The organism is Nisaea sp. (genome assembly GCF_040217065.1).
GTDB lineage: Bacteria > Pseudomonadota > Alphaproteobacteria > Thalassobaculales > Thalassobaculaceae > Nisaea.
Genome location: NZ_JAVJNX010000005.1, coordinates 573,621 through 631,291, shown reverse-complemented (window position 1 = coordinate 631,291; position 57,671 = coordinate 573,621). Strand labels below are relative to the sequence as shown.

Below are 57,671 nucleotides of genomic sequence, written 5' to 3'. Positions count from 1 at the left end.
CGAGATTTCTCCGGAGGATGCGGGTCTACCCCTGGCGAAAGCGGAAGATCTCAAGGGCGGTGCCCCGGAAGAGAACGCGAAGGCGCTCCGGGCGCTGCTGGAAGGCCAGCCCGGCCCCTATCGCGACATCGTGCTGTTCAACACCGCCGCCGCCCTGATGGTGTCAGAGACGGTCACGAGCCTGAAGGACGGTGTCGCCCTCGCGGCGGAGACCATCGACAGCGGCAAGGCACTGGCGAAACTCGAAGCCCTCATCAAAGTCACAAATTCCCTCAACGAGGCGGTAGTCCATGACTGATATCCTCGCGAAAATCTGCGCGGACAAACGTGAATATGTCGCCACCTGCAAGGCAGGCCGGCCGGTGGGAAAGCTGAAGGCGCGTGTCGACGAGGCGTCGGCGCCCCGCGGCTTCGGCTCGGCCCTGAAGCGGGCTTCCCGGGTCGGCTACGGACTGATCGCCGAGGTCAAGAAAGCCTCTCCCAGCAAGGGCCTGATCCGGGCTGATTTCGACCCGCCGCGCTTGGCCGAAGCCTATGCGGGCGGCGGTGCCACCTGTCTCTCCGTGCTGACGGACATGCCGTATTTCCAGGGCCATGACGACTTTCTGATCGCCGCCCGGAACACGGTCACACTGCCGGTCCTGCGCAAGGATTTCATGCTCGATCCCTATCAGATCTGGGAATCCCGCGCCCTCGGCGCCGATTGTATCCTGCTGATCATGGCGGCGCTGGAAGACGCTCAGGCGGCCGACCTTGAGGCGCTGGCAATGGATCTCGGCATGGACGTGCTGGTCGAAGTGCATGACGGCGCGGAACTCGACCGGGCGCTGGCGCTGAAATCGCCGCTGATCGGCATCAACAACCGGAACCTGAAGACCATGGTGACGGACATCGCGACCACAGAGGAACTGGCCGCGCGGGTGCCGTCGGACCGGCTCCTGATCTCGGAGAGCGGCCTGAACGAGCCGGCCGATCTCGCCCGCATGGCGGCCGTCGGCGCCCGCTGCTTCCTGGTCGGCGAAAGCCTGATGCGGCAGGACGATGTGCGCCGCGCCACCGCAATCCTGCTGAACGAGCCCGTGCCGGCTGTCGCCTGACCGCCCGGCTCCGCAAAAGCACACGGAAGACACGATGAGCGAACTGACCCATTTCGACGAGCGCGGCAATGCCGCCATGGTCGATGTCGGCGACAAGGAGATCACGGAGCGGACTGCCACGGCGGCGGGCACCGTGACGATGGCCCCGGCCACCATGAAACTGATCGTCGATGGCGGCGTAAAGAAAGGCGATGTGCTCTCGGTCGCCCGCCTCGCCGGCATCATGGGCGCCAAGAAGACACCGGACCTGATCCCGCTCTGCCATCCGCTCGCCCTGACCTCGGTCAAGGTCGAGCTGAGCTGCGATACCGGCCGGAATGCGGTCGACATCACCGCGACCTGCAAGCTGAAAGGCCGTACCGGCGTCGAGATGGAAGCGCTGACCGCCGTCAGTGTTGCCGCCCTCACCGTCTATGACATGTGCAAGGCCGTGGACCGGGGCATGAAACTCGAGAATATCCGTCTGGTTCACAAGGCGGGCGGCAAATCCGGAGACTGGCATGCCGAGTGATCTGTTGCCGGTCGAGGAGGCGCTGAGCCGCATCCTCGCCGCCATGCCCGTCATGCCGGCCGAGGACGTGCCGCTGACCGAGGCGCATGGACGCACCGCGGCCGCCGATATCGCGGCGCGGCGCACCCAGCCGCCGGAAGCGGTCTCGGCAATGGACGGCTATGCCGTGCGCGGTGCGGACGTCGCCACGGCAGGCGCCACACTGAAACGGATCGGCACGGCGCCCGCCGGCCACATCTTCGAGGGCACGGTCGGCCCCGGTGAAGCGGTTCGCATCTTCACCGGCGGCGCGGTTCCGGATGGTGCCGATACCATCGTCATCCAGGAAGATGTGAAGGCCAGCGCGGAAAAAGACGGAGCCACTCTCGAGATTGCGGAAGCGACCAGAACCGGCGCCTATGTGCGTCCGGCCGGGCTGGACTTCCGAGAGGGAGACGTGCGGATCAGGACCGGCCGTGTCCTGACCGCGCGCGATATCGGCATGGCCGCCGCCATGAACGTGCCCTGGATCGAGGTGCGCCGGAAACCGCGCGTCGCCATCCTGCCGACCGGCGACGAGATCATCCGTCCGGGAGACCCGACCGGACCGAACAAGATCGTCAGCTCCAACAGCTACGCCCTGGCGGCCCTGGTTCGGGCCTGCGGCGGCGAGCCGGCCATCCTCGGCATCGCGCCGGATACCGTCGAGGGCTTGCAGGCCATGGTGCGCGGCGCCAGAGGCGCGGACATCCTGATCACGACCGGCGGCGCCTCGGTCGGCGAGCACGACCTGGTCCGCCATGCGCTCGGCAGCGACAAGTTCGGCCCGGGCGGGCTTGAGCTTGATTTCTGGAAGATCGCCATGCGGCCCGGGAAGCCGCTGATCTTCGGACATATCGGGGACACTCCGCTGCTCGGCCTGCCGGGCAATCCGGTCTCCACCATTGTCTGCGGCACGGTGTTCCTGCGCCCGGCCCTCTCCGCCATGCTTGGCCGGACCGAGCCGGACAACCCCACCCTGAAAGCCCGCCTCGCCATGTCGCTGAAGGAAAACGACCGGCGCCAGGACTATCTGCGCGCGACCTATCATCTGGACGAGAATGGCGAAGCGGTGGTCGAGATCTTCGAACGCCAGGACAGCTCCATGCTGGCCCTGCTGGCCGAAGCCAATTGCCTGCTGATCCGCCCGCCGCATGGCCCCGCGCTCCCGGCCGGAACGAAAGTCGACATCCTGCCGCTGGGCATCGGCACGATTTCCATCTGATCCTTCCGTTCCATCAAAGGCTTGACGGTCGAAAGGAACCAAAGTAGAACATTTTCAATGTTTATCTTTTGTTCCTTTGGGAACCAATGCGGGAGTGTCCGATGCTCACGAAAAAGCAGCACCAACTGTTGCTCTTCATCCAGGAACGGCTGGAACAGACCGGCGTCTCTCCCTCGTTCGATGAAATGAAGGATGCGCTCGACCTGAAGTCCAAGTCGGGCATCCACCGGCTGATCACGGCACTGGAAGAACGCGGTTTTATCCGGCGCCTGCCGCACCGGGCGCGGGCCCTGGAGATATTGCGCACGCCGGATTCGAGCGCGACGGTCGCAACGCAAGCGGCCGTGGCGCATCCGGCGGCTCTGGACCGGTCGGCAAGTCGCGGTTTCACGCCGAACGTGATCCCGGGCAATTTTGCCCGCGCTCCGCATAATGACCAGGCCTCCGCCAGCTCCCCTCCGTCTGAGGTCCTGCACTCGGACGAGGAAATGATCGATATCCCGATGATGGGGCGTATCGCCGCCGGCACGCCCATCGAGGCCCTGCGCGATGACAGCATACGGGTCGGCATTCCGGGCTCCATGATCCGGGCCGGAGAGCATTACGCTTTGGAAGTGGCTGGCGATTCCATGGTTGATGCCGGAATTCTCGACGGCGATACCGTGATCATCAAGCGCGGCGACACTGCCGAGAACGGCAGTATCGTGGTTGCTCTGGTGGATGAGCATGAAGTCACGCTGAAGCGGCTCCGCCGGCGCGGCCATGCCATTGCGCTGGAGCCGGCCAACCCGAACTACGAGACGCGGATCTTCGGTCCGGACCAGGTCCAGATCCAGGGCAGTCTCGTTGGCCTGATGAGAAAATACTGAGCCGGCGCTGTTAGCTGGCCTTGGCGCCCCAGATCAGACCGAGATCGGCGATCTTGACTTCCGGCTGCGGCTTGTTTCGTGCCCGCACGGACAGGACATGGCGGCGTTCTTCCTGTGCTTTGGTGATCGCCACACTCTTGATCTCGCGCCGGTTGGTCAGCGGGATCTGATCGAACACAGACGTGGCCCATTCCCGGCGGGCGGCATTACCTTCCTCGTCTGAGGCTTTCTTGATCGCGATATAGGCAAGATTTTTTGTGCCGACAACATCGGATACCGAGTCCGCCAGAATGTTCAGAGCGCGTTTATTTGTCGTATCTGACACTGACGCCTTACCTTTCCGCAAACCGAGCTAGCAAATAAGCTCAGGTAGTTTGCCTAAATTTATCTCTTTTTTCACATAAAAATTCAATGCTTTTCGTCCCGGCTGCCTATTGCCGCCGTGGACCAGGGTCTGTTTCCCTGCACCTGCCTTGAGTATACCACTTTCGGCACAGGTCCATCCAGCCAGATCGCAATGGAACCGCCAGGCCTGATCTGATGCGGACCGAGGATCAAGTGCGGAACCGGACAGATGTCCGGCACGCGGACCCGCGTCACCAGAATATCCGCTCGCTGGCAATCCTCTGCAAGGGACTGCGCATCCGACGACCAGGCGAGAGCCCCGATCCGCGGTGCGTTCAGCGCGCATCCCAGACTGTCGCAGTCGAAGCTGAGTGCCGGACCGCCCTTTTTCGCCGGAATTTCCAGCATTCCCGCCCGGCGACGCCAGATTTCAGCGGTAAATCCGGTATAGCGAGAGGTCGACGCCATCCCCGTCTCCGAAAACACACCGACCGCCCGTGCCCGGTCCGCGATCACGATGGTCGGCGGTGTCCAGGGGGAGACGAGAAGAACCACCACGCACACCGTCAGAAGCGGCAGGCCGGCGAACCGCACGCGGCCACGCAAAAGGCAGATCCAGAGCCCGGAACAGGTGGCAAGACCCAGACACCATCCAGGCGGGGCCGCCACCACGTGCGTGGCATGCGGCCAATCCTGCACGATGCGGGCAAGGTGAAGCACGCCTTCAAGGCCCCATCCCATCGGTACCAGAGCCAGTGCCTCGAGCCGTGCCGGCATCAGGAAAAGCGCCGCGACACCGAGCGGCATGATCCAGAGGCTGGCTGCCGGAATGGCAAGCAGATTCGAGGCCGCGCCATAGAGCGCGGCTTTCTGAAAGTGGTAGAGCGCAAATGGCAGCGTGGCGCTGGAGGCGACCACCGAACTGATCGCCAGCAGCCCGACAGGCCGGACCAGTCCGGCAAACAGCCGCCCACCTGCCGGCCTGCGGTTCCAGATACCTGATTCGTACACCGCGACAAGACAGGTCACGGCGGCGAAGGACAATTGAAAACTGGCACTCAAGACATAGTCGGGTCGCGCCAGCATGATGATGGTGGCCGCCGTCGCAATCAGGCGCATGGATATTGCCCGGCGCCCGATCATCACTCCGACAAGGACCACAAGGGTCATCACATAGGCCCGCTGTGTCGGCACCGACGCACCGGATAGGAAGAGATAGGCCGTGGCGAACAGAATCGCACCCGATGCCGCGATCATTCTTGTCGGCCAGAGCAGCGCGACAGTCGGGTGGAGGCTGAGCAAAAGACGAGCTGCGAAAAGGACAAACCCGGCCACCAACCCCATGTGAAGGCCGGAAATCGCGAGCAGATGCGCTATCCCCGCATCGCGCATGGCCATCGTGGCACCCTCGGAGATCCAGTCCCGGTCCCCGACCAGCAGTGCCGCTGCCAGCGCCCCGGCATCCCCCGGAAGCCGCTCTCGTATCCGCTCCGACAAGGCGCTGCGCAGTGCCGATAATCGCCGGGAAAGGGGAACAGGGCCGGGCGTTTCAAGAGACAGCGGCGCAAGAGCAAATCCAACGGCACCGATCCCCTCGAAATAGAGCGCCCGCTGGAAATCATAAGCGTAGGGCGCAACCGGCGGAGGGGGCGGCTTGAAACGTCCGAATACCTTGATCCTGGCCCCTGGAGGCGGCGCCCGGTCCCGTTTCAACAGGAGTATCCTGACCCGGCCCGGCCGGGCCGCTGCAGCCAGCCGGCCAAACTGCTCCACGCGGACGATCAACCGTTCTCCGCGCGCGGTGTTCCTGACGTCTTCCACCATTCCGGTGAGAGCTACCGCCATTTCCCGTTTCAGCACCGGCGCGGCGACCTGCAGGGTTCTGTACTGGGCAGCGGAGAATCCGCACGCGGCCGCCACTGCCGGTATCACGACGAAGACGGCCATGGCGGAACGGCGGACGGTCAACAGAAGCGGGACAAGGAATCCAAGCAGGCCCGGCCCGACCCACAAAGGCGGCTCCGCAGAGAGGTTGAAATAGCCGAAAATGCCGGCACCGAAAGCCACCGGCAGCCATAGCCCGGCACGTGACCGGTTCGCCGACGCCACGTTCGCCAGCCGGCCCCGCACGCGCCTTGCCGGACGATCCAGGACGGTCGCCAGCATTGTCCAATCTCGCGCTGACCCGGCCAATGTGTTAAACAGCCCGGCGCTTGCAGGCAGGGATGCCCGCTTCCGCACGATATATCCAACAAATCACGAGAAAACAGCTCCATGTCCGTTGTCACGCGCTTTGCCCCGTCTCCAACTGGATTCCTGCATATCGGTGGTGCCAGGACCGCGCTCTATAACTGGCTCTATGCGCGGCACACGGGCGGAAAATATCTCGTCCGGATCGAGGACACCGACAAGGCACGCTCCACGCCCGAAGCGGTTCAGGCCATTTTCGACGGCCTGGACTGGTTGGGCCTGCTTGGTGACGAGGAACCGGTCTATCAGTCGGCCAGACTGGAGCGGCATGCCGAGGTCGCCCTGGAGCTGGTGAAGAAGGGCCGGGCCTATTACTGCTATTGCACGCAGGAAGAGCTGCAGGCCATGCGCGACGAGGCCCGCGCCGCCAGCCAGCCCATGCGCTACAACGGCATGTGGCGGGACCGGGATCCCTCAGAAGCGCCGCAGGGGATCGATCCCGTCGTTCGCCTGAAGGCGCCGCTCGACGGCGAGACCACTCTGGTCGACCACGTTCAGGGCGAAGTCACGGTGCAAAACCAGCAGCTCGACGATTTCGTGCTGCTGCGCGGCGACGGCACGCCGACCTACATGCTGTCGGTGGTTGTCGACGATCACGATATGGGCATCACCCATGTGCTGCGCGGTGACGATCATCTGAACAACGCCTTCCGCCAGGCCGCGCTGTACCGGGCAATGGAATGGGATGTTCCGGAATTCGGCCATATCCCCCTGATCCACGGCGCCGACGGCGGCAAGTTGTCAAAGCGGCATGGCGCGCTTGGTGTCGATGCCTATCGGGAGATGGGCTTTCTGCCGGAAGCGCTGAACAACTACCTGCTCCGCCTCGGCTGGGGCCATGGTGACGACGAAATCATTTCGACCGAACAGGCCATCGATTGGTTCACACTGGATGCCGTCGGCCGGTCTCCGTCCCGTTTCGATCTTGCGAAACTGGAAAATCTGAATGGCCATTATATCCGCGAAGCCGATGACTCACGGCTGACCGACCTCGTCGTCGCCGCTCTCGGAAATGTCAGCGAAGTCGGCCGCGCTCGGATTCTCAAAGGCATGGACGGCCTCAAGCAGCGGGCCAAGACCATGGTCGAGCTGGCAGAGAATGCGGCCTTCTATACAGCTTCCGTACCCTTGAATTTCACCGAAAAGGCTCAAAGTCTTCTTACTGAAGAGGCTCTTGGCCACCTCACCGCCCTTATCGCACAGCTTGAAGCGATACCGGATTGGAACGAGGAATCCGTCGAGCAGGCCGTCCGCGCCGTCGCCGAATCCGCCGATCTGAAACTCGGGAAACTGGCCCAGCCGCTGCGTGCCGCACTCACGGGATCAACCATTTCGCCGGGTATTTTCGAGGTCGCCGCCGTTCTGGAACGCGCGGAAACCCTGGCCCGTCTCAAGGCGGTTTGCGGCACTGCACAATAAAGACTAATATCCGCCGCGATTACACGGCACGTTGCCCCCAGTTTTGCCCCAGGGGAATGCGGGGCAGCAGCCCAACAAGCACTAAGGGAAGCTCAGGATGACTAAATCAAACACCGGCAGCTTTACACTCACCGACAACCAGACCGGCAAGAGCTACGACCTTCCAGTCCTGCAGGCCTCGGTCGGCCCGAACGTCGTCGACGTTCGGAAATTCTACGCCCAGACCGATCATTTCACCTACGACCCCGGCTTTACCTCGACCGGCTCTTGTGAGTCCGGCCTGACCTATATCGACGGTGACAAGGGCATTCTGCTGCATCGCGGCTATCGGATCGAAGATCTGGCTGCCAACTGCTCCTTTCTCGAGGTTGCCCATCTGCTGCTGAACGGCGATCTGCCGAACAAGGAGCAAAAGGCCAAGTTCGATCATGACGTGACCTATCACACGATGGTGCATGAGCAGCTCAGCAACTTCTATCGCGGCTTCCGCCGGGATGCGCACCCGATGGCCATCCTTTGCGGTGTCGTCGGCGCCCTGTCCGCTTTCTATCACGATTCGACGGACATCAATGACGAGCACGCCCGTATGGTTGCGTCCTTCCGTCTGATCGCGAAGATGCCGACCCTGGCTGCCATGGCGTACAAATACTCCATCGGCCAGCCGTTCAATTATCCGAAAAACAACCTCGGCTACGCCGAAAACTTCCTGCACATGATGTTCTCGGTCCCGGCCGAGGAATACGAGATGAATCCGGTGCTGGCCAAGGCAATGGACCGCCTGTTCATTCTGCATGCCGATCACGAGCAGAACGCGTCCACATCGACCGTCCGCCTTGCCGGTTCTTCCGGCGCCAATCCGTTCGCCTGCATCGCGGCCGGTATCGCCTCGCTCTGGGGCCCGGCACATGGTGGCGCGAACGAAGCCGTGCTGACCATGCTCAATGAGATCGGCCACAAGGACAACATCAACGAGTACATCAAGAAGGCGAAGGACAAGGACGATCCGTTCCGTCTGATGGGCTTCGGTCATCGGGTCTACAAGAACTACGACCCGCGCGCGAAGGTCATGCAGGAGAGCTGCCACGAGGTGCTCGAGATCCTCGGCGTTGACGATCCGCTTCTGGAACTGGCGATGGAGCTCGAGAAGATCGCGCTTGAGGACGAGTATTTCGTCAGCCGCAAGCTGTTCCCGAATGTCGACTTCTATTCTGGCATCGTGCTGAAAGCGATGGGCTTCCCGACTTCCATGTTCACCGTGCTGTTCGCCGTTGCCCGGACCACGGGCTGGGTCGCGCAGTGGAAGGAAAGCATCGAGGATCCGCAGGCAAAGATCGGCCGTCCGCGCCAGCTCTACACCGGCCCGACCGAGCGTCCGTTCGTCGACCTGAACAAGCGTTAGAAAACCCGGTTACGGAAATTGAAACGGCGGCGCGAAAGCGCCGCCGTTTTCATGTCCGCTTCTGAAATCAGGAAACCGCGATACCTGCCGCTTCCGCAACGGCCAGGGCCGCGCGATCGGACGGTGCGATGTCTCCGGTTCCGAGAACCTCGCGCAGCGCCTGCCCCGCCGCGATGCTGCCCGAACGGGCCTTGGTATCGTCAAACAGTCGTCCGACCGCGACGGTCAGGGCTTCGGGCGTACAGTTTTCTTGCAGGAAAAGCGGCTGCACGACCTTGCCGAGGATCCAGTTCGCGAGCACGACCGCATCCTGGTTCACGAGCCTGCGGCCGATCGGGGCGGACAGCGGATTGACCTTGTAGGCGACGACAGTCGGCACGCCCGTAAGCGCCAGTTCCAGCGTCACCGTACCGGAAGCGGCAAGCGCCGCATTCATGGCTGCGAATGCATCATATTTGTCTGCCGCATTTTCAAGAATGACCGGCTGCACGGGCCAGGACTTGACCCCGTCGCGAACCATATCGGCGACGCCTGGAACAGTGGGGATCAGAACGCGCAAATTCGGATAGCGCGGCGCGAGCCGCCGCACCGTCTCGCTGAAATCGGGCAGCAATCGGCGCACTTCACCAGGGCGACTCCCAGGCAAAACACCCAGAACCGGTGCTTTCGGAGGAATTCGGCTTCGTGCGCGCAGCCGCGCACCGTCTCCCGTCGGTTGCTCCGAGGCCGGATGTCCGACGAAGGTCGTCTTCAGTCCGTGCTCCTCGAAATAGGACGGTTCGAACGGAAACAGGACGAGCAGTTCGTCGAGGAACTTGGAAATGGCTTTGGCCCGGCCCGGCCGCCAGGCCCAGACGGTCGGCGCCACCATATGAACCAAAGGAAATGGAATGTTCTGGCCGGCCGCGCGGCGCTTGAAGAGACGTTTCTGAACACGCAGGGTGAAAGCCTTGGAATCGACTGTCACCAAGGCATCCGGCTGTAACTTCAGGATATTGTCGACGGTCTGGCCGATGCGCCGCAGCAGCTTCGGGACGTGCGGGAGAACCTCGAAGATCCCCATTACCGCCATTTCCGATATCGGAAACAGGCTGGTCAGGCCTTCGGCGGCCATCCGGTCGCCGCCGACGCCGGCAAAGCGTATCTGCCCGCCTGTCATTTTTTTCAGCGACTGCATCAACCCCGCCGCCAGGATATCTCCCGATGCTTCACCGGCGATGATATAGATCAGCGGCGTCCGTGCCGCGGGCTTGGTCACGACGGCATTCCCTGGAGGCCCTCGATACCGACGAGGAAAAGCCCGGCCGCATTGGCGGCTTTGACGGCGACATCGCGATCGACAAGAAGCGTCGCACCAGCCTCTACGGCAATGCCCCTGAAGCCGGCGGCAGCGGCCTGCTGAACGGTATCCGGCCCGATTGTCGGCAGATCCGCGCGGCGCTCCTGGCCGCGTTTGCGCATCTTGACCAGCACCGGTCCCTCTGCACTCTCACGCTTCAGTCCCGCGGTACGGGCAATCATTGCATCGGTTCCCTCGACGGCTTCCACGGCCAGGACCAGGCCTTCCTGCACAACGACAGCCTGCCCGACATCGGCCGGGCTCAGCGCTTCCAGAACGGCCTTTCCGCGCGCGATATCGAACTCCGCCGCCTCGTCGGGCGCACGTTCGGTGATCGCCCCCGAGGGCATCAGATATCCGCCCAGCACATCGTCGATCCCGACCACGCTAAATCCATCGCCTTCAAGTTCCTCGATGATGACGGAAAGCAGGCCGTCATCCCCAAATGCCTTGCGGCCGGCTTTGGCCAGCATCTTGGCTGACCGCAGATCGAGAGACATGTCCGAGAAGGCCGGTCTGCGCATCGGCCCTGCCATGACCACTTCATCGACCGAGGCGTCTTTCAGATGTTTCAGTGTGGCGCTGGTGGCGCCAAGCCGCACCCACGCATGATCAAGCCCCTCAACGGTAGCCAGATCGGTCTGGCCCTCGAAGGCGATGACAAAGACGCCGTCTCCATCGCTCAACCGGCGCTCGGCAATACGGCGGGGCAGCACCCCGCCGCCGGCGAGAATTCCGAGCTTCGGCATGTCGGGCCTCAGGTCCTGCCAGGCTGGCAGATGGCACCACGGCTGCTGGTGGCGCGAATGAAACCGATAATATCCGCCACGGCCTCGTGGTCGCTGAACTCATACGCGACCGATTCCACACGTTCCTGGAACGTACCTTCATCGGCGAAGAGCAACCGGTAGGCCTTGCGCAGTTCGGCGATCTGCTCTTGGCTGTATCCCCGGCGTTTCAACCCGATCAGGTTCAATCCGGACAAACGCGCCCGGTCGCCCATGACCAGACCGAACGGAATCACGTCATTCTCGACCCCTGTAAGCCCGCCGACCATGGCGTGCTTGCCGATACGCACGAATTGCCGTGCGGCGCTCAGTCCGCCAAGAATGGCAAACTCGCCGACGGTCACATGCCCCGCCAGGGTCGCATTGTTTGCCAGGATGACATTGTTGCCGACGACGCAATCATGCGCCACGTGAGATGCGGCCATGAACAGGCAGTCGTCTCCCACCTTGGTCAGCATGCCGCCGCCCTCGGTGCCGATATTCATGGTGACATGCTCGCGGATCACGTTCCGTGCACCGATCACCAACTCGGACGGCTCCCCGCCATATTTCAGGTCCTGGGGAATTTGCCCGATGGAAGAGAACGGAAAGATCTCGGTCTCCGCGCCGATGCGGGTCCGGCCGTCCAGAACCACATGGGCATGCAGACGACACCCGTCCCCGAGAACGACATGCGGGCCGATGACGCAATACGGACCGATCTCGACTCCGGCGCCAAGCTCTGCTGCTTTATCGACAATCGCGGTCGGGTGAATGCTGCGCTCTTGCGATGTCATCCTCTAGCTGTCCACGATCATCGCGGAGAAGGTCGCCTCGGCGACCAGCACGTCATCGACTTTCGCCGCGCCAGTAAATTTCCAGACCGGCCCGCGATTCCTGGTTTTCTCCACATGAATCTTGATCTGGTCTCCCGGGACCACCGGTTTGCGAAAACGGGCATCATCGATGGTCATGAAATAAACCAGCTTGCCTTCCGCTTCCTTGCCCAGGGTGGCCACCACCAGACAACCGGCTGTTTGCGCCATCGATTCGATGATCAGAACCCCCGGGAACACCGGACGCGTCGGGAAGTGGCCCTGAAAGAAATTCTCGTTGATCGAGACATTCTTGACCCCGACGGCTTTGACGCCGAGTTCGATCTCTTCGATCCGGTCCACCATAAGAAACGGATACCGGTGCGGAATGAGTTCCATCACCCGGTTGACGTCGATATCTGTTTCGACGGCCGTTTGGATTTCGGTATCTGCGGCGCCCATTATTTCTCCAGATCTTTGTTGCGTCGCCCCAAGGACTTGATAGCTGCCACCTGGCGACGGAAATCCCGCATCGGCACGGCCGGCGCGCCACCGATCTTCTCGCCCGGCGCGGTCGTGCTCGTGACGCCTGACTGTGCCGCGACCTGCACGCCATCGCCGAGTTCAATATGGCCTGCGACGCCGACCTGCCCGGCGATCACCACGTAATTGCCGATCTTCGCGCTTCCGGCAATACCGGCCTGGCCACAGATTATGCATCCTTTGCCAACCTGAACGTTGTGGCCGATCTGAACCAGATTATCAATCATGGTCCCGCGACCGATCACCGTATCCGGTCCGCTGCCGCGGTCGACACAGCTGTTTGCACCAATCTCGACATCGTCCTCGATAATGGCCCGGCCGAGCTGCGGCATCTTGATCACCCCGGCTTCATCCGCCTCGAACCCGAAACCGCAGGTACCGATTCTGGCGCCGGGATAGATCACCACGCGTTCACCGATCAGGCAGTGCGAGAGCGAGGCATTTTCACCGACGACGCTGCCCGCGCCCACCTCGACATTCTCGCCGACAAAAGAGTTCGCCCCGACCGTGACACCGTCCCCGAGCTTCGCACCCGCAGAGATCACCGCCCCCGGACCGATCGAAACGCCCTCTCCCAGATGGGCCACGGCATCGACCGCCGCACTCGCGGCAACCCCTGTGGGTGCGCGCTCTTCGGGATAGAACAGATTGGCAATCTTGGCGAACGCGCGCCGCGGCCGGTCACTGACGATCAGGGCGAGTGAATCCGGCGCCCGGTCGGCAATGTTGCGCGGCAGAATGCAGACGGAAGCGGCCGAAGACGCCAATGCGCCGACATAGCGGCGGTTCTCAACGAAGCAGATGTCACCGGCAGTCGCCTCTTCAACTGCGGCGATATCCTCGATGATCCGTTCGGGATCACGGCAATGAAGCAGTTCCCCGCCGACCCGCGCTGCAAGGTCGGCAATCGAGTATGTTCCTGACTTCCTGAAAAATCTTTTGTCCGGCATCGTGCGGGATCAACCGATTCTAGTTCTGCGTTGCGGTGAAGGTGACCTCGACCTTCGGCAGCCTCTGGTTAAGCCGCTTCATGATCTCGTCTGTGACATCGATCTTGCGGTCACCGAGGAATATCTGGTTCTTGAAAAGCACCAGCCCGACGCCGACCTCTCCGGCAACCTCGGCAACGATTTCGATCATGGTCTTGCGGACCTCGCCATTGGCGCGGCCGTAAGCCTGGTCCAACTGACGCTTCATCGACTGACCATCCCGTTGCAGGGCCGAGATATTCTGCTGATGCTCCCGAACGCGGGCCTGGAAGACCTCATTGGCGAGGATCGCCTGTTGTTGCGCCAGAGCCTTCTCGGCATCGCGCATTTCAGCCTCACGCTGCTGAAACTCCTTCTCATAGACCTTCCGCCGCGACTCGACCTGCTCACGAATGTCTTTCGCCGCATCCGACTGGCGCATGATCAGCTGCACGTCGACAACCGCGACGCTGACCGGATCGATCTTGTCGAGCGCATGCGCCGGGACGACCGTAACAGTCAGGAAAACGGAAAAAACAAAACCCGCGAATGCCTTAGAAGCGCGTTCCGAAACTGAACCTAAAGATTTCAGTATCATCAGCATCGTCCTTCAATATTGCTTGTGCCACGTCAATGCGGATCAATCCGAACGCTGTGGACCAGGCCAATCCGGTCCCCACAGACGCACGCAGACTCGTACTGTCGACAATTTCTGAGCCGCTCTCATCGATTCCGAAGAGCGAGCCGACATCGGTGAAGACAAACCCCTTTATGCCGAGGTCACCGGGCAGGCCGAGAGGGAATCCGACTTCCGCCGTGCCGACATAGTACTTATTGCCTCCCAGCGCATCGTCACTGGTGGAATCGCGTGGACCGATACCATTCCTGGCAAAACCACGGAAGTTATTGCCGCCGACAAAAAACCGTTCCGCGATCCCGACGTCGTCATCCAGTCCGACAATGTGTCCGCCTTCACCGATCAGCCCAAGGACATAATCGTCGACCAAGGGATGGTAGTAGGATCCGCGGACTGTGGTCCGGAAATGTTTCACTGTGCCACCAAGACCGGCCAGGTCGTTGGATACACTGACGAAATACCCTTCGGTCGGATCGGATCGGCTGTCCCGTGTATCAAGGGAAAGCGTGTGGCCGATTTGGGAGACCGATTGGGATCCTTCCTGGTCCTTAACAAACCGGGAGGCGTCATCCTCGACATCACGGATTTCGGTGGTCTTGAACAGATAGTTCACGGAGTGACGCAGGTCTTCGGCCAGATCATACCCAGCCCGCAGGCGGACACCGCTGCTTTCCTCCTTGAAGGAACTGTCGTCCGTCTCATCCCGGATAATTCTGAACAGGTCGATGCCGGCGGAAACGTCCTGATCCATGAAATAGGGTTCTGTGAACCCGAGATCGAATTGCTGACGGTTAACCGAGCCCGAGAACTTCAGACGAAGGTCCTGCCCGCGGCCGAGCAGGTTGCGCTCGCGGACGCCGATATCGCCGATCACGCTGTCCACCGTGGAGAAGCCAACACCAAAGGAGATTTCACCGGTCGACTGTTCTTCAACCGTCGCCGTGATGACGGTACGGTCCGGTTGCGAGCCTTCCTGATTCTTGACATCGACAGACTTGAAGAACCCCAGATTGCGCACCCGACGGCTGGAGCGGCGCATTTTCGTCGTGTTGAAGGCATCGCCTTCGACGAGCTGAAATTCCCGCCGGATCACCCGGTCGAGGGTCCGGACATTGCCTTCGATATCGATCCGCTCAACGAACACCTTCGGGCCCTCGCCGACAAAGAAGGTAATGCCGACTGTCTTGCCTTCACGATCCTGGTGTGGTTGCGGGCGAATATCGACAAAGGCGAAACCAAGTGTGCCGAGATAATCGACGATCTTGTCGACAGCCTCATCAATGAGGTCGGCGTTGTAGGTCTCGCCGGACGTGAACTCGACAAGCGGGCGCAGCGTTTCCTGCTCGATATTCTTCAGGCGAATGTCAAAATCGATTTCCCCAAAGGCGTATTGATCGCCCTCCTCCAGCGTGAAGGTGACGACAAAATCCTTCTGGTCGGGCGTCAGCTCGGCAATGGCATTGACGACTTTGAAATCGGCATAGCCTTCGCTCAGGTAATGTCGGCGGAGCAATTCCCGATCATAGCTCAGACGATCGGGGTCATAGGTGTCCGTGGTCGTCAGGATCCGCCAGAAGGCATATTCCTTGGTCTGGATGATGTCCCTAAGCTTGGAATCGCTGAAAACCTTGTTGCCGATGAAGGAGATCGAGCGGATCCGGGTCAGCGGCCCCTCGTCGATCTCGAAGACAAGATCAACACGGTTCTGCTCAAGCTGGATCACTTTCGGTTCGACCGTGGCAGCAAACCGGCCGCTCAGCCGGTAGACATCAAGAATGCGCTGCACGTCCTGCTGCACACGGGTCCGGGTGAAGACCCGGCGCGGCTGCAACTCGACCTCGCGCTCCAGTTCCTCGTCCTTGATCCGCTTGTTGCCTTCAAACGCAATCCGGTTGATCACCGGATTTTCAACAACCGTAACCGTGATCCGCCCGCCCGCCGGGCGCAGGCTGACATCAGCGAAAAGCCCGGTTCCGAAGAGCGCCTTCAGGGACCGGTCGAGCCCGGCAGCATCGACGGAATCGCCGACCTTCACGCTCATGTAGGAGCGGACTGTTTCCGGGTCCACGCGCTGGGTTCCGACCACCTCGATCTCGTCGACCTGCATGGTCTGCGCCGCCGCGGGCGCAATGCCGCCGGGCAGGTGTGGAACCCCGAAATAACCGACAGCCAGGGCGGCCGCGGCAACAAACAAACGGGCAAGCGTCAGTCGTGCCGACACATCAAACTCCGCAATCACTTATCGAACCCTGTGAAGGTCAGTCAGGCTGCGGACTATAGACCGGTTGAAACACGCTTTAAACCAGTGATTCCGTTGATAATTCGAAAACCTTTCCAGCATCACGCGCAGCGCGCCCGGGTCAGCCGAAAATCTCGCCGATTTTCTGCATGAATGAAATGCTGACAATGTCGTTCCAGGTGACGAATACCATGAGCGCAATCACCAGTGACAGGCCCGCAACGGAGGCATATTCCCTGAACCGCTCGTTCAGCGGCCGGCCGCGAATTGCTTCCGCCGCATAGAAGACGAGATGTCCGCCATCCAGTACCGGAATCGGAAACAGATTGATCAGGCCGAGATTGACGGAGAGGATGGCCATGAACCAGAAGGTCGTATCCCAGCCCTGCTTCGCCACTTCGCCGGACATCTGCGCAATCTTGATCGGTCCACCGAGTTCCTCTGTACCCCGGGACCCGGTAATCATCTGACCGACCGCACTGAGTGTCTGCGCCGTCATGTTGTAGGTCTCGACGGTGGCGCTCCAGAGTGCGTCCAGCGGGCCGTGCTTGATCATGGCAACATTGTTGCTCCGCACCCCGAGCTGGCCGAACCGGAGCGTATTGCCGAACCGGTCCTCGGCAACGATCTCCTTCGGTGTGATGGTGAGTGCAATCTCCGCATCGCCACGGCGCACGATCATCGGCAAGGCGGTACCGGGATTGTCACGCACGACGAGCTGCAGGTCTCCAAAGCGGGTGACCTCGGTGCCGGCGATTTCCAGCACACGATCTCCGGCCTCAAGTCCAGCCGCGGCCGCCGCGCTGTCCGGCATGACCTCGTCGATCGTCGCCGGCGCATAGCGCTGCCCCACCACCATGAACAGGCCGGCAAGCACGACGATCGCGAAAATGAAGTTCGCCGCCGGTCCGGCAGCAACAATGGCCGTTCGCTGCCCAACGCTCTTGTAATGGAAGGAGACCGCCTTCTGGTCGGCCGTCATCTCTTCCAGCCCCTCGGATGTGGCGCTTGCGGGATCGGCGTCGCCATACATCTTCACGTATCCGCCCAGCGGTATGGCGGAGACCTTCCAGCGGGTGTCGTTCTTGTCGTTCCAGCCGAACAGCTCCGGCCCGAAACCGATCGAGAAAACCTCGACCCGCACGCCGGCCCGGCGGGCGACCCAGTAATGTCCCAGCTCGTGGACGAAGACCAAAACCGTGAGGATCAGCAAGAATGGGATCACGCTTCCCGCGAAACCGGTCAGAAATTCCATAGCGAAGACGATCCTCAGAAAGAATTGTTGCGATTGGTTCTATTTAGAGATGCACCACGTCAATCTCAATGGCGCTCTCTGCTTCAGTTGGACACTTAGGCCACCGCGCGACCGCGCGACAGCAGCGCACGCGCATCCGCACGTGCTTCCAGATCAAGCGATATCACATCGTCGATTGTCTGCGGCGCCCGCGCACTCACGGTCTGCAGCGCATCGCTGACAAGCTCGGCTATTCCGGTAAAAGGCAATTTCTTCCGCAGAAACGCTTCCACGGCAATCTCGTTGGTGGCGTTCAGCACGGCCGGATGCGCGCCGCCCGAACGCAGCGCACCGCGCGCGAGGGCCAGAGCCGGGAAACAATCCATATCCGGCGCCGAGAAGGTCAGGTTGGCAATCTCCGCGAGATCAAGTCTCTGGACGGAGGTTTCCATCCGTTCCGGCCAGGCCAGGGCGTAGGAAATCGGCGTTCTCATATCCGGCATGCCGAGCTGGGCCAGCACCGAGCCGTCCGTATAGGCCACAAGGCTGTGGATGATCGACTGCGGGTGCACCAGCACATCGATACGGTCGACATCCAGATCGAACAGATGGGCGGCCTCGATGACCTCCAGGCCCTTGTTCATCATGGTCGCGGAATCGACAGAAATCTTGGCACCCATATTCCACTGCGGATGCGCCACAGCCTCCTCGGGCGTCTTCTGTTCCATCTCCGCCAGAGTTGCACCGAGAAACGGCCCGCCGGAAGCCGTCAACACGATCTTGTCGATCGACTTGCGGCGATGCTGCTCGAACACCTGGAAGATCGCGTTATGTTCGGAATCGACCGGCAGCAACGTGGCGCCGGAAGCTTGCACCTCCCGCATCATGATGTCGCCGGCGGAGACCAGGCATTCCTTGTTCGCCAGGGCCACCGTCGCCCCGCGCCGGACCGCCGTCAGGGTCGGCAGCAGCCCCGCGCACCCGACAATCGCCGCCATCACCCAATCGGACGGGCGGGCGGCCGCCTCGCAGACCGCTGCGTCACCCGCGGCAACCTCGATACCGGTCCCGGAAAGTGCGTTCTTGAGTTCCGCGTACCTGTCCTGATCGGCAATCGCGACAAAGCCCGGCTTCAGAACATGCGCGAGTTCCACCAGGCGGGCGAGGTTGCGGCCACCGGTCAGGGCAGAAACGGAATACAGCTCCGGATTCGCCAGCAGAAGATCCGCCGTGCTGCCGCCGACAGACCCGGTGGCGCCCAGGATGGAAACCGATTTGCGTCGCTGCTCCTGCATCTTTTCAGCCATATCCGGAATGCCGCCTCAGAACCACGACCAGAGCAGGATGCTCTTGCCGGAAAAGAGCATCAGCGCCGCTGCGAGCGGCAAGACGGTGATCTGCCCATCGACCCGGTCGAGTATGCCACCATGGCCGGGAATCAGGTGCCCGGAATCCTTTACATCAAGATAGCGCTTCAAGGCGGATTCCGCGAAATCGCCAGCCTGCGCCACCACGGCAATTGCCGCCCCCGCAAGGGCGACAATGACCGGCGCCTGTTCCAGATAGACGGCAATCCCGGCGCCAAACCCCGCACTTCCGGCCATCCCCCCGACCAGTCCCGCCCAGGTCTTGTTCGGGCTGATCCGGCGCCAGATTTTCGGGCCGCCGATTGTCCGCCCGGCCGCATAGGCGGCAACATCCGTAATCACGACGGAGAATGCCAGCCACAGGGCTGTTTCCAGACCCGCTTCGGGCATCTGCCGGACCCAGTAGATGGCGATCGCCGGACAGAAAGCGACCAGCAATCCCGGAAGCAGTCTCAGCCGCCAGGCGCCTGACACGGTCCGGACGACAAGAACATAGAGCAGCGGCAACCCGCCGAGTGCCAGCAGCGCCACCGGCTGCCAAAAGGCGAAGGCCGCCGCGCCGACGAGCAGGGCCGCGATCAGAGCGGTCAGCCGACTCACGGTCAATCCGCCGTCCGGTGCGACCAGGCTGCACCATTCCCAGGCCATTGCCGCGGCGAGCGCCGCGACCAACGCCAGAAAGTAAAAATCGCCAAGCCAGAACATCAGGATCACGGGCGGCAGGATCACCAGAGAAGAGACAATCCTCAGAAGGAGTTCACGCGAACGCCCTGACGGAGGGGGCGTCATTCCCCCCGGGGAGCCGGCAGCATCGGGCGCCGGGTCATTGTCTGTGCCCGGCATGCCCGGGATCAGCCGACGGCGGCGCCGAAACGCCGGTCCCGCTGACAGAATTCATCGATCGCCTGCGCCAGTTCCGCCTTGCCGAAATCCGGCCACAGGGTCGGCAGGAAAACATATTCCGAATAGGCGCACTGCCAGAGCATGAAATTGGAGATCCGTTTCTCGCCGCTGGTCCTGATCAACAGATCCGGATCCGGAATATCCGCGGTTTCCAGGGCCTCCCCGAAAACCTGCTCGTTGATCTGGTCCGGCTTCAACGTCCCGTCAGAGACCATTTCCGCCAGCCGGCGCGCGGTTCCGGCAATTTCGTCCCGGCCGCCATAACTGAGGGCGATGGTGAGGACGAGCCGGTCGTTTTCCGCGGTCAGGCGCTCGGCCTGCTCGATCAGGCTGACGATATCGCGGTCCAGCCGGGCACGGTCGCCGATCACGCGGAACCGGACACCTTTTTCATGCAGCTCCGCGATCTCGCTCTTCAGATACCGCCGCAGCAATCCCATCAGGTCGAGGACTTCCACCTTCGGGCGTTTCCAGTTCTCCGAAGAGAAGCCGAACAGCGTCAGGTAGCCCACACCGAGGTCCATCGACGCCTCGACGGTACGGCGTACCGCTTCCGCGCCTCGCTGGTGTCCGACGGTTCGCGGCAACCCGCGTGCGTTCGCCCAACGGCCGTTGCCATCCATGATGATGGCGACATGACGCGGATGCTTCGGTTGTTGTTGTGCGTCAGATTCAGCCATCGATCAGACCTGCATTATCTCCTTTTCCTTGGCACTCAGCGCCTCGTCGATGCGGGAGACGAACTTGTTCGTCATATCCTGCACCTCTTCTTCGTAGAGGTGGCGCTCGTCCTGGGAAAGGTCTCCGTCTTTTTCGGCCTTTTTAAGGCTGTCCATGCCGTCACGGCGGACATTGCGCACCGCAATCCTGGCCGACTCGGAATATTTGGCGGCAACCTTGGCAAGCTCGCCGCGCCGTTCTTCGGAAAGGTCCGGCAAGGGAATACGCATCAGCTGACCGTCGACCTGCGGATTCAGACCGAGATCGGATTCCCGGATCGCCTTCTCGACCGCCTTCGCCATGGTCTTGTCCCAAACCTGGACGGTGAGCATACGCGGCTCCGGCACGCCGACTGTCGCGACCTGGTTGATCGGCATCTTGGCGCCGTAGGCGTCGACCATGATCGGCTCGAGCAGATTGACCGAGGCCCGGCCGGTCCGGAGGCCCTGAAATTCCTTTTCCAGGGCGGAAAGCGCGCCTTCCATCCGGCGCTTCAGATCGTCGAGATCGGGTCCTTCAGACATTTCTATTCAGCCTTCTCGCTTATGATTGTGAAGGTACCGCGTCCGCGGATGACATCTGCAAAAGCTCCCACATTCTCTATCGAGAAGACAAGAATGGGAATGTCATTCTCGCGGGCAAGCGAGATCGCGGAAGCGTCCATGACCCTGAGGTCCTTCGACAGCACATCCATGTAGGTCAGCTGATCATACCGCACCGCGTTCTTGTCCAGTGCGGGATCGGCGTCATAGACACCGTCGACCTTGGTCGCCTTCAGCATCGCATCGCAGCCCATTTCGGAGGCCCGCAACGCGGCGGCGGTATCGGTCGTGAAAAACGGATTGCCGGTACCTGCGGCAAAGATCACCACGCGGCGCTTTTCCATGTGCCGCACGGCACGGCGGCGGATGTAAGGCTCCGCCACGGCGGAGATCGGCAGAGCGGACAGCACCCGGCTGGGAACGCCTATACCTTCAAGGGCACTCTGCATGGCGAGGGCGTTCATCACCGTCGCCAGCATGCCCATATAGTCGGCTGTGGCCCGCTCCATCCCCTTGGCCGCTGCCGAAACACCCCGGAAGATGTTCCCGCCGCCAATGACGACGCAGACTTCGCCGCCCAGGTCCCAAACGGATTTGATCTCGTTCGCGACCTGGGAGACCATATCGGGGTCGAGGCCGTAGGCCCGTTCGCCCATCAGGGCCTCACCCGAAATCTTCAACAGAACCCGCTTGTACCGGGGAGGATGAGGCTCCTGAACTTGTTCGATTGCCATCACGTGCTCTCCCCGTCTGGTTTAAGGTTCCGTTTTCCGATCAGCTGCCCAGTGTGGCGGCCACTTCGGCAGCAAAGTCTTCTTCTGCTTTTTCGATGCCTTCGCCAAGCACGAAATGGCGGAAGCCGACCAGTTTGACGTCGGTGCCGAGTTCTTTCGCAACGTTCTCGATCACCTTGGCGACCTTCGTCTCGTTGTCGATCACGAAGGTCTGCTCAAGCAGCACGACTTCCTGATAATACTTGCGAATCCGGCCCTCGACCATCTTCTGGGCAATCTCTTCGGTCTTGCCTGAGGCCTTCGCCTGGTCCACCAGAACAGCCCGCTCGCGCTCGACCAGTTCCGGATCGAGATCATCGACAGAGACGCTCTGCGGGGATGTCGCGGCAACATGCATGGCGATCTGCTTGCCGAGTTCGGCCAGCTTCGCCGCATCGCCGGTCGATTCCAGTGCAATCAGCACACCGATCTTGCCGAGGCCCGGCACGACCGCATTGTGGACATAAGGCACAACCACGCCATTCGCGACGGAGATGGTCGCGGCGCGGCGGATGTTCATGTTCTCGCCGATGGTGGCGATATTGTGGGTGAGCTGCTCCTCGACGGTGCGGCCGGTATCCGGATAGGCGATGCTCTTCAGCGCGTCGACATCGTCTCCCTTGGTGAGAGCGATATCGGCAAGCGTGGACACGAAGCCCTGGAAGTCGGCATTGCGGGCGACGAAGTCGGTTTCCGCATTGACCTCGATGAGCGCGCCCTTGGTCCCGTCGGTCGCGACCGCGACCAGGCCTTCGGCGGCCACCCGGCCGGACTTCTTGGCGGCGGCGGCAAGACCCTTGGTCCGCAGCCAGTCGATCGCGGCTTCGATATTGCCGTCGGTTTCGCCAAGCGCCTTCTTGCAATCCATCATGCCTGCGCCGGACTTCTCGCGCAGTTCCTTAACCATCGCAGCGGTGACAGCCATCGTCTTCCTCTTTTCGTTGCTCGTGCGACCCGCGCGCCTACATGGCGCAACAGGTCTGTCAGACAATCGTAACTTTTCGACCCCATCTCGTAACGGCGGCGGCTCCGCCTGTGCGTGCCGCCGCTGTCACAATCAGGACTTGCTCGCCCCGGCGCTTCAGGCGCTCGCGGTTTCCGTCGCAGCAGCATCGGCAGCCGGCTCGGGAGCAGCTTCAGCAGCCGGAGCTTCCACGGCGGCTTCCACCGCAGGCTCGACCGGAGCTTCTTCCGACTCGCCGACATCGGCGCCGGAAGCCATCATTTCTTCCTGCAGACCGGCGAGAACCGTATTGCCGACCAGCTCGCAATAAAGCGCAACGGCGCGCATCGCGTCGTCGTTACCGGGAATCGGGTAGCTGATGCCCTTCGGATCGCTGTTGCTGTCCAGGACGGCCACGACCGGAATACCCAGAGTGTTGGCTTCCTGAATGGCAAGCTGCTCCTTGTTGGTGTCGATCACGAACATGATGTCCGGAAGGCCACCCATTTCCTTGATGCCGCCGAGGGAGCGATCAAGCTTCTCGCGCTCGCGGGACAGGTTGAGCTGCTCTTTCTTGGTCAGACCCTGCATGCCCTGCTCGAAACGCTCTTCCAACTCTTTCAAGCGGCGGATCGAGTTGGAGATGGTCTTCCAGTTGGTCAGCATGCCGCCGAGCCAGCGGTGATTGACGTAGTACTGACCGGTCTTGGACGCGGTCTCTGCAATCACGTCGGACGCCTGGCGCTTGGTGCCGACCATGAGCACGCGGCCGCCGGACGCGGTGACGTCGCGGATCGCGGACAGGGCGCGATACAGAAGCGGAACCGTCTGCTGCAGGTCGAGAATGTGAACATTGTTGCGGACGCCAAAGATGTACTCTTCCATCTTCGGGTTCCAGCGGCGCGTGTGGTGGCCGAAATGGACACCGGCTTCAAGCAGCTGGCGCATTGTAAACGTGGGAACGCTCATCTTTCCGTCTTTCTCCGGTTATGCCTCCACGGGTTTTGCCCGGGCACCTGCCCGGACACCGGAGCGCTGTGCCGGGATGTCTCCCCGACACCGCGCACACCCGTGTGCGTGATGAATGCGCGGTTTCTAATGTCTACGACGGCTAATTGCAAGGGGGAACAGCAGCAATTCTCAGACCGTGACCTCTGTCACGCCGATCATCGAATCCCGGTGCACCAGGGCGGCAAGCGCTTCCTCGCTCATGCCGTCCGTACCCTCGGGCCGCATCGGCAGGACCATGTAGCGCATGTCCGCCGTGCTGTCGTGCACCCGCACTTCCCGATTATCGGCGATCTCCGTGCCGAATTCTCGCAACACCGCACGCGGCTCGCGGACGACGCGGGAGCGGTAGGAGCGGCTCTTGTACCAGTCCGGCGGAATGCCAAGGATCCAGCGCGGGTAGCAGGAGCAGAGCGTGCAGACGACGACATTGTGCACCTCCGGCGTGTTCTCCAGCACGATCAGCTTCATCGGGCCGATATCGTGCCCGACCTCGGCGATCGCCTCCTTCGGGCTTTCGATCAGCCGCTTCTTGAAATCGGGATCGGTCCAGGCCCGCGCGACCACAAGGGCACCGTTCGCCGGACTGCGGGCATCCATCGCCTCGACCTCGGCGCGTATGTCGTCCGCCGTCACCAGGCCTTTGTCGATCATCAGCTCGCGCACCGCCTCTTCCATCAGGCGGTAATAGGTCATGCTGTCATCCTGGTCCGCCCGGTGCGGATGGTGATGCTCCGGATCGTAGGGATGCATATGGTCGTGGTCATGATGGTGATGATGACCGTGATCGTCATGCCCGGTGCTCATGCTGCCTCTCCTTCAGATCCCTCGGCCCGGTCGAGCCAGAACTCGAAGATCTCGATGTCGATTTTGTCGTCCTCATGGCCCTCGTAATCCGACCAGATGTCCTTCTGGCGGAAGCGCACCCGGTAAAGCGGGATTGTCGGCGTGCCTTCGCGACCGAACGCCAGCTCCTCCGGATTTCTGAAGGCGCCGCAGATCCGCTCCACAATACCCGCATGCCCACGCACATAATACGGCGTGCGGATGTGGCTCGGCGGGGTCGGCGGGAACTGCTTGTGGACCCGTACCCGGTCCCCGACGGCGAAACGTGTCATCAGCACCCTCCCCCGGCACTGCCTTCCGGCATCACGCCATCCGGATAGCGGGCCCGCACCTCTTCCATCTTGGCGCCGAGCTCATCCGCGGTGAACACGCCCCGCTCCAGCAGGGTGTTGGTAACCGAGGAAATCCAGCGCTCATAATAGGTCATGTCGTCATAGGCGCTTGGCGGCAGGGCCTCGATGCCCTTGCGCAACTGATCCACCGTCATCAGCTTCAGCCGGTTCGTGCAGATCATCATCAGGGCATCGACCCGCTTTTCCCAGAGCGCGTAGTCATGCTCTGCCCGGTCGATATCGCCCGCCGGCAGGCCGCCCATGTCGTGATGGCCGCGCGCGGTAAAATCCCGTTCCATCGCAGCGTCTCCCTCTCAAAATTCAGAGGCCATGCTGGCCAATGTAAGCACGGACCGCAAGCCCATCCGGATCACGGTTTGACGAGGCAGATGGCCAGCCCGTCATAGCCTTTCGAGCCGACGATCTGCAGAGCCGTCGCATCCACCCGGGGATCGGCGCTGATCATCGCGATGACCTTGCGCACGCCCTGAACATCCCGGTCCGCGGTTGCGGCTTCCAGCACCTGGCCGCCGCGGACCACATTGTCGACCAGGATCACGCCGCCGGGCCGGACGAGCTTCATGGCCCATTCGAAATAACCGGGATTGTTCTGCTTGTCCGCGTCGATGAAGGCGAGATCGAACGGGCCAACGCCATCCGCTTCGACACCCGGCAGACTGTCAAGCGCCGCGCCGACACGCACCTCGATCCTATCCTGGTACCCGGCGTCCCGAAAGTTGGCACGCGCCACCTCGGCATGCAACGGCTCGAATTCAAGTGTCACCACTCTGCCACCCGACGGAAGCGCGCTGGCGAACCAGAGCGTGCTGTATCCTCCGAGCGTGCCGATTTCGAGCACCTTCCTGGCACCGGTCATCCGGGTCACCAGATGCAGGAACTTACCCTGATTGGCCGAGACGCTGATGGCCGGCAGGTTCGACGCGTCGCTTGCATCCAGCGCCTTCTGAAACCCGGCCTGTTCCGGGACCAGTTCGGCGGTGAAATAGGCGTCGACTGCGTTCCAGGTTTCCTGGCTCATGCCATGCTCCGATCCCAGGTCGCTGCGTCACCATCGACGGGAAAGAAGGGGCGCTGCATGTATTTCCAGTCAAAATTGGCAAGGTTCGGCGAGGTCAGCCCAGGCACATCCACTTCCACGATCCGCTCCGGCGGGAACATGTGGGCGTAGCCGGCCCGGAAATGCCCGCGCGACTTCACCACGATGCAGCGCTCTGCAGATGCGTCGATACCGAACGCGGTCAGGTAATCCGGGGACAGACACTGGGTCCGCTTGGTGATGCAGACAATCTTGATGCCGCCGACTTGCAGCACCGCCGTATCCCCGAGATCTGTCGTCTTGCCCGCGACCATGCCGTATTTCCCGACGAAGATCCCGTCGGCGAGATGCAGCACCTCCGCCGTCACGTCGAGCATGTCGGAGAAACTGTTGTCCTCCTCGCTGTTCAGCGTGACGTCGATCGTCGCACCCACACCGGCGGCTTTCGCCTTCCGGACCGCGGCCGGGTCGAAGAACACCGCGAAGGTGCAGCCGGTCACACCGGCATCGAGGAAGGCCTTCAGGATATAGGTCGTGTTGCCGCGCCCGCCGCCGCCGGGATTGTCCGCCGGATCCGCAAACAGCATCGGCGCGCGGGAGGTATCGGCGCTGACGGTCTTGGCCAGGGCAGCGGCGTCTGCCAGGGAGGTCATCGTCGGAACGTAGCGGTGATGATCGTTCCAGGCGGCTTCCGCCAAATCGGTGGCCACACGCTTGGCGTCTTCGGCGTCGCCCCGGGTCGTGACGATCACCGTCATGCCGTTCTTCGGTGTATCGCAGAAGGCGAAACCGGACAGGCAGGTCACGTTCATAACGCTGGCATCGAGCTTGGTCTGGCCGAGCCGGATCAGGTCGCCATACGGATGTCCTTCCGCCGTCAGCTGGGTGACGGACGGCGCCACAAGCGGCAGACGGATGCGGTAGGACACGGTCTCGACCCCGCCGAACATTTCCAGCATCGCCTTGGCCGCCTCGCAGCCGCGCTCATACAGATCGACATGCGGATTGGTGATGTAACCGATCATCAGATCGGTCGCCTCCATCATCTCCTCTGAGACATTGGCATGCAGGTCGAGTGTCGCGATCACCGGCACATCCGGGCCGACAACCGCGCGCACCAGCTTGAAGACCTCCCCGTCCGGGTCGTGGGTGTGGGTTGCGCAGGCACCGCCATGCTCGCAGATATAGACGCCATCAACCGTGCCGCCGGCTTCCAGATCCGCTTTCAGCTCCGCCAGGAACTCGTTGAAGAACTCTTCCTCGACCGGCCCTGCAGGGCAGGAACCGATCACCAGGGCCGGTACCGGCTCCCACCCGGCGGGGCCGCCGAATGTCTCGTCCATGATGTCATAAAAACCGCAGATCCCGAGATGGATCGAGGGATGCTCCGCGCGCGCCTGGCGGTCGATATCGGCGCCCTTGAACCACATATTCTCTTCGAAGTCGGGACGGGAACAGGGGGAGGCGAAGCGATTGGATTCAAGGTTGAATCCGCAGATCGCGATACGTTTCTTGCTCATGAATATCGGGTCCGGCGGTGGTGGAGTGTCAGAGACAGGAAAGGCAGCCTAGGACGGGCTGCCCCGACTGCCTACCCCCCGAACGTGATTTGTGAATTGCAGAAATCCTGCAAATCGGGAGCAAAGCCCTCAAAGCAGCTGCCGCGCTCGACGAAACAAAGCTCCACCGACCGTTTTCTGTTGGCCTGCTGGTCCGCGAGATTGAGCAAATTCTGCAGATCCATGCCGAACCGGTGTTGTTCCAGCCTGCGTTCCGCCGAAAAACACCGCCCCGTCAGGGTGTGTTCCTCCCAAAGCGTATAGAGCCCGTATCCGGCGCAGAAAGTGATGGCGACGCCGCCGACCAGAAACAAGACCCTCTGTACAAGCGCATCAAACATCACTGGCTCCGGATCAGATATCCCGGGCGTCGACGATGCCCGGCAGGGATTTGATCGCGGCCCGGAAGTTCGGCGATATCGAGTAGGTCCTGGCCAGTGCCACTTCCACCTCCTCGTCATCCGTGTCGACCACCAGCTTGACCTTGCCCCGTCCCGGCTTCTCCTTCGAGATCATCTCGCAGATATGGGGAATAGGATCCTTGTCGCGGAGATAGATCTTCAGCCCGGCAGCCGTCCCGGAGACCGACTTGTCCAGCGCCTCGATGCGGGAGACGGTGAGCCGGATGCCCTCGTCCTCGATCTTCGCATCGGCCTTGACCAGCACGGACTGGCCCGCCTCCAGCAACTCGCGGCTGACCGCCAGCACCTCGGAGAAAACGGTTACTTCCGTGACCCCCGCCTGGTCGGTAAGCTGGACGAAGGCATAGCGGTTGCCCCGGCTCGAGGTCCGGATGCGGGAGCCGACGACGATGCCGGCGATGTTGATCCGGGCCGAATTGCCTTTTGCCTTCACCGTGGCGACGATCTGATCCGAGCGGACCACGCCCAGCCTTTCAAGAGAGGCGCCATAGGCGTCGAGCGGATGGGCCGACAGGTAGAAGCCGATGGCGTCGAACTCTTCCTTCAGCCGTTCCATGGCCGGCCAGTCAAGCCGGTCCGCAAGCGCGATGTCCGGCTCGGATTCCGCGGACGGACCACCGAACAGACTGACCTGGTCCGAGCTGCGTTCCGCCGCTGCCGCATTGGCATGGCGCATGATTTTCTCGACGCTCTCGAACAGCTGTGCCCGGTTCGGCGTCAGGGTGTCGAAACCACCGGCGCGCACCAGGTTCTCCATCAGCCGTTTGTTCACCACCGAGCCGTCAATCCGGCTGGCAAACTCGCTGATCGACTTGTAGGGGCCATTCTCGGTGCGCTCCTTGATCAGCGCTTCCATGGCGTTCTCACCGACATTCTTGATCGCGGTCAGGGCATAGCGGATCGCGAGTTCACCTTCCGGCCCGATTTCCGGCACGAAATCGACAAAGGACTTGTTGATGTCCGGCGGCAGCAGATCAATGCCGAGGCGCTGGATCTCCTGGCGGAAGACATTCAGCTTGTCGGTGTTGGTCATGTCGTAGGTCATGGAGGCGGCCAGGAATTCGACCGGATAGTTCGCCTTCAGATAGGCCGTGTGGTAGGCGACCAGCGCATAGGCGGCAGCATGGCTCTTGTTGAAGCCATAGCCGGCGAAGGCGGCGATCTGGTCGAAGATCTCGGATGCCTTCTCGGCCGGCACATTCTGCTCTATCGCCCCGCTCACGAAGGTCTCGCGCTGGGCGTCCATCTCTTCCTTGATCTTCTTGCCCATGGCGCGACGCAGAAGGTCGGCGCCGCCGAGCGTGTAGCCGGACAGCCGCTGGGCCGCCTGCTGCACCTGCTCCTGGTAGATCATGATGCCGAAGGTTTCGTTCAGCACCGGCTCCAGCACCGGATGCATGTAGTCCGGCTGTTCCAGCCCGTGCTTGCAGGCGATGTATTTCGGGATGTTCGCCATCGGACCGGGACGGTACAGGGCGACGAGCGCGATGATGTCCTCGAAACGGTCAGGTTTCATCCGGCGCAGCACGTCCCGCATGCCGGTACTTTCAAGCTGGAACACGCCGGTCGATTCCGCCCGTCCCAGCATGGCGTATGTCAGCGCATCGTCGAGCGGGACCTTCGAGAGATCGAGGTCAATGTCCCGCCGCTTCAGCAGGTCGACCGCCGTCTGCAGCACCGACAGGGTCTTCAGGCCGAGGAAGTCAAACTTCACCAGGCCCGCCTGCTCGACCCACTTCATGTTGAACTGGGTCGCCGGCATGTCCGAATTGGGGTCCTGATAGAGCGCAACCAGCTCATGCAGGGGTCTGTCACCGATCACCACGCCGGCAGCGTGGGTCGAGGCGTTCCGGTACAATCCCTCCAGCTGCAGGCTGATCCGGATCAGGTCACCGACCTCTTCATCCTCTTTCTGCAGGCGCCGCAGCTCCGGTTCGACCTCCAGAGCCTCGGCGAGCGTCACCGGATTTGCCGGATTGTTCGGCACCAGCTTGCAGATCCGGTCGACCTGGCCGTAGGGCATCTCCCGCACCCGGCCGACATCGCGCAGGGCCGCGCGGGCCTGGAGCTTGCCGAAGGTGATGATCTGGGCAACCTTGTCCCGGCCGTAGCGCTGCTGGACATATTCGATGACCTCGCCGCGACGGTCCTGACAGAAGTCGATATCGAAGTCAGGCATCGAGACACGTTCCGGATTGAGGAAGCGTTCGAACAGCAGCCCCCAGCGCAGCGGATCGAGATCTGTAATCAGGAGCGAATAGGCCACGAGAGAGCCGGCGCCGGAACCGCGGCCCGGACCGACCGGGATATTCTGTTCCTTGGCCCAGCCGATAAAATCCGCGACGATCAGGAAATAGCCCGGGAAGCCCATCTGCTCGATCACCCCGAGCTCGAAATCGAGCCGCTCGTGGTAAGGCTTCGCCGCCTCCGCCTTGGTCGCCTCGTCGGTCCCCTCGGCAAAGACATGGGCTTCCAGCCGTTTCCTCAACCCCTCCTCGGCCTGCGCCCGCAATTCCTCCGCCTCGTTACGGCCGCCGACCGTGGCAAACGGCGGCAGGATCGGGGCCAGGCTCTCAGGCATGAAGCTGCAGCGGCGGGCAATCACCAGCGTGTTGTCGACCGCCTCCGGCAGATCGGAGAACAGCTCCCGCATCTCCTCGGCGCTCTTGAACCGGTGGTGCGGCGTCACATGGCGGCGGTTCGGATTGCCGATCACCGTCCGCTCGGCGATGCAGAGCAGCGCGTCATGGGCCTCGTACATGGCCTCGGTCGCGAAGAAACATTCATTTGTCGCGACCAGCGGGATGTCATGCTTGTAGGCGAGATCGAGGAAGGGAGCCTCCGTCCGCCGTTCGGATTCGAGAAAATGACGCTGGATTTCCATGTAAAGCCGGTCGGCGAACAATGCCTTCAGATCAAGCAGCGCCGTCTCGGCCTCTTCCGCCCGGTTATCCAGAAGCAGCCGACCGATCTTGCCGGCCGGCCCGCCGGTCAGCGCGATCAGCCCGTCGCTCCGCCCCTCCAGGTCACCGAAGGGCACCTGCGGAGACTCACCGGGTTCGGTCTTGGTAAAGGACCGGCTGATCAGGTCCATCAGGTTGCGATACCCCGCATCCGTCTGGGCAATCAGCACGATCTGGTCGGTCTGGTTCGGCGTATGGGCCGTGCCGCCGACAACCTTCAGGCCGCTGCGCGGTTCCAGATCGTCCCGGCGAATGGCGAGCTGCGCGCCGATGATCGGCTGCACACCGGCAGCCGAGGCAGTGACCGCGAATTCCAGCGCGCCGAACAGGTTGCCGCTGTCGGTCATCGCCACCGCCGGCATTGCATTCCGGGCCGCGAGCGAAACCAGCTCCTTGCCCTTGATCGCGCCCTCGGCAAGCGAATAGGCGGAGTGAACGCGCAAATGAACGAAATCGGCGTGCGGCATGGGGCCCCCGGACAGTACAGGCGGGAAGTGTTTCACAGGGCAGGACAAGCGTCAGCGTGAACAACAGGCGAACACCTGACACTCACCCGCAACACTCTGACGAATATTACTTAATTGACCGAAGCGTGCCGTCGCGCAGTTCCACGATCCGGTCCATCGAGCGGGCGATCTCGAGGTTGTGCGTGGCGATCAGGGCGGCGATTCCCGTTGCCGAAATGATCCGGCGAAGCTGCTTGAAAACCTCTTCGGCCGTATGCGGATCGAGATTGCCCGTCGGCTCGTCCGCCAGAAGCACGGCCGGCACATTCGCGATCGAGCGGACAATGGCGACGCGCTGCTGCTCCCCGCCGGAAAGTTTCGCCGGCCGGTGGCTCTCCCGGTTTTCCAGCCCGACCAGTTCCAAGAGCTGCCGTGCCCGGTCCCGCGCCTCGCTCTTCGACAGGCCGGAAATCAGTTGCGGCATCATGACATTCTCGAGCGCCGAGAATTCCGGCAGCAGGTGATGGAACTGATAGACGAAACCGATGCCCTCGCGCCGGATCCGGGTGCGCTCCGCCTCACTCGCCTGGCTGCAATATTCGCCCTGGAAAATCACGTCCCCCGTGCTCGGCGGCTCCAGCAGACCGGCGATATGCAGCAGCGTCGATTTGCCGGCGCCCGATGGCCCGACGAGCGCTGTCACTTCCCCGGCCTTCAGGCTCAGGTCGATGTCATGCAGAACCGTCAGGGTGCCGCCCGCCTGCTCGAAACTGCGGGAAACGCCGCGAAGCTCGAGCACGGCATCGCTTGTCGCCCCGCCGCGTGCAATCCGTTCGATCGCCGACATTGGCTGGTCCGTCGACCCGGTATCACTCATAGCGCAGGGCCTCCACCGGATCGAGCCGGGAGGCCCGCCAGGCCGGGTAGATGGTCGCCGCAAAGGACAGGAACAGCGCCATGGAAACCACCGTGATCACTTCCAGCGCATCGACCTCCGCAGGCAGCTTGGAGAGGAAATAGATTTCCGCCGAGAACAGCTCGGTTCCGGTCAGGCTCTGCAATCCTTGCCGGATGGTCTCGATATTGTCGCAGAAAACCAGGCCGAGGATGGTCCCGCCGATCGTCCCGATCACCCCGATGCTGGCGCCGGACATGAAGAAGATGCGCATCACCATGCCCTTGGAGGCGCCCATGGTGCGCAGGATGGCGATGTCCCTGCCCTTGTCCTTCACCAGCATGATCATCGAGGAGATGATGTTGAAGGCAGCAACCAGGATGATCAGAGTCAGAATCAGGAACATGACGTTCCGCTCGACTTCCAGCGCATTGAAAAAGCTCGAATTCTGCTGCTTCCAGTCGAGCGAATACTTGTCCGTGCCGATCACCTTGCGGAGCGGCAGACGGATCTCGTCGACCTGCTGCGGGTCGTTCACCATCACCTCGACCGCGTTCACCGCGTCGCCGCTCTTGAAGAAGGTCTGGGCGGCCTTCAGCGGCATGTAGATGAAGGTATTGTCGTATTCATACATGCCGACATTGAAGAGCGCCGCGACCGTGAAGGCACGCATCCGCGGCACGCTGCCGATCACCGTCGTCGTGGTGCTGGGAGAGATCAGCGTGATCTTGTCGCCGACCCCGACCCGGAGACGCCGTGCCAGCCGGGCCCCCATGATCACCCCACTCTTGCCGCTGAACTCTTCCAGCGATCCGGCGATGATGTTGTCCGGGACGATCTGCCGGCTGAGCAGGGCGCTGGCCCTGAGCCCGCGCACCAGGGCGCCGGAGGCGATGCCATTGGCCATGGCCATGACCTGTCCCTCGAGCTGCGGGGTCACCGTCAGCACGCCCGGAATCTCGCCAATCCGGACAGCCAGCTCGTCAAAGCCCTCCATCGGCGCCGCTTTGCTGTAGACCGACATATGGCCATTCAGCCCGAGAATCCGGCCGATCAGTTCTGCCCGGAAACCGTTCATCACCGACATGACGATGATCAGGGTCGCCACCCCGAGACCGATGCCGAGCAGGGAGAATCCCGCGATGACGGAGATAAAGCCTTCCTGGCGGCGGGAGCGCAGATACCGCATGGCCACCATGCGCTCGAAAATGCCGAACATTCAGAACCCCTCAGAGCCGGACCCGTATCAGGAAGCAAACTTGTTCAGGGCCGCTTCCGGTGTCATTTCCTCGACGGCACCGCTCTTGCGGTTCTTCACCTCGACGACCCCGGACTTCAGCCCGCGCGGGCCGACAAGGATCTGCCAGGGCACACCGATCAGATCGAGGTTGGCCATCTTCGCACCGGGACGGTCATCCCGATCGTCGATCAGCACCTCGATGCCGGCCGCCAAGAGCTTTGCATATAGGTCTTCGCAGACCGCTGTGCATCCCTCGTCGTCGGTTTTCAGATTGGCGATGCCAACCGTGAAGGGGGCAACCTGTTCCGGCCAGATGATGCCCTTGTCATCGTGGCTGGCCTCGATGATCGCACCGACCAGGCGGGAGACCCCGACACCGTATGAGCCCATATGCACCGGCACGTCCTCGCCTTCCGGCGAGGAGACCACGGCGTTCAGCGGAGCCGAATACTTGGTTCCGAAATAGAAGATCTGCCCGACCTCGATGCCGCGACGCTCCTTGAGCTTTTCATCCGGCACCGGAGCCTCGCCCGGAACATGCTTCTCGTCCGTCGCCGCGTAGAGCGAGGTGTAACGCTCGACGATGGCATTCACCGCGTCCATATCCGTGTAGTCCACGGTCATGTTGGCGAAGTCCTGATCTTCCCATGCCTGATCGTAGAACACACCGCTCTCGCCGGTATCGGCGAGGACGATGAATTCATGGGACAGATCGCCGCCGATCGGGCCGGTATCGGCCTTCATCGGGATCGCGCTCAATCCCATCCGGGCATAGGTTTTCAGATAGGCGACGAACATCTTGTTGTAGGCGTCGACGGCGCCTTCGAAGGTCGTGTCGAAGGAGTAATTGTCCTTCATCAGGAATTCGCGGCCGCGCATGACACCGAACCGCGGGCGCACCTCGTCCCGGAATTTCCACTGGATGTGATAGAGCATCAGCGGCAGCGCCTTGTAGCTGCGCACATGGGTCCGGAAGATATCGGTGATCAGTTCCTCGTTGGTCGGGCCGTACAACATGTCCCGCCCGTGCCGGTCCTCGATCCGCAGCATTTCCTTGCCGTAATCGTCGTAGCGGCCGCTCTCGCGCCAGAGATCGGCAGGCTGGATCGTCGGCATCAGGACTTCCTGGGCGCCGGCCGCATCCTGTTCCTCGCGGACGATCTGTTCGATCTTGCGCAATACCCTGTGGCCGAGCGGAAGCCAGGAATAGATCCCCGCACTGGCCTGCTGGATCATTCCGGCGCGCAGCATCAGGCGATGGGAGACGATCTGTGCCTCCTTCGGATTTTCGCGCAGCGTGGGCAGAAAATAAGCGGAAAGGCGCATGAAACCCTCTGTGGTCTGGGTGGTTTGATTTATGGCCGCAAGGCGCTGCGACACTCTATGGAAAGGCTTTTCTGCTGTCCAAACGAAAACACGGCCGGAGTGCCGGCCGCGTTTTGACGAGTTATTCAGCGTTCCGGATGCGCCCGGACTGCGTCGGCGTCAGACCGGCGGCATGCCACCCCTGATACCGAAATTGAGAAGCCCCATCCAGAACCGCTCAAGCTCCCGAAAGACCGCGCTGGATTCTGTCAGCCGGTCCGGGCTTCCGCCGTTTTCCCCGAGGGCGGTCGCATGGCGATCGAACATCTCGGTGACGAAGCTGCAGAGTTCCAGTCCCTTGTCGGAAAGCTTCACCCGGATCGAACGGCGGTCATGCGCGGATCGCTCCTGCACGAGGTAGCCGTTCTCAACCATTTTCCTGACATTGTAGGACACGTTCGAGCCAAGGTAATAACCCCGGTTGGTCAATTCACCGACCGTCAGTTCCTCGCTCCCGATATTGAACAGTATCAGAGCCTGGATGTTGTTGATGTCTTCGATACCCTTGCGGTCGAGCTCCATCTTCACGACTTCAAGAAACTGCCTGTGAAGCCGCTCGATCAATTTGATCGCTTCGAGATACTCGTTCTTGATCGCGGAAGGGTCCGCCGAATTTTGGTCCGGTGTCGTCACGCCCGACATATTCCTCCGAACTCCGAATTAGATGCGAATTCCATAAAATACTGTCCGTTCTTGTAGCGTCAAAAAATATCAATTAGCAACCTAAATGCCGCGAACTTTCTGGAAGATCGCCGAAAAATCGAGGTTACCGTCGCGTTCTGTCACAAATTTTCCGTAGAATTCCGCGGCCTTTTTCCCCATTGGAGTTATGGCATTAACGGATTCCGCAGCCTGTTGCGCCAGATCCAGATCCTTCAGCATCATGGCGGCGGTAAAGCCAGGTTTGTACTCCCGATTCGCTGGCGACGTCGGCACCGGGCCGGGAACAGGGCAGTAGCTTGTCATCGCCCAGCACTGCCCGGATGACTTGGAACTGATGTCGAAAAGCTTCTGACGATCGAGACCGAGCCTGTCCGCGAGCGCAAAGGCCTCGGACACCGCAATCATGGAAATCCCGAGCACCATGTTGTTGCAGATCTTTGCGGCCTGACCGCTCCCACTGCCACCGGCATGGACGATTGTCGCTCCCATGATGTCAAGCAGAGGGCTGGCGCGTTCAAATGCCGCATCTTCCCCGCCAACCATAAAGGTCAGAGTCCCGGCTTCGGCCCCGCCGGTTCCGCCGGAGACCGGCGCATCCAGCATCAGAAACCCTTTGGCCGCCGCGTCCGCCGCCACGGCCCGCGACGTATCCACATCGATCGTCGAGCAATCGATGAAGAGCGCGCCGGCTGCCGCGTTCGGAAACACGCTGTCGTCGTAGACCGCCCTGACATGCTTGCCCGCCGGCAGCATGGTGATGACCACCTCGGCATTGCGCACAGCATCAGCGGCGCTTGCCGCGGCTGTCCCGCCCGCCGCTTCAAGCTTCTCCAGACTGTCCGCGGAAAGATCAAATCCGCATACCGCATGCCCTGCGCCAAGCAGGTTCTTGGCCATCGGGAAGCCCATATTGCCAAGTCCGATGAATGCAATGCTGGTCATTGAAACGCTTCCTCACCTTTTCGTTCTTGTTGGCCGGGCCCAAAGGCCCGCCCTATTCGATCAGAGTCCGATCTTGCCGTCCGACTCGAAATAGGCCGCGACGGCCTCCGGCGTAACCGCCGCCAGGCTAGCCGGCGACCATTTCGGAGTCCGGTCCTTGTCGACCAGCAGTGCGCGCACGCCTTCGAAGAAATCGTCGGCCACCAGGAAACTCTGAACCATGGTGAATTCCATTTCCAGGTCCTCCGCAAGGCTGGCACAGCGCGCGCCCCGGCGGACCATCTCCAGTGTCACCTTAAGGCTTGTCGGCGAGCGGTGCGCAAGCAGGGCCGCGGTCTCTTCGCCAAAGCTGCCAGCATCGTCGTTCAGAGCGGCGAGGATCTCTTCGATCCGATCGAAAGCGAAAGCCTTGTCAATCACCGCGCGGTGCCTTGCCAGCGGCGCCTCTCCGGCAGAAACCGCATGCTCGGACAGCAGGACCGCGATCCGCCCGGCGGCATCCCCGCTCAGGTCGAGCTCAAGAAGTGCCTTGCGCAGTGCGGGCAGCGACCCGCTCGGCATGTAATGCGTGGCAGCCTCGATATAAAGGCAGTCCGCCGCTTTCACCGGTGCTCCGGTGAGCGCGAGGTAGGTGCCGAGTTCACCCGGGCAGCGCGGCAGGAACCAGCCGCCGCCAACATCCGGAAACAGGCCGATGCCGGTCTCCGGCATGGCAAAAAGCGTGCGCTCAGTCGCAACCCGGAAAGTACCGTGCACCGAAATGCCGACCCCGCCCCCCATGGTCACACCGTCAAGCAGCGCGACATAGGGCTTCGGGTACTCGGCGATGGAGCGGTTCAGGCGGTATTCCTCCCCGAAGAAATCCAGCATCAGCTTGGTCGGCTTGCCGGTATCCCCCTCTTCCAGGCGCGAGCGACGCACGGCGACGACATCACCACCTGCGCAGAATGCCTTTTCCCCGGCACCCTCTATCAGGATCGCCCCGACTTTCGGATCCTCCGCCCAGGCATCGAGCTGAGCCTGCATCGCCCGGATCATGTCCAGTGTCAGCGAATTCAGGGCGCGCTGGCGGTCCAGGGTGATGCAGCCAATGGCGCCCTGTACTTCAAAACGAACGTCGTCAGTCATTGATTCCATTCCGAGAGGAGTTTGCGGGCAATGATCACCCGCATGATTTCGTTGGTGCCTTCGAGGATCTGGTGGACACGCAGGTCACGAACCAGCCGTTCGAGCGGGAAGTCGCCAAGATAGCCGTATCCGCCATGGATCTGCAGGGCCTCATTGCAGATCCGCGAGCACAGATCCGTGGCCAAACGCTTCGCCATGGCGCAATGCTTGGTCGCATCCGGACTCTTCCGGTCGAGACTGTCGGCCGCCCGGTGTACCATCAGCCGCGCCGCATCAAGTTCCGTCGCCATGTCCGCGAGCTTGAACTGGGTGGCCTGGAATTCATTAAGCTTCTTGCCGAACTGGGCGCGATCAGCCGCATAAGACAGCGCCGCTTCCAGCGCGGCGCGGGCGCCGCCGAGGGAACAGGCAGCGATATTGATGCGGCCGCCGTCAAGTCCGGCCATGGCAATCTTGAAGCCGTCGCCCTCATTGCCGACAAGATTGTCCCGCGGCACCGGGCAATCCTCGAAAGTCACCATCGAGGTGTGCTGGCTGTGCCAGCCCATCTTGCGTTCCTTCTTGCCGTAGGACAGCCCCTCCGAGCCGCGCTCGACCAGCAGGCAGGAGACACCGCCCGCCCCGTCGCCGCCGGTGCGGGCCATGACAGCATAGACATCGCTTGTCGGGCCGCCGGAAATAAAGGCCTTGGCGCCGGTCATCCGGAAGGTGCTGTTGCCTTCCGGGGCCGCGCGGGTTTTCAAGGATGCCGCGTCCGACCCGGCGCCCGGCTCGGTCAGGCAGTAGCTCGCCATCTGTTCCATGCAGGTCAGCTTCGGCAGGAATCGGGCCCGGACCTCGTCCGAGCCGAACCGGTCCACCATCCAGGAGACCATGTTGTGGATGGAGATATAGGCCGCCGTCGACGGGCATCCGGCGGAGAGTTCCTCGAAAATGATCGCTGCATCGAGCCGGGTCAGGCCGGAGCCGCCATGTTCTTCGCCGACATAGATCCCGGCCAGACCGAGTTCGGCTGCCTTGCGGATCTCCTCCACCGGAAAGATCTCTTCCTCGTCCCAGCGCGCCGCGTTCGGCGTAAAATGCTCCGCGGTGAAGGCGCGGGCCATATCCTGAATGGCGCGCTGTTCCTCGTTCAGCTGGAAATCCATCTCAAATCCTCCATGGCCGGCACGTGTTCTTCGACGCACCTATTTCCGGGCAGCGCGTATTTCGAGCGGCGGATCATACGAGGCGCTCCGCCCGTGTTCAATCCGTCCCTTTGCCGCATCCCTGACATCCCATGCGACAACCGGTGCCTTTTCACGTGCCCCGCTCCGCTTTAACATCGGTCGTGAGAGAAACGCCCGCTGGTTAACAAACAAGGCCAAAGACAATGCCCCTGAACGGTTCCGCCACGCCCCTGTCCGCAGTTGAGACATCGATGCAGACCAGGCCGGGATTCCCGTCGATCCGCATGCGCCGGAACCGGCAGACCGACTGGTCGCGCCGGCTTGTGGCGGAGAACCGACTGTCCGTAGACGACCTGATCTGGCCGATATTCGTGCGGGTCGGGCATGGCCTGGAAGAACCGGTCGACTCGATGCCCGGCGTGTTCCGTTATTCCGTCGACCGGCTGCCGGAGATTGTCGGCAGGGCCCGCGACCTCGGCATTCCGGCGGTCGCCCTCTTCCCCTTTACCGAACAGGAGCTGAAAGACGAGACCGGCAGCTATTCCGAACGGGACGATAATCTGGTCTGCGAAGCCGTCCGCGCAATCAAGGCCTCCGTGCCAGATATCGGTGTGCTGTGCGACGTTGCGCTCGACCCCTATACCAGCCACGGCCATGACGGCGTGCTCCAGGATGACCGCATCCTGAACGACGAGAGTGTCGAGATCCTGTGCCGCCAGGCGCTGGCGCAGGCCCGTGCCGGCTGCGACATCGTGGCGCCGTCGGACATGATGGACGGCCGGATCGGCGTGATCCGCAAGGCCCTCGACGCACACGGCTTCGACAATGTGCAGATCATGGCCTATTCGGCGAAATATGCTTCCGCCTTCTATGGCCCGTTCCGGGACGCCGTCGGCTCGTCGGGCACCCTTGGTAAAGCCAGCAAATCCACCTATCAGATGGACCCGGCAAACACCGACGAAGCCCTGCGCGAGGTCGCGCTTGATATTGCCGAGGGCGCGGACATGGTCATGGTCAAGCCCGGCATGCCCTATCTCGACATCGTCCGGCGGGTGAAGGATACCTTCTCCATGCCGACCTACGCCTATCAGGTGAGCGGCGAATACGCGATGATCTCCGCCGCCGGACTGAATGGCTGGATCGACCGGGAGCGGGCGATGATTGAAAGCCTGCTTGGCTTCAAGCGGGCAGGCGCGGACGGTATCCTGACCTATTTCGCAATCGAAGTGGCGGAGCGTCTTAGAGCGGGCTGAAAATCTACCGAAACTGGCGCGGCAAGGACCGCGCCAGCTCCCTCAAGATCAAACCAAGGCGAAGATCCGGGCCGGACCGCCAGTGCCGCCCTTGTGCTTCGGCGCCCCGATAACCAGCGTTGCGCCCTTGGCCGGAACCTTGTCCAGGTTGGCGACGCATTCGATGCCGAACCGGCCGCTCGGCAGCCAAGCATAATGGGTCGCAAAGTCGCCGGATATGCCGTAATCGAGTGACAGGGTGTCGACCGCTATCGAGGCGGCGCCGGTCTCTTCCATCAGCATCTTGACGGTCTCGACATGGAAACCCGGATAATGCTGCTTCTCTCCATCGTAGTTCCGGAACCCGTCGCTGCCGACTTTCGCGCCCCAGCCCGAATACATCGCCACGCAGGCATGCGCAGGGATATCGCCATGCGCCGACATCCACATCCGGAGATCGGCGGGCGTGACCTGCGCATCGGCGCTTTCCGCCGCCTTCGCCGCGATATCGATCACGCAGAGCGGCGCCACCAGGCTGGTGACCGGAATCTCGTCGACAGACATGCCGTCGGCGGAGAAATGCAGCGGGGCGTCGATATGGGTGCCGGTATGCTCGTTCACCGTGATTTCGGACAGGTTGAAACCGTGTTCCTTGAAATTGAACTTCTGCTCCGATGAGAATTGCGGCGCGCCGAAATAGGTCGGGAAACCGGCATGCAGCGTGTGTGTCATGTCCTCGACGGCGTTATGCCCGGCCGCGAGGGCCTGCGGCGCCGAGAGCGCAGTAGCGGCAACGGCGGCCACACCGGCCGCGGCCGCGCCTTTGAAGAGAGAACGGCGGGACAGCATCTTGTCCTTGACGGCGTTCATCACGCAAATGTCGCACATGGAAGCCTCCTTATTGGATTTATGGAAACATTCTATGCACAGGCGACCGTTGTGCCGCAATGCGGCAAGACTGGTCCACAAATACGATGGACTAGATAATGTTCCTGTCTTCCAGAAATTTCCCCGCCATGCGCAGATGCCAGCTGCCCGCCCGGTCATGGAAACCGACATGGCCGCCATCCAGCGGCAGCAATGGGGTCAGCGCGGGATTTCCTGCCCAGTCGACCTCCAGATAGATCTTGCCCGGAATCCAGGGATCGTTCAGCGCGTGCACGACCAGCGTCGGCACCCGGACGCCCGGCAGGAATCCCTTGGCCGAGGACTTCGTGTAGTAATCGCGGGCGCCGTCGAAGCCGTTCCGGGCGGCGATGTGCCGTTCGTCATACTCTATCGTCGTCCGTGAATTGCGGACGGCGGAAAGCTCCCGCGCGGACAGGCCCGGGGTTGCCTGTGCCTGGCGCTTCATGCTGGAAAGCAACCAGGAATGATAGAACCGGTTGCGCGGCTGGATGAAGCGTTCCGAGGTGCGCGCCAGATCGATCGGAGCGGAGACGGAAATCGCCGCGGCAACATGCGGCCGGTCCTTTTCGCCGAGATATTTCAGCATCATGTTGCCACCGAGGGAGACGCCGAACAGCACGAACCGCTCGGCCGTCCCTGACGCCATCAGCTGAGCCAGCACCGCTTCGAGATCCGCGCTGCGTCCGGCATGGTAGGTGCCGGTGCAATCCGGCCGGGACGGGCCTGCGCCGCGCAGGTTGAGCCGGAGCACGGAAAGGCCGTTGCGGACGAAAAAACGCGCCGTGTCCCGGACATGAAAGCTGTCCTCGCAACCGGTCAGGCCGTGGATGATGACGACAAGCGGCGCTCCGGGTATCGGTTGCGCCGGATGCTCCAGCATACCGGACAGCCGGTCTCCGGTGCCGTCTTCCATGGGAAAGGTGATGCGTTCCGACCGCGCCGACCGAACGGCGGGCCGGCCACCGAAGACGACGCTCCGAAGAGTCTGCATATCCGCGCCGAGCCAGGGAAAGTGCGACTGGAAGGGCGGAAAGGACGGGAGGTCAGGAAGCGTCACGCGCGCTCCCATCGGCATCCGCGGAGGGCACGTCCGCACCGCCCTCTTCGTCGTCTTCCTCCACCGGCTCGAACTGCATGAGCCACGCGTGCACCGCACCGATCTGCGCTTCGTCCATCAGGGCCGGCGCATGGCCGCAGCCCTCGAACTCGATCAGGTCCGCCTTCGGGCCCCGCTCCGTCATTTCCTCGGCGACCTCGCGCGGCAGAAGATCGGAATTGGCACCCCGAAGCACCAGGGTCGGGCACGTGATCATGTCGTAGACCGCCCAGAGATCGACATCATTGATCGGTCCCTCGAATGCCTGCCCGATCGCCGGGTCGTAATGCATCCGGTATGTGCCGTCCGGCTCGCGGAAGACGCTGTGCTGGGTCATTTCAGACCAGTCGGCATCGGAAAGATCGCCGAAATCCGCCAGGGTCTCGCGCAGATACGCACCCGCCTCGTTCAGATTCTGGAACACCGGGGGCTCGGCGACATAGCTGCCGATCCGCTCCAGCGCAGCCTTCGGAATGAACGGCCCGACATCGTTGAGGATCAGCCGCTTCACCGGCGAGTCCTCCCGCGCCGCGAGCAGCATGCCGATAATGCCGCCCATGGAGGTGCCGAGCCACTCGACTTCCTGCAGGCCGCGATAATCCAGCAGTGCATCCGCATGGCGCAGATAGGTCTCGAAATTGTAGCCGTCCTTGTTGTTCAGCCAGTTGCTCCGGCCGCGCCCGACGATATCCGTCTCGACACAGCGGATATCCTTGCCGATCACCTTGGCCAGGGCATCGAAATCCCGGCCCTGCCGGGTCAGGCCGTGGGCACAGATCATGGTGCGCGGAAGCGACCGGCTGCCCCAGTCCGTGAAGGCAAGCCAGATGGTGCCATGATCGTCGGTGAAGGGGAAACTTCCCTGATCTGGTTTCATGATCCGTCCTGTCCAATGGCCGTCCTGTCCATGCTCACATATTCCCATCGGCCCGTTATGCGTCAAGTGCGTAGCCCACTTGTCCGCCGCCACGATACTGGTAAGGTCCGGCAATTGTTTCAGCGGGAGAACCAACGGTGGCAAGCAACGTGATTCGGGTCGTTCCGGCAGAAGAGCGGCACAAGGCCGACTGGCGCCGGCTCTATGACGGCTATGCCGCATTCTACAAGACCGAGATGACGGATGCCATCGCCGACACGCTCTGGGGCTGGCTGCACGATCCGTCCCATGTGCTGAACTGCCTGATCGCCGAGGATGGGAACGGCAAGGCCATCGGCCTCGCCCATATCCGGGCCATGCCGCGCCCGCTCTCCGGCGCCGAATGCGGGTTCCTCGATGATCTGTTCGTTGATCCGGACGCGCGTGGCCAGGGCGCGTTCGAGGCCCTGTTCAAGGCGATGGACGCGATGGCCCAGGACAAGGGCTGGGCGATGATCCGCTGGCTGACCCAGGAATTCAATTACCGCGGCCGCTCCGCCTATGACCGGATCGCCACCAAGACTCCCTTTATCCTTTATCAGCGCGAGACGCCCTGACATCAGGCTCTCCGTCAGAGAGAGCAGGAGAGACTTATGCCCTACACAATGATTATCGCCCTCGCCATCCACATCGTCTCCGCGGTGATCTGGGTCGGCGGCATGTTCTTCGCCTATACCTGCCTGCGCCCCTCCATGGGTACCCTGGAGCACGCGCCGGACCGGTTGCGCCTCTGGCGCGCGGTCTTCGCCCGCTTCTTCAGCTTCGTAACCACTCAGATTGTCCTGCTGCTGGCCAGCGGCTACTGGATGATCTTCATGGAGTTCGGCGGCTTCGCCGGCGTCGGCATCCATATCCATATTATGAACCTGACCGGTTTTCTGATGATGGGCCTGTTCGGCCATCTCTATTTCGCCGAATGGCTCAAGTTCCGCCGTGCGGTCGACGCCGAGGATTTTCCGGCGGCGGGGGCGCGGCTGAATCGCATCCGGATGATCGTCGCCACGAATCTCGGGCTTGGCTGGATCACCATCATTGTCGGGTCGACTGGTCGTTATTGGGGATAGCATTCTTGCCGCAGCCCGGCTTGCCCGGAACGGTCCTATCCCTTACAAATTCGGCCCCCGATCATTGATTCAATCAAGAAGGAAGACACGCATGGCAGCGTCAGGAGGTCCCCTTTCCGGGGTGACGGTGGTCGATCTCTCGCGGATCCTCGCGGGACCCTATTGCACAATGATGATGGCCGAGCTCGGCGCCCGGGTGATCAAGGTGGAGACGCCCGAGACCGGTGACGACGCGCGGCATTACGGGCCGTTCATCAACGGCAAGTCGGCCTATTTCCAGTCCGTCAACCGGGGCAAGGAAAGCATCGCGCTGAACCTGAAGGACGACGGCGACAAGGCGATCCTCGACAAGCTGCTGGAGAAGGCCGACATCATCGTCGAGAACTTCCGCCCCGGCACCATGGAGAAGCTCGGTTTCGGCTGGGAGCGGCTGCACGAGAATTTCCCGAAGCTGATCTATGTCTCCGCCTCCGGTTTCGGCCATTCCGGCCCGGACATGTACCGCCCGGCTTACGACATGGTCGTGCAGGGCATGGGCGGCATCATGAGCATCACCGGCCACGAGGGTGCACCGCCGACCCGGATCGGCACCTCGATTGGCGATATCGGCTCCGGCCTCTATGCGGCGATCGGTGCCATGTCCGCCCTGTTCCACCGCTCCGCGACCGGAGAGGCGACGAAGGTCGACATCTCGATGTACGACTGCCAGCTCGCCCTGCTGGAAAACGCCATCATGCGCTATTTCGTCACCGGCACCGCACCGGGACCGCTCGGCGCCCGGCATCCGTCGATCACGCCGTTCGAAGCCTTCGAGACGCAGGACGGCTACCTGATCATTGCCGCCGGGAACGACGGATTGTTCCACAAGATGGCCGACGCCCTTGGCAGGGAAAGCTGGAAGACCGACGACCGCTTCCTGACGAACGATCTCAGGGCGCAGCATCAGGCCTACCTGAAGCTTGAGATCGAGGCGATCCTGGGAACCAACACAACGGCCCATTGGGGCGCCGTCCTCGACGAGGCCGGCGTGCCGAACGGCCCGATCAACGATGTCGGCCAGGCCGCCGAGCATCCGCAGGCCGCAGCCCGCAATATGATCGTCGGTGTGGACGATCCGATCACCGGCGCGATGAAAGTCGTCGGCAACCCGATCAAACTGACCGCATTCGACGATCCGAAGACCCGGGTTCCGTCACCGAACCTGGATCAGGACCGCGAACGCATCCTGAAGGAGCTTGGACTATGACTCTGATGCGCAACGAGCTCGATTTCTCGAGCGAGCCTGCCCTCACCCCGAACACCGATCCCTATGCGCTGGCGAAGGCTTTGTCCGGCCGTCATCTGATCGGCGGCAAGCTGGTCCCGGCTTCCTCCGGCAACAGCTTCGAAGTCATTGACCCGGCCACCGGCGCCGTCATCGGCTATGGCGCCGAGGGCGACGCGGCCGACGTCAACCTTGCGGTCGAGGATGCCGCTGCGGCCCAGAAGGCCTGGGGCAAGATGCGGGCCCGCGACCGGGGCGCGCTGATCCATAAATGCGGCGAGGTCCTGATGGACCATGTCGAGGAGCTGGGCCGCCTGATCGCGCTGGAAACCGGCAAGGCCCTGCGCACGGAAAGCCGGGTCGAGGCCTCCATCCTGGCCGATGCCTTCCTGTTCAATGCCGGTCTGGCATCGGAGCTGAAGGGCGAGACCGTCCCGCACCACCCGGATATGCTGACCATCACCGTGCGTGAGCCGATCGGCGTGGTCGGAGCGATCATTCCCTGGAACGTGCCGCTGCTGCTGATGGCGCTGAAGATCGCCCCGGCACTGGTCGCCGGTAACACGGTGGTGGTGAAGTCCGCCGAGGAAGCCCCGCTGACCGTGTTGCGCGTCTGCCAGATCCTGGCCTCCATGCTGCCGGCCGGCTGCTTCAACATGCTCTCCGGCTTCGGTCCGGAATGCGGCGCTCCGCTGGTCGCCCACCCGAAGGTCGGCAAGGTGACCTTCACCGGCTCCGTCGAGACCGGGAAGATCGTCTACAAGACCGCCGCCGACAAACTGATCCCGGTGACCCTGGAGCTCGGCGGCAAGAGCCCGATGATCGTCATGAAGGACGCCGATATCGACAAGGCCATCGGCGGCGCCGTCACCGGCATGCGCTTCACCCGCCAGGGCCAGAGCTGCACCGCCGCGAGCCGGATGTTCGTGCATGCCGACGTGCATGACGCCTTCATCGCCAAGCTGCGCGAGAAGGTCGACGCCATGGTGATGGGCGATCCGCTGGACGAGAAGACCGATATCGGCACCATCATTTCGCCGGAGCAGTTCGCCAAGGTGAAATCCTATATCGACCACGGCAAGGGCGAGGCCGGGGCGGAAGCCGTCGAATGCTCCGCCATGCCGACGGACCCGAAATTCAAGGACGGCCTGTTCGTCCGCCCGGTCGTCTTCCTCGGCATGACGAACGAGAGCAAGCTGGCCCGCGAGGAGATCTTCGGCCCGGTGACCTGCGTCATCAAATGGACCGACGAAGAGGAAGTGCTGGCCGCCGCGAACGACAGCGACTACGGCCTCGCCGCTACGGTCTGGACCAACGACCTGAAAGCCGCGCTGAACTTCACCGAGAGACTGGAAGCCGGTTTCGTTCAGGTGAACCAGAACCTCGTGGTGCAGCCGGGTCTGTCCTATGGCGGAGTGAAGCAGTCCGGTATCGGCAAGGAAGCCACACTGGAAGCCATGCTGGAGCACTTCACGAAGAAGAAGACCATCATCTTCAACAAGACCTGATAGGCGCGTCACAGCGCAATCGACTGGGAGAAGGCCGATGCTGGGATGGGGAAAACGTCTTGGGCTCGGCCTTCTCTTTGTGTTTCTCGGGCTGAATTTTTGCGGTGCAGCCCTGCTGATCTGGCTAAGCGGATCCGTGCCTGAAATAGACGGCGAAGCCACCCTGCCCGGGCTCATGGCCCCCGTGACAGTGATCCGCGATCAGGCTGGTGTACCGGTCATCCGGGCTGAATCCGACGAGGACGCCTATTTCGCGCTTGGCTATACCCATGCCCAGGATCGGCTCTGGCAGATGGAATCCATGCGCCGCCTCGGTGCCGGGCGGATGGCGGAAATGGTCGGCACGCTTTCAGCATCCATCGGCGAAAGCGTGCTGCCGTTCGACCGGCTGACCCGGGGATTCGGATTTTACAGGTTGGCCGAAGCCTCCTACGAGCGCTCATCGCCAGCCCTGAAGATGGTGCTCGAGCGTTATGCGGACGGGGTCAATGCCTACCTCGCGAGCCGGCAAGGCGCCCTGCCGATAGAATTCGAGGTGTTGTTCCACAAGCCCGAGCCCTGGAGGCCGGCGGACAGTCTGGTCTGGCAACAGCTCATGGCGTTCCAGCTCGGGGGCAACTGGCCGGCCGAGCTGGATCGCCTGCGCATGCTGGAAACCGGCCTGACACCGGAGCAGATCGCCTTTCTCTACCAGGATGCGGACGGCACGCTGCCGGAGATGCCGGAACTGCGGGAAAGCGGTCTCGCACCGGGCCTGTATGATGCCGTCCGGCATTTTGCATCGGCCCTGCCGTTCGAGCTCGCCCCGGGCGGCGCCTCCAATGCCTGGGCCCTCGACGGCAGCCGGACCGCGAGCGGAAAACCGTTGCTGGCCAGCGATCCGCATCTGCGCCTGACCAACCCGAACCTGTGGTATCTGGCCCGCATCGAGACACCTTCGGGCATTCTTGCCGGCGCTACGGTTCCGGGCGTGCCCTTCATGGTGCTCGGCCATAACGGCAACCTCGCCTGGGGCTTCACCACGCCCCATGTAGACACCCAGGACCTCTTCGTCGAGACGGTCGATCCGGCCGATCCGACCCGCTATCTGACGCCCTCGGGCAGCCAGCCTTTCGAGACGCGGACCGAGACTTTCAGGATCGGATCGCGGGAAGTGACGGAAACATTCCGGTCGACCCGGCACGGGCCGGTCATATCGGACACGTTGGGCGCTGCCAGACGGACCGACGGGAAAAGCGTTATCGCCCTTTCCTCCCCGTCCTTCCTGCCCGGCGATACCGGCCCGGAAGGATTGCTCGCCCTGAACCAGGCCCGGACGGTCTCCGAAGCCCTTGCGGCACTCGAGAAATTCTCCAGCCCGGCCCAGAATGCGACACTCGCGGACCGGGACGGCACTATTGCTCTCGCGCTCGCCGGCCGGGTACCGGAGCGCAGCGGCAGCGGCATGTTGCCGGCGGACGGAATGGACCGGAACGCGGACTGGCAAGGCTGGGTGGAGCCGTCCCGCATGCCATTGGTCTTCAACCCGGCCGACGGCCTTGTGATTCAGGCAAACGACAGGTTTGCGCCGCGCGACCCGGCTCTCTATCTGGGCCCGACAGCCGAGCCGCCGGTCCGCGCCAACCGGATCCGCGATCGCATCGAAGCGATGGATGGCCAGGCCACAGCCGCGCTGCAAGCGGATCTGCAGATGGACCCGCTCTCGACCGCCGCACCGGACGTGATCTCCCTGCTCCTGGAGCGTCTCAACACCGCATTGCTGACCCCGGCGGAGCTGGACGCGGCGGACCGTCTCCGCAACTGGGACGGCACAATGTCCCGGAACCGGGCCGAGCCGCTGATCTACAGTCTCTGGACCGCGCTTCTGCACAGACGGATATTCGGCGACGATCTCGGCGACCTGATCGGGGAATACCGCCGTCCCTATCCGCATATGTTCCGCGCGGTGCTGACCGGCGATACCAGCTGGTGCGACGATATCCGCACCGACAGTGTCGAGCCCTGTGCCGCCCTGATCCGCGACAGCCTGCAGGAAACCGTCGCGCGGCTGACCGCCAAATTCGGCCAGGATGTCTCATCCTGGCGCTGGGGCGAAAGCCATACGGCCCAGTTCCGACACCTGCTCTGGTCACGCGTTCCGCAGATCGACAGCCTGCTCGGGACGGAGGTCGCAACGGATGGAGGCGATTTCACCGTGAACCGCGGCAGCCCCAGCATCCGCATCACGGAGACGGATTTCAGCTTCCATCATGTGCATGGGGCAGGCCTGCGCGCTGTCTACGATCTGGCGAATCTGGACGCGTCCTTGTTCAGCCTGTCCCTCGGGCAGTCGGGCAACCCGTTTTCCGAATTTTATCACGATCAGGCCGCGGACTGGGCGGATGGCCGTTACAGATCTCTGAACGGCATTCCCGATTCGGGAGCGCATATCCTGACACTGAGACCGGAATAGCAGGCACTCAAAAGCGCAGCCGAGCGCCGAGCATAAAGTTCTGGGCGAACCCCGACTCGTCCTCCTGGCTTCTCAGGTTTGGCTGGGCCGCCCGGCTGTAAAAGGCACGGTACTCCGTGAAGAAGTCCCAGCTGTCGGAAATCTCATAGGACGCGCCGAAACCGAGCTCCAAAGCCGGTGACATCTCGTCCTGGCGATCAAGTCCGGTGCCATAGGCGAGCCCCAGCCCGGCGACGACATGCGGGCGCACCCACCAGTCCGGGCCGAGATCGAAGGAGTGATCGAGAGTGATCGACAGCACATCACCCGATCCATAAGGGTCCGGCCCCCGACCGAGGCCCACCTGACCTGTTGGCTCGCCCAGATCTGTATAGCGGAGGGAAAACTGATAGCGCTCGCCGGTCCCGACATCGTTCAGGCTGCGCTGGTCGGACCGGTCGGGAAAGACCACGCGCTCATTCTCCGCGTTTCCGTAGCGATCCGTGGACTCGCCGAGGAAATACCAGGCTTTTTGCCGTTCACCGGACTCTTCGGCAAGGCAAATCAACGGCATTCCCGCAACGGCGAGGCATAAAACGGCAGGAATGACTATACGGCCAAGGCAGGACATTTCATGTCCCTCCAACAACACTGTGTTCCCGGCGAGTCCCTTAATCCTCTCCCGGAACGGCGCTTTTTGGCCCTCCCATTCAACAGGAGTTTTATCACGCCCTCGCCGGAGCCGGGAGTCAAATCCGCGCCAAAATGAACAGACTCCGAACACCGGATTGGCGTGCAATAATCCGGCCAATCGCACTGGAGTATCGAGATGACCTTGCCTGTTACATTCGAAGACATTGAAAAGGCTCAGGAACGGCTGAAGGACAAAATCCTTCGCACGCCATCGGTTCCGGCCCCGGCTCTCGGTCAGGCGCTCGGAGTCGACCTGACGCTGAAGCTCGAGAATTTGCAGATCACGGGCTCATTCAAGTCCCGCGGCGCCTATGTGAAGCTTTCCAGCCTGAGTGCCGAGGAACGCGCCCGCGGCGTGATCGCCATGTCCGCCGGCAACCACGCACAGGGCGTCGCCTATCACGCGACGGCCCTCGGTATCCATTCGACCATCGTGATGCCGGCAGCAACCCCGTTCACCAAAGTGGAAAAGACCCGGGATTACGGCGCCCAGGTCGTGCAGCACGGCGATACCCTGGCGGAAAGCCGGGACAAGGTCGAAGAGCTGATCGCCGAGCACGGCTATGTTCTGATCCATCCCTATGACGATCCGATGATCATCGCCGGTCAGGGGACGGCCGGGCTGGAACTGATGCAGGACACCGGCGCAATCGACACGCTTGTGGTGCCGATCGGCGGCGGCGGGCTGATTTCCGGCATGGCGATCGCCGCCAGGAAACTCAATCCTGACATTGAGGTGATCGGCGTCCAGTCCGAGCAGTTCCCTTCGATGTACGCCGCCCTGAATGACCTGCCGCCGGTTTTCGGCGGCGAGACCCTAGCGGAAGGCATCGCGGTGAAAGTGCCTGGCGCCATGACTCGGGAGATTTGCCGTGCGCTGGTCAGCGACATCATTCTGGTCAACGAGAGCGAGATAGAGCGCGCCGTGAATGGCTGCGCCGAACACCAGAATTTGGTGGCCGAAGGCGCCGGTGCGGCAGGTATCGCGGCCATGATCAAGGCACCGGAGAGGTTCGCCGGCAAGCGGGTCGCCACGGTGATCTGTGGCGGCAATATCGACCAGCGCATGCTGGCAACGGTCCTGCTGCGCGGTCTGACCCGTCACGGCCGCCTGGCCCGGCTGCGGATCGACATCACCGACCAGCCGGGAACGCTTGCCCGCGTCGCGGGGCTCATCGGCCGGTCAGGCGCCAATATCGTCGAGGTACACCACCAGCGCATGTTCCAGGATGTGCCGATCAAGAAGGCGGAGCTCGAGGTGCTGATCGAGACTCGCAATCCCGATCACGTGCTGGAAATTGTCGCCGCCCTGGACGCCGCCGGTCTCAAGACCAGCGTCATGAGCAACATGGCGATGCAGGGTCAGCCACTCTGAGGCTCAGGAAACGGCGCGATAGGCCCCGCGGTAATAGATCAGCGGCTCGGCCTCTTCGCGGATGGCCCCCAGCCGCTCGACGCGCCCCACCAGGATAGAATGATCGCCTCCCTCGTGCACCGCGTGCAGGCGGCAGTCGATGGCTGCAATCGCACCGTCGAGGATCGGCGCACCTGTAATCCAGCGAGAATGCCCGATGCCCTCGAAACGATCTCCGACCACGGAGCTGAAGCGGACGGAGAGATCGGCCTGATCCACGGACAGGATATTGATGGCAAAACAGCCGCCCCGGGTGAAAACCTCGTGGCAGGCAGAGTCTGTCCCCAGGCAAACCAGAACAAGGGGCGGGTCCAGGGACAGGGATGAGAAGGAACTAGCCGTAAATCCGTCAAGACGCCCGTCATTGGAGGTCGTCACCACTGTCACGCCTGTGGCGAAGCGCCCCATCACATCGCGGAATTGGTCCGAATTCACCGACATTGGATACACAGCTCCCTGATTTGCCGGAAATGCACCATTGGCAGGCGCATTACCTGCATTATCCTCACCGGCTGACATGGCGCAAAGCAGCGGGTAAATCAATTGTTTACCCCTTGTTGTTTACAAATAACCGGAATTTGAGGGATATTACCTGCCAAGTGTTTCCCGAAATGCGTTCCGAGGCCATTACCGGGCGGAGACTGATATGCTGGTGATCATAGGATGGATTGTCGTCTTCGTTAGCGTGATTGGCGGCTATATGGCTATGGGCGGCAAACTCGGGCCGTTGTGGCAGCCTTTCGAATTGGTCATCATTGGCGGCGCCGGTGTCGGCGCCTTCATTGTCGCAAATCCGAAACACGTGCTGGGCCAGGCCGGCCGCGGCTTCGGTGCCGCACTGAAGGGGCCGAAATATTCCAAGGACGATTACCTTGAGTTGCTCAGCCTGATGTACGCGATCTTCAAGCTCGCGAAGACAAAAGGCATGCTTGCGATCGAGTCCCATATTGAAAGACCGGAGGAGAGTTCGCTCTTCCAGGCCTTTCCGAAATTCTCGTCCGATCACCATGCACTTGATTTTCTCTGCGACTACCTTCGGATGATGACGCTCGGCACCGACAACCCGCACGAGCTGGCCGACTTGCTGGACGAAGAACTTGAGACCCACCATGCCGAGGATGCGGCGATTGCCACCGCTTTCCAGACAATGGGTGACGGCTTCCCGGCCCTCGGAATCGTCGCGGCCGTGCTGGGCATCATCAAGACCATGGGCTCGATCACCGAGCCGCCGGAAGTGCTCGGCAAGCTCATCGGTGGCGCACTGGTCGGAACCTTCCTCGGCATTCTTCTCGCATATGGCTTCGTGAGTCCTCTGGCCGCGACCATGGGCAGCGCCCTGAGTGCCGACGCAAAATACCTGGGCTGCATCAAGGCCGGGCTTCTGGCACATGTCTCCGGTTATGCTCCGGCAGTGTCGGTTGAATTTGCCCGCAAGACCCTGATGTCCAAGGACCGCCCCTCCTTCTTCGAGGTGGAGGAAGCCGTCGCGGCCTTGCCACCGGTCTAGTACGGACCGATATCGGCATGCAGAATGCGAACAGCGACACGGCCTGAGGCCGGTCGCACGCCAATCGGGAAGACGAGAGCTTGGACAACCACGCCACTATCATCATCAAGAAGGTCAAGAAAGGCGGCCATGGCGGACACCATGGCGGCGCCTGGAAAGTCGCCTATGCCGACTTCGTGACTGCAATGATGGCCTTCTTCCTGCTCCTCTGGTTGCTGAATGCGACCACGGAGGAACAGAAGATGGGCATTTCCAACTATTTCGACCCGACGGCCATCTCCCGTTCGACCCGAAGCGGCTCGGGCGGCGTGCTCGGCGGCACGTCAATTACTGTCCCCGGCGCCCTCAAATCCGCCTCCTCACCGCCCATGATCAGCACGCCGCAGGTCGCCCGCCCGCAAGCTGAGCGGACGGAATCCCTGGATGCGGATTCGGACGATCCGGAAAACATCGAATCCCGTCTGGGCAGCGACGACGATGCCGAAGGGCTGATCAGCGCGGAGAAGCTGGAAAAACTCCTGGAAGAGCGGGAAGCAGCCCAGTTCGCCTCTGCCGAAAACATGCTGCGCAAAGCCATCGACGATTCAAAAGACCCGGAACTGAAGGAAATTGCGGACAGCCTGCAAATCGACCAATCGCCGGAAGGCCTGCGCATCCAATTGCTCGATCAGGAAAAGGTCGCCCTGTTCCCGCTCGGCAGCGCCGACATGCTTGAGCAGACCCGCAAGCTGCTGGCAAAAGTATCGGAAATCATCGCCAAGCTGCCGAACAAGATCAAGATCTCCGGGCACACGGACTCCCGTCCCTTCCCCGAGGGCGCCACCTACACCAATTGGGAGCTTTCCGCTGACCGCGCGCTGTCCAGCCGACGCGCGCTCATCGCCAATGGCATTCCCGGCGAGCGAGTCGCCCAGGTCGTCGGCATGGCCGATACCGACCCGATCGAGCCAAACGATCCGACATCCCCCAGCAACCGGCGCATCAGCATCGTTCTGCTGAGACAGGATTTCAGCGATCAGGCCGCCGAAGCGGTCGCGGCATCCGGTGAACCTGCCGTTCAGCCTCTTGAAACCACACTTCCACCGGTCATCGCACCGGATAACGGCTCCGCCTTGCCGCCCATCCGGTCCGGAGGCTAACCCCAGACGCATGTTTGACAATCTCCGAGCCCGTCCACTGGCGTTCTTTCACACGCTGCCCATGCCGTGCCCCTATCTGCCGGGCAAGACGGAGCGGCGTCTGATTGCGGACATCTCAAGCCGGCGCGGCCAGTTGGCGCACGACACCCTGGCCAAGGCCGGTTTCCGGCGGACCCAGCACCTGACCTACCGACCGGCCTGCCCCGGCTGCAACGCCTGCAATCCGGTGCGGGTCCGTTGCCGCGATTTCAGATGGTCGCGGACCTTCCGCAAACTGCTGAAACGCAATGCGGACCTGACCGGACGGCCGGTCCAGGCCATTGCCACGCGCGAGCAGTACCGTTTGTTTCAGGCCTACCAGCAAGGCCGGCACGGTGACGGCGAGATGGCGATGATGGATTTCCCCGACTATGCCGAAATGGTCGAGCGCTCGCCGATCGAGACCTACCTGATCGAATACCGTGATGCCGCCCACGAACTGGTGGCCATCATGCTGGTGGATGAGCAGGAAGACGGCCTGTCAGCTGTCTACAGCTTCTTCGACACCACGGACGCGACCCGGGGTTTCGGCACCTACATGGTACTGGATCTTATCGAACGGACGAAAGCGCAGGGCCTCGGCTACGTCTATCTCGGCTACTGGATCCCGGACTGCCGCAAGATGGCCTACAAGACCAAGTACCGGCCCTATGAGCTGCTGACTCTCGATGGCTGGGTCGAGGCCGACGCCGATCTCAAACCCCTCTCGACGGATTAAGTAAACCGCGCCGGCCGCGGGAAGCCGTTCGGCGGCATCTTGCCGGCACCGGCCCGTTTCCCGCGCCACGCGGTCAGATCCGTCTCGGTCCGTGTCCGGCCGCCGGTCTGCTCCCAGCTCAGCCCCTCTTCCGCCTTCAGGAAGGTCACGTCGCCGAGCTTGCCGTCCTTGTAGCGCTGCAGGATGACACCCTTGCCCCGGGCCATCTCCGGCACTTCCGCAGTCTCGAAGACAAGCAGTTTCCGGTTGGTGCCGACAATCGCGACCAGTTCCCCATCGACCGGCAGGCAGATCTGCGCCTTTGCTCCGGTAGCCGGATTGAGCACCTGCTTGCCTGCTTTCTTCTGGGCCAGAAGATCATCGGAATTCACGATGAAGCCACGGCCATCGCTGGAGGCCAGCAGCAGGCGCTGGCCCTTGCGGTAGGGCAGGATCTCGACGATCGCCTCATCATTGTCGAGATCGATCAGCAGGCGCAGCGGCTCGCCATGACCGCGCCCACGGGGCAGCTTGTCGGCTGTTACCGTGAAGAAGCGTCCATCGCTGGCGAAGATCAGGATTCGGTCCGTGGTCTCGGCCCGCACCAGGAACTTGCCTTCGTCACCTTCCTTGAATTTCAGATCGGCATCGTCCGCGATATGGCCCTTGACCGCCCTGATCCAGTCCTTGTCGGAGCAGATCACTGTGATCGGCTCGCGCTCGACCATCGCTTCCATCGGCACTTCGATATCGGACGGCGCCGTGCCGATTTCGGTCCGGCGGCGACCAAGCTCGGTCCGCTTGCCGAAGATCCGGCGAATTTCACTGATTTCCCCGGAAACCGTCTTCCAGCGCAGGACCTCGTCTTCAAGCAGGGTTTCGATCTCCTGCTTCTCCGCCGTCAGCTCCTCGAATTCCTTGCGGAGTTCGATCTCTTCCAGTTTGCGCAGGCTGCGCAGGCGCATGTTCAGGATGGCCTCGGCCTGACGCTCGGTCAGCTCGAAGCGCCGGATCATTTCCTCCTTCGGATGATCCTCCTCCCGGATGATCCGGATCACCTCGTCGATATTGAGGAAGGCGATCAGGTATCCGGCCAGCACCTCCAGCCGGTCCTCTATCTTGCCGAGACGGAACCGGGAACGCCGGATCAGCACCTCGTGGCGGTGATCGAGGAAGGCCCGCAATGTTTCCGGCAGGGACATGACGCGCGGCGTCTGGTCCGCGTCGAGCACGTTCAGGTTCAGGCTGAACTTGGTTTCAAGCTCGGTGAACTTGTAGAGACTCTCCATCAGGACGGCCGGGTCGACATTGCGGCTTTTCGGTTCCAGCACGATCCGCACGTCTGCCGCGGATTCGTCGAGAATGTCCCCGAGCAAGGCCAGCTTCCGGGCCTGCATCAGTTCCGCCATCCGTTCGATCAGGCGGGATTTCTGAACCTGGTACGGAATCTCGGTGATGATGATCTGGTACGTGCCATTCTTGAGCTTCTCGACCTCGTACCTGGCGCGGAGCCGGAAGCTGCCTCGGCCGGTGCGATAGGATTCGACGACCGATGCCCGGTCCTCGACCAGGATACCGCCGGTCGGAAAATCGGGCCCCGGGATCATGTCGACCAGGGTTTCGATCCGGGCGTCCGGATGCTTGATCAGATGCAGCAGCGCATCGCAGAGCTCTTCGGCATTGTGCGGTGGAATGTTCGTCGCCATGCCGACGGCGATGCCCTGCGAGCCGTTCGCCAGAAGGTTCGGAAAAGCCGCCGGGAGAACCAGCGGCTCGCTGCCCTCGCCGTCATAGGTCTGGCGGAAATCGACCGCATCCTCGTCGATGCCGCGCAGCAGCTGCTCGGCGACCTCGGTCATGCGCGCTTCCGTGTAGCGCATGGCGGCCGCGTTATCGCCGTCGATATTGCCGAAATTCCCCTGTCCGTCGACCAGCGGGTAGCGCACGGCGAAATCCTGCGCCAGACGTACCATGGCATCGTAGATCGCCGAGTCACCGTGCGGATGGAACTTACCCATCACGTCGCCGACCACGCGGGCGGATTTCTTGAAGGCATCGTCCGGCGACAGCCGGAGCTGGCGCATGGCGAACAGCAGGCGCCTGTGCACCGGCTTCAGGCCGTCGCGCACGTCCGGCAGCGAGCGGGACATGATGGTCGACAGCGCATAGGCCAGATAGCGTTCGCTCAGCGCCTCCGCGAGGCCGGTATCCCGAATGTCAGGCAGCATGGATCTTGTGGACCTTCATGAATATATACGCCAGATATTGTAGGCGAGCCCGCTCCCGGTTCCAAGTCCGCTGACAGCCTCGCGGCACCCAGGCGGGCATTTTCAACCAATCATTTCGGGGCCGGCGGCCGACTCGATCCGGTCGCGGAACCTGGTCCGCGATGCCGGGCTCTGCTCACCCTGGGTGTTGAACAGGTGCTTCTCCAGAAAATGCCCGGTCAGATCCAGCCCCCTGAGCAAGTCCGCCATCGCGCCGTCGCCCCGTCCGATCAGGAAATCGGGCATGGCCAGCATCTTGTCCCGATAGGGCTCGCCCGCCGACAGGGAGACGGCCCGTCCGGTGCGCGGACTGACATAGGCGAGCTCGTCGTTGCTGCCCGTGGCCGCACAGCTCGACAGATCGAGCCCGTAGCCGAGCTCCGCCAGCACGCCGAGCTCCCAGCGGACATAGACCGCGACCCAGAGATCACCCAGCGCCTCGTTGCGCATGGCCTCGATCAGCGCCTGCAGGCCGGCATGCACCGCCGGATGCGGCTCGCGTTCCGGAAGAGCCCGGTCGGCGACGGCACAGGCTGC

The 57,671-nt window shown here is 62.3% G+C and carries 55 protein-coding genes (2 of these 55 cut by a window edge); 17 read left to right on the top strand and 38 right to left on the bottom strand.

The annotated features are described in order from the left end of the window. From trpD to lexA, 5 genes are all read left to right on the top strand, one after another. Positions 1–298: the 3' portion of an anthranilate phosphoribosyltransferase gene (gene trpD, locus RH950_RS07660; RefSeq protein ID WP_350055329.1), read on the top strand. 752 nt of this gene lie to the left of the window's left edge; only the last 298 of its 1,050 coding nucleotides appear in the window; the start codon falls outside the window, past its left edge; the stop codon is at positions 296–298. Further along, entirely contained in the window at positions 291–1,097 is an 807-nt protein-coding gene (gene trpC, locus RH950_RS07655) for an indole-3-glycerol phosphate synthase TrpC (protein WP_350055327.1), read from the top strand. Before trpD ends, trpC begins: the two co-directional genes overlap by 8 nt. A 34-nt stretch (positions 1,098–1,131) precedes the next feature. Next, the gene (gene moaC, locus RH950_RS07650; protein WP_350055325.1) at positions 1,132–1,608 is read left to right on the top strand and encodes a cyclic pyranopterin monophosphate synthase MoaC; all 477 of its coding nucleotides are present in this window, start codon (positions 1,132–1,134) and stop codon (positions 1,606–1,608) included. Further along, the gene (locus RH950_RS07645; RefSeq protein ID WP_350055323.1) at positions 1,598–2,851 is read left to right on the top strand and encodes a molybdopterin molybdotransferase MoeA; all 1,254 of its coding nucleotides are present in this window, start codon (positions 1,598–1,600) and stop codon (positions 2,849–2,851) included. Before moaC ends, RH950_RS07645 begins: the two co-directional genes overlap by 11 nt. A gap of 101 nt (positions 2,852–2,952) precedes the next feature. After that, positions 2,953–3,720 (top strand): transcriptional repressor LexA, encoded by a 768-nt coding sequence (gene lexA / locus RH950_RS07640; protein WP_350055321.1) that lies wholly within the window; start codon positions 2,953–2,955, stop codon positions 3,718–3,720. Positions 3,721–3,730: 10 nt separating this feature from the next. On the opposite strand, the gene RH950_RS07635 is transcribed toward lexA, so the two are convergent. After that, the gene (locus RH950_RS07635) at positions 3,731–4,045 is read right to left on the bottom strand and encodes a hypothetical protein (protein ID WP_350055319.1); all 315 of its coding nucleotides are present in this window, start codon (positions 4,043–4,045) and stop codon (positions 3,731–3,733) included. 83 nt (positions 4,046–4,128) lie between these two features. Continuing rightward, positions 4,129–6,231 carry a ComEC/Rec2 family competence protein gene (locus tag RH950_RS07630; RefSeq protein ID WP_350055317.1) on the bottom strand — a complete coding sequence of 701 codons (2,103 nt, stop codon included), beginning with the start codon at positions 6,229–6,231 and terminating at the stop codon, positions 4,129–4,131. 108 nt (positions 6,232–6,339) lie between these two features. Between RH950_RS07630 and gltX the strand changes: the two genes are divergently transcribed. Together gltX and RH950_RS07620 are read left to right on the top strand one after the other, a co-directional pair. Next, the gene (gene gltX / locus RH950_RS07625) at positions 6,340–7,734 is read left to right on the top strand and encodes a glutamate--tRNA ligase (RefSeq protein ID WP_350055315.1); all 1,395 of its coding nucleotides are present in this window, start codon (positions 6,340–6,342) and stop codon (positions 7,732–7,734) included. Positions 7,735–7,831: 97 nt separating this feature from the next. Next, a complete protein-coding gene (locus tag RH950_RS07620) occupies positions 7,832–9,133 on the top strand; it encodes a citrate synthase (RefSeq protein WP_350055313.1) in 1,302 nt (433 codons plus the stop codon). 67 nt (positions 9,134–9,200) lie between these two features. Here RH950_RS07620 and lpxB read toward each other — a convergent pair whose 3' ends face one another. From lpxB to RH950_RS07475, 29 genes are all read right to left on the bottom strand, one after another. After that, complete coding sequence (gene lpxB / locus RH950_RS07615) at positions 9,201–10,391, bottom strand: lipid-A-disaccharide synthase (RefSeq protein ID WP_350055311.1); 1,191 nt, start codon at positions 10,389–10,391, stop codon at positions 9,201–9,203. Next, the gene (locus RH950_RS07610) at positions 10,388–11,221 is read right to left on the bottom strand and encodes an LpxI family protein (RefSeq protein WP_350055309.1); all 834 of its coding nucleotides are present in this window, start codon (positions 11,219–11,221) and stop codon (positions 10,388–10,390) included. Before RH950_RS07610 ends, lpxB begins: the two co-directional genes overlap by 4 nt. An 8-nt stretch (positions 11,222–11,229) precedes the next feature. After that, entirely contained in the window at positions 11,230–12,036 is an 807-nt protein-coding gene (gene lpxA, locus RH950_RS07605; protein WP_350055307.1) for an acyl-ACP--UDP-N-acetylglucosamine O-acyltransferase, read from the bottom strand. 3 nt (positions 12,037–12,039) lie between these two features. Then, a complete protein-coding gene (fabZ, locus tag RH950_RS07600) occupies positions 12,040–12,516 on the bottom strand; it encodes a 3-hydroxyacyl-ACP dehydratase FabZ (RefSeq protein ID WP_350055306.1) in 477 nt (158 codons plus the stop codon). Further along, complete coding sequence (lpxD, locus tag RH950_RS07595; RefSeq protein WP_350055305.1) at positions 12,516–13,547, bottom strand: UDP-3-O-(3-hydroxymyristoyl)glucosamine N-acyltransferase; 1,032 nt, start codon at positions 13,545–13,547, stop codon at positions 12,516–12,518. The genes fabZ and lpxD overlap by 1 nt, the downstream gene beginning before the upstream one ends. A gap of 19 nt (positions 13,548–13,566) precedes the next feature. Beyond that, positions 13,567–14,163, bottom strand: a complete 597-nt coding sequence (locus RH950_RS07590) for an OmpH/Skp family outer membrane protein (RefSeq protein ID WP_350055304.1) — start codon at positions 14,161–14,163, stop codon at positions 13,567–13,569. Further along, positions 14,120–16,423 carry an outer membrane protein assembly factor BamA gene (bamA, locus tag RH950_RS07585; RefSeq protein WP_350055302.1) on the bottom strand — a complete coding sequence of 768 codons (2,304 nt, stop codon included), beginning with the start codon at positions 16,421–16,423 and terminating at the stop codon, positions 14,120–14,122. Before bamA ends, RH950_RS07590 begins: the two co-directional genes overlap by 44 nt. A gap of 139 nt (positions 16,424–16,562) precedes the next feature. Continuing rightward, positions 16,563–17,696 (bottom strand): RIP metalloprotease RseP, encoded by a 1,134-nt coding sequence (gene rseP / locus RH950_RS07580; protein WP_350055300.1) that lies wholly within the window; start codon positions 17,694–17,696, stop codon positions 16,563–16,565. Between the two features lie 95 nt (positions 17,697–17,791). Continuing rightward, on the bottom strand, positions 17,792–18,982 hold the full coding sequence (locus tag RH950_RS07575; protein ID WP_350055298.1) for a 1-deoxy-D-xylulose-5-phosphate reductoisomerase: 1,191 nt from the start codon (positions 18,980–18,982) through the stop codon (positions 17,792–17,794). 15 nt (positions 18,983–18,997) lie between these two features. Continuing rightward, a complete protein-coding gene (locus RH950_RS07570) occupies positions 18,998–19,831 on the bottom strand; it encodes a phosphatidate cytidylyltransferase (RefSeq protein ID WP_350055557.1) in 834 nt (277 codons plus the stop codon). A gap of 62 nt (positions 19,832–19,893) precedes the next feature. Continuing rightward, positions 19,894–20,625, bottom strand: coding sequence for an isoprenyl transferase (locus RH950_RS07565; protein ID WP_350055296.1), 732 nt, complete (start codon positions 20,623–20,625; stop codon positions 19,894–19,896). A gap of 3 nt (positions 20,626–20,628) precedes the next feature. Beyond that, positions 20,629–21,189 (bottom strand): ribosome recycling factor, encoded by a 561-nt coding sequence (gene frr, locus RH950_RS07560; protein ID WP_350055294.1) that lies wholly within the window; start codon positions 21,187–21,189, stop codon positions 20,629–20,631. 2 nt (positions 21,190–21,191) lie between these two features. Continuing rightward, positions 21,192–21,941, bottom strand: a complete 750-nt coding sequence (pyrH, locus tag RH950_RS07555; RefSeq protein ID WP_350055292.1) for a UMP kinase — start codon at positions 21,939–21,941, stop codon at positions 21,192–21,194. Between the two features lie 40 nt (positions 21,942–21,981). Further along, complete coding sequence (gene tsf / locus RH950_RS07550; protein ID WP_350055291.1) at positions 21,982–22,905, bottom strand: translation elongation factor Ts; 924 nt, start codon at positions 22,903–22,905, stop codon at positions 21,982–21,984. Positions 22,906–23,061: 156 nt separating this feature from the next. Further along, entirely contained in the window at positions 23,062–23,892 is an 831-nt protein-coding gene (rpsB, locus tag RH950_RS07545) for a 30S ribosomal protein S2 (RefSeq protein ID WP_350055289.1), read from the bottom strand. A gap of 171 nt (positions 23,893–24,063) precedes the next feature. Next, complete coding sequence (gene nthA, locus RH950_RS07540) at positions 24,064–24,738, bottom strand: nitrile hydratase subunit alpha (RefSeq protein WP_350055287.1); 675 nt, start codon at positions 24,736–24,738, stop codon at positions 24,064–24,066. Next, a complete protein-coding gene (locus RH950_RS07535) occupies positions 24,735–25,049 on the bottom strand; it encodes an SH3-like domain-containing protein (protein ID WP_350055285.1) in 315 nt (104 codons plus the stop codon). The genes nthA and RH950_RS07535 overlap by 4 nt, the downstream gene beginning before the upstream one ends. Further along, the gene (locus RH950_RS07530) at positions 25,049–25,408 is read right to left on the bottom strand and encodes a nitrile hydratase (protein WP_350055283.1); all 360 of its coding nucleotides are present in this window, start codon (positions 25,406–25,408) and stop codon (positions 25,049–25,051) included. Before RH950_RS07530 ends, RH950_RS07535 begins: the two co-directional genes overlap by 1 nt. A 71-nt stretch (positions 25,409–25,479) precedes the next feature. Beyond that, a complete protein-coding gene (locus RH950_RS07525; RefSeq protein WP_350055281.1) occupies positions 25,480–26,148 on the bottom strand; it encodes an O-methyltransferase in 669 nt (222 codons plus the stop codon). After that, positions 26,145–27,686, bottom strand: a complete 1,542-nt coding sequence (locus RH950_RS07520; protein WP_350055279.1) for a M81 family metallopeptidase — start codon at positions 27,684–27,686, stop codon at positions 26,145–26,147. The genes RH950_RS07525 and RH950_RS07520 overlap by 4 nt, the downstream gene beginning before the upstream one ends. Before the next feature lie 71 nt (positions 27,687–27,757). Continuing rightward, positions 27,758–28,066 carry a hypothetical protein gene (locus tag RH950_RS07515; RefSeq protein ID WP_350055277.1) on the bottom strand — a complete coding sequence of 103 codons (309 nt, stop codon included), beginning with the start codon at positions 28,064–28,066 and terminating at the stop codon, positions 27,758–27,760. A gap of 13 nt (positions 28,067–28,079) precedes the next feature. Then, a complete protein-coding gene (gene dnaE, locus RH950_RS07510; protein WP_350055275.1) occupies positions 28,080–31,577 on the bottom strand; it encodes a DNA polymerase III subunit alpha in 3,498 nt (1,165 codons plus the stop codon). Between the two features lie 106 nt (positions 31,578–31,683). Further along, positions 31,684–32,403, bottom strand: a complete 720-nt coding sequence (locus RH950_RS07505) for an ABC transporter ATP-binding protein (RefSeq protein WP_502889746.1) — start codon at positions 32,401–32,403, stop codon at positions 31,684–31,686. Between the two features lie 22 nt (positions 32,404–32,425). Continuing rightward, the gene (locus RH950_RS07500; RefSeq protein ID WP_350055271.1) at positions 32,426–33,670 is read right to left on the bottom strand and encodes a lipoprotein-releasing ABC transporter permease subunit; all 1,245 of its coding nucleotides are present in this window, start codon (positions 33,668–33,670) and stop codon (positions 32,426–32,428) included. A 27-nt stretch (positions 33,671–33,697) separates the two neighbouring features. Then, the gene (gene proS / locus RH950_RS07495) at positions 33,698–35,017 is read right to left on the bottom strand and encodes a proline--tRNA ligase (protein ID WP_350055269.1); all 1,320 of its coding nucleotides are present in this window, start codon (positions 35,015–35,017) and stop codon (positions 33,698–33,700) included. A gap of 159 nt (positions 35,018–35,176) precedes the next feature. After that, the gene (locus tag RH950_RS07490; protein ID WP_350055267.1) at positions 35,177–35,689 is read right to left on the bottom strand and encodes a MarR family winged helix-turn-helix transcriptional regulator; all 513 of its coding nucleotides are present in this window, start codon (positions 35,687–35,689) and stop codon (positions 35,177–35,179) included. A gap of 90 nt (positions 35,690–35,779) precedes the next feature. Then, positions 35,780–36,661 carry a 3-hydroxyisobutyrate dehydrogenase gene (gene mmsB / locus RH950_RS07485; RefSeq protein ID WP_350055265.1) on the bottom strand — a complete coding sequence of 294 codons (882 nt, stop codon included), beginning with the start codon at positions 36,659–36,661 and terminating at the stop codon, positions 35,780–35,782. Positions 36,662–36,721: 60 nt separating this feature from the next. After that, positions 36,722–37,789, bottom strand: coding sequence for an enoyl-CoA hydratase/isomerase family protein (locus RH950_RS07480; protein WP_350055263.1), 1,068 nt, complete (start codon positions 37,787–37,789; stop codon positions 36,722–36,724). Beyond that, positions 37,786–38,937 (bottom strand): acyl-CoA dehydrogenase family protein, encoded by a 1,152-nt coding sequence (locus RH950_RS07475; RefSeq protein WP_350055261.1) that lies wholly within the window; start codon positions 38,935–38,937, stop codon positions 37,786–37,788. The genes RH950_RS07480 and RH950_RS07475 overlap by 4 nt, the downstream gene beginning before the upstream one ends. 272 nt (positions 38,938–39,209) lie before the next feature. On the opposite strand from RH950_RS07475, the gene hemB reads away from it, so the two are divergent. Further along, on the top strand, positions 39,210–40,211 hold the full coding sequence (hemB, locus tag RH950_RS07470; RefSeq protein WP_350055259.1) for a porphobilinogen synthase: 1,002 nt from the start codon (positions 39,210–39,212) through the stop codon (positions 40,209–40,211). A 48-nt stretch (positions 40,212–40,259) separates the two neighbouring features. Here the strand turns inward: hemB and RH950_RS07465 are convergent, their stop codons facing one another. From RH950_RS07465 to RH950_RS07455, 3 genes are all read right to left on the bottom strand, one after another. Then, positions 40,260–41,078: a cyclase family protein gene (locus RH950_RS07465; protein WP_350055257.1), complete on the bottom strand. Its 819-nt coding sequence runs from the start codon at positions 41,076–41,078 to the stop codon at positions 40,260–40,262. A 91-nt stretch (positions 41,079–41,169) separates the two neighbouring features. After that, positions 41,170–42,156: a YheT family hydrolase gene (locus RH950_RS07460; protein WP_350055255.1), complete on the bottom strand. Its 987-nt coding sequence runs from the start codon at positions 42,154–42,156 to the stop codon at positions 41,170–41,172. Continuing rightward, on the bottom strand, positions 42,143–43,072 hold the full coding sequence (locus RH950_RS07455; protein ID WP_350055253.1) for an alpha/beta fold hydrolase: 930 nt from the start codon (positions 43,070–43,072) through the stop codon (positions 42,143–42,145). The genes RH950_RS07460 and RH950_RS07455 overlap by 14 nt, the downstream gene beginning before the upstream one ends. Before the next feature lie 137 nt (positions 43,073–43,209). Here RH950_RS07455 and RH950_RS07450 point away from each other — a divergent pair, with 137 nt between their 5' ends. The 5 genes from RH950_RS07450 (at position 43,210) to RH950_RS07430 (ending at position 49,399) form a co-directional block, all read left to right on the top strand. Then, entirely contained in the window at positions 43,210–43,668 is a 459-nt protein-coding gene (locus RH950_RS07450) for a GNAT family N-acetyltransferase (protein ID WP_350055251.1), read from the top strand. A 36-nt stretch (positions 43,669–43,704) separates the two neighbouring features. Next, complete coding sequence (locus RH950_RS07445; RefSeq protein WP_350055249.1) at positions 43,705–44,175, top strand: hypothetical protein; 471 nt, start codon at positions 43,705–43,707, stop codon at positions 44,173–44,175. A gap of 91 nt (positions 44,176–44,266) precedes the next feature. Continuing rightward, positions 44,267–45,421: a CaiB/BaiF CoA transferase family protein gene (locus tag RH950_RS07440; RefSeq protein ID WP_350055247.1), complete on the top strand. Its 1,155-nt coding sequence runs from the start codon at positions 44,267–44,269 to the stop codon at positions 45,419–45,421. Next, positions 45,418–46,947 carry an aldehyde dehydrogenase family protein gene (locus RH950_RS07435; RefSeq protein ID WP_502889738.1) on the top strand — a complete coding sequence of 510 codons (1,530 nt, stop codon included), beginning with the start codon at positions 45,418–45,420 and terminating at the stop codon, positions 46,945–46,947. The genes RH950_RS07440 and RH950_RS07435 overlap by 4 nt, the downstream gene beginning before the upstream one ends. A 37-nt stretch (positions 46,948–46,984) precedes the next feature. After that, positions 46,985–49,399: a penicillin acylase family protein gene (locus RH950_RS07430; RefSeq protein ID WP_350055245.1), complete on the top strand. Its 2,415-nt coding sequence runs from the start codon at positions 46,985–46,987 to the stop codon at positions 49,397–49,399. A 7-nt stretch (positions 49,400–49,406) separates the two neighbouring features. On the opposite strand, the gene RH950_RS07425 is transcribed toward RH950_RS07430, so the two are convergent. After that, complete coding sequence (locus RH950_RS07425) at positions 49,407–49,946, bottom strand: hypothetical protein (RefSeq protein ID WP_350055243.1); 540 nt, start codon at positions 49,944–49,946, stop codon at positions 49,407–49,409. Positions 49,947–50,207: 261 nt separating this feature from the next. Here RH950_RS07425 and RH950_RS07420 point away from each other — a divergent pair, with 261 nt between their 5' ends. After that, positions 50,208–51,446 carry a threonine ammonia-lyase gene (locus tag RH950_RS07420; protein ID WP_350055241.1) on the top strand — a complete coding sequence of 413 codons (1,239 nt, stop codon included), beginning with the start codon at positions 50,208–50,210 and terminating at the stop codon, positions 51,444–51,446. Positions 51,447–51,449: 3 nt separating this feature from the next. Here RH950_RS07420 and RH950_RS07415 read toward each other — a convergent pair whose 3' ends face one another. After that, complete coding sequence (locus RH950_RS07415) at positions 51,450–51,926, bottom strand: flavin reductase family protein (protein ID WP_350055239.1); 477 nt, start codon at positions 51,924–51,926, stop codon at positions 51,450–51,452. 205 nt (positions 51,927–52,131) lie between these two features. Between RH950_RS07415 and motA the strand changes: the two genes are divergently transcribed. From motA to RH950_RS07400, 3 genes are all read left to right on the top strand, one after another. Then, a complete protein-coding gene (motA, locus tag RH950_RS07410) occupies positions 52,132–52,992 on the top strand; it encodes a flagellar motor stator protein MotA (RefSeq protein WP_350055237.1) in 861 nt (286 codons plus the stop codon). Positions 52,993–53,072: 80 nt separating this feature from the next. Beyond that, on the top strand, positions 53,073–54,131 hold the full coding sequence (locus tag RH950_RS07405) for a flagellar motor protein MotB (protein WP_350055235.1): 1,059 nt from the start codon (positions 53,073–53,075) through the stop codon (positions 54,129–54,131). 10 nt (positions 54,132–54,141) lie between these two features. Continuing rightward, complete coding sequence (locus tag RH950_RS07400; RefSeq protein ID WP_350055233.1) at positions 54,142–54,888, top strand: arginyltransferase; 747 nt, start codon at positions 54,142–54,144, stop codon at positions 54,886–54,888. Here RH950_RS07400 and parC read toward each other — a convergent pair. Both parC and recO read right to left on the bottom strand, forming a co-directional pair. Next, positions 54,885–57,095, bottom strand: coding sequence for a DNA topoisomerase IV subunit A (parC, locus tag RH950_RS07395; protein WP_350055231.1), 2,211 nt, complete (start codon positions 57,093–57,095; stop codon positions 54,885–54,887). The two genes, RH950_RS07400 and parC, sit on opposite strands and share 4 nt — an antisense overlap. Positions 57,096–57,197: 102 nt before the next feature. Then, on the bottom strand, positions 57,198–57,671 hold the 3' portion of the coding sequence (recO, locus tag RH950_RS07390) for a DNA repair protein RecO (RefSeq protein ID WP_350055229.1). It continues 312 nt past the right edge of the window; 474 of the gene's 786 nt are visible here — the last part of the coding sequence; its start codon lies beyond the right edge, outside the window — the gene reads right to left on this strand; its stop codon occupies positions 57,198–57,200.

Bases quoted from the DNA above. Each gene is read 5' to 3' on its own strand.
- RH950_RS07430 (WP_350055245.1), top strand. From the start codon at position 46,985: ATGCTGGGATGGGGAAAACGTCTTGGGCTCGGCCTTCTCTTTGTGTTT.
- fabZ (WP_350055306.1), bottom strand. From the start codon at position 12,516: ATGGGCGCCGCAGATACCGAAATCCAAACGGCCGTCGAAACAGATATC.
- rpsB (WP_350055289.1), bottom strand. From the start codon at position 23,892: ATGAGCGTTCCCACGTTTACAATGCGCCAGCTGCTTGAAGCCGGTGTC.
- frr (WP_350055294.1), bottom strand. From the start codon at position 21,189: ATGTCTGAAGGACCCGATCTCGACGATCTGAAGCGCCGGATGGAAGGC.
- nthA (WP_350055287.1), bottom strand. From the start codon at position 24,738: ATGAGCACCGGGCATGACGATCACGGTCATCATCACCATCATGACCAC.
- RH950_RS07520 (WP_350055279.1), bottom strand. From the start codon at position 27,686: ATGAGCAAGAAACGTATCGCGATCTGCGGATTCAACCTTGAATCCAAT.
- RH950_RS07505 (WP_502889746.1), bottom strand. From the start codon at position 32,403: ATGTCGGCGATCGAACGGATTGCACGCGGCGGGGCGACAAGCGATGCC.
- RH950_RS07480 (WP_350055263.1), bottom strand. From the start codon at position 37,789: ATGACTGACGACGTTCGTTTTGAAGTACAGGGCGCCATTGGCTGCATC.
- parC (WP_350055231.1), bottom strand. From the start codon at position 57,095: ATGCTGCCTGACATTCGGGATACCGGCCTCGCGGAGGCGCTGAGCGAA.
- RH950_RS07530 (WP_350055283.1), bottom strand. From the start codon at position 25,408: ATGGAACGGGATTTTACCGCGCGCGGCCATCACGACATGGGCGGCCTG.
- RH950_RS07515 (WP_350055277.1), bottom strand. From the start codon at position 28,066: ATGTTTGATGCGCTTGTACAGAGGGTCTTGTTTCTGGTCGGCGGCGTC.
- moaC (WP_350055325.1), top strand. From the start codon at position 1,132: ATGAGCGAACTGACCCATTTCGACGAGCGCGGCAATGCCGCCATGGTC.
- mmsB (WP_350055265.1), bottom strand. From the start codon at position 36,661: ATGACCAGCATTGCATTCATCGGACTTGGCAATATGGGCTTCCCGATG.
- lpxD (WP_350055305.1), bottom strand. From the start codon at position 13,547: ATGCCGGACAAAAGATTTTTCAGGAAGTCAGGAACATACTCGATTGCC.
- lpxA (WP_350055307.1), bottom strand. From the start codon at position 12,036: ATGACATCGCAAGAGCGCAGCATTCACCCGACCGCGATTGTCGATAAA.
- RH950_RS07420 (WP_350055241.1), top strand. From the start codon at position 50,208: ATGACCTTGCCTGTTACATTCGAAGACATTGAAAAGGCTCAGGAACGG.
- RH950_RS07445 (WP_350055249.1), top strand. From the start codon at position 43,705: ATGCCCTACACAATGATTATCGCCCTCGCCATCCACATCGTCTCCGCG.
- dnaE (WP_350055275.1), bottom strand. From the start codon at position 31,577: ATGCCGCACGCCGATTTCGTTCATTTGCGCGTTCACTCCGCCTATTCG.
- RH950_RS07465 (WP_350055257.1), bottom strand. From the start codon at position 41,078: ATGTGCGACATTTGCGTGATGAACGCCGTCAAGGACAAGATGCTGTCC.
- RH950_RS07435 (WP_502889738.1), top strand. From the start codon at position 45,418: ATGACTCTGATGCGCAACGAGCTCGATTTCTCGAGCGAGCCTGCCCTC.
- trpC (WP_350055327.1), top strand. From the start codon at position 291: ATGACTGATATCCTCGCGAAAATCTGCGCGGACAAACGTGAATATGTC.
- RH950_RS07500 (WP_350055271.1), bottom strand. From the start codon at position 33,670: ATGTTCGGCATTTTCGAGCGCATGGTGGCCATGCGGTATCTGCGCTCC.
- RH950_RS07525 (WP_350055281.1), bottom strand. From the start codon at position 26,148: ATGAGCCAGGAAACCTGGAACGCAGTCGACGCCTATTTCACCGCCGAA.
- RH950_RS07475 (WP_350055261.1), bottom strand. From the start codon at position 38,937: ATGGATTTCCAGCTGAACGAGGAACAGCGCGCCATTCAGGATATGGCC.
- pyrH (WP_350055292.1), bottom strand. From the start codon at position 21,941: ATGGCAATCGAACAAGTTCAGGAGCCTCATCCTCCCCGGTACAAGCGG.
- RH950_RS07400 (WP_350055233.1), top strand. From the start codon at position 54,142: ATGTTTGACAATCTCCGAGCCCGTCCACTGGCGTTCTTTCACACGCTG.
- hemB (WP_350055259.1), top strand. From the start codon at position 39,210: ATGCAGACCAGGCCGGGATTCCCGTCGATCCGCATGCGCCGGAACCGG.
- RH950_RS07630 (WP_350055317.1), bottom strand. From the start codon at position 6,231: ATGCTGGCGACCGTCCTGGATCGTCCGGCAAGGCGCGTGCGGGGCCGG.
- rseP (WP_350055300.1), bottom strand. From the start codon at position 17,696: ATGGAATTTCTGACCGGTTTCGCGGGAAGCGTGATCCCATTCTTGCTG.
- RH950_RS07570 (WP_350055557.1), bottom strand. From the start codon at position 19,831: ATGACGCCCCCTCCGTCAGGGCGTTCGCGTGAACTCCTTCTGAGGATT.
- RH950_RS07645 (WP_350055323.1), top strand. From the start codon at position 1,598: ATGCCGAGTGATCTGTTGCCGGTCGAGGAGGCGCTGAGCCGCATCCTC.
- RH950_RS07610 (WP_350055309.1), bottom strand. From the start codon at position 11,221: ATGCCGAAGCTCGGAATTCTCGCCGGCGGCGGGGTGCTGCCCCGCCGT.
- RH950_RS07455 (WP_350055253.1), bottom strand. From the start codon at position 43,072: ATGAAACCAGATCAGGGAAGTTTCCCCTTCACCGACGATCATGGCACC.
- motA (WP_350055237.1), top strand. From the start codon at position 52,132: ATGCTGGTGATCATAGGATGGATTGTCGTCTTCGTTAGCGTGATTGGC.
- lexA (WP_350055321.1), top strand. From the start codon at position 2,953: ATGCTCACGAAAAAGCAGCACCAACTGTTGCTCTTCATCCAGGAACGG.
- tsf (WP_350055291.1), bottom strand. From the start codon at position 22,905: ATGGCTGTCACCGCTGCGATGGTTAAGGAACTGCGCGAGAAGTCCGGC.
- proS (WP_350055269.1), bottom strand. From the start codon at position 35,017: ATGCGCCTTTCCGCTTATTTTCTGCCCACGCTGCGCGAAAATCCGAAG.
- gltX (WP_350055315.1), top strand. From the start codon at position 6,340: ATGTCCGTTGTCACGCGCTTTGCCCCGTCTCCAACTGGATTCCTGCAT.
- RH950_RS07590 (WP_350055304.1), bottom strand. From the start codon at position 14,163: ATGATACTGAAATCTTTAGGTTCAGTTTCGGAACGCGCTTCTAAGGCA.
- RH950_RS07440 (WP_350055247.1), top strand. From the start codon at position 44,267: ATGGCAGCGTCAGGAGGTCCCCTTTCCGGGGTGACGGTGGTCGATCTC.
- RH950_RS07535 (WP_350055285.1), bottom strand. From the start codon at position 25,049: ATGACACGTTTCGCCGTCGGGGACCGGGTACGGGTCCACAAGCAGTTC.
- RH950_RS07620 (WP_350055313.1), top strand. From the start codon at position 7,832: ATGACTAAATCAAACACCGGCAGCTTTACACTCACCGACAACCAGACC.
- RH950_RS07415 (WP_350055239.1), bottom strand. From the start codon at position 51,926: ATGTCGGTGAATTCGGACCAATTCCGCGATGTGATGGGGCGCTTCGCC.
- RH950_RS07575 (WP_350055298.1), bottom strand. From the start codon at position 18,982: ATGGCTGAAAAGATGCAGGAGCAGCGACGCAAATCGGTTTCCATCCTG.
- RH950_RS07565 (WP_350055296.1), bottom strand. From the start codon at position 20,625: ATGGCTGAATCTGACGCACAACAACAACCGAAGCATCCGCGTCATGTC.